Below are 57,671 nucleotides of genomic sequence, written 5' to 3'. Positions count from 1 at the left end.
CGCCGTCGTGCCGGGCTGGTTCGACACCGAGATGACCGACGGCCTGTTCGACAACGAGAAATCGGCGGGGTGGGTGCGCCGCAACACCATGCTCGGCCGTGGTGGCAATGCCGGTGAAATCGATGGTGCGGTGCTTTTTCTCGCTTCCGACGCGTCGTCCTATATGACCGGGCAGACGCTCGTCGTCGACGGTGGCTGGACGGCTCGCTGATGCTGGCCGTCCAACTGACCGAGTGGGGTTGCGAACCACAGTTGCGTGCGGTTGCCGTTCCGGAGCCGCGTGGTGCGGAGCTGCTGCTGCAGGTCACCGCGGCCGGACTGTGCCGCTCCGATCTGCACGTCATGGACGCTGCCGAATCGAGCTTCGACTATCCACTGCCGCTCACTCTCGGCCATGAAGTCGCCGGCACGGTGATCGATGCCGGTCCCGATGCGGATAGGTCCTGGCTCGGCGAAGCCGTTGTAGTCCATGGCATCTGGAGCTGTGGCCACTGCCGCAATTGTGCGCGCGGACGCGAGAACTACTGTATGACGCTGCGGCCCCGAGCCGATGGCCGATTGGCTCCGATCGGCAATGGCCTCGGCCATCACGGTGGTCTGGCACAGGCCATGGTCGTGCCCTCGGCCCGATACCTGGTTCGGACCGGCGATCTGGCACCCGCCGTCGCCGCTCCCCTCGCGGATGCCGGGGCAACCGCCTACCACGCCGTGCGCCAGCACGCCGATGTCATCGATGAATCCGCGATCTGTGTCGTGATCGGTGTCGGCGGGCTCGGTCACCTGGCGATTCAGATCCTTCGCCATTTCGGCGCCGGACGTATCCTCGCCGTCGACAACCGGCCGGAAACGCGCCCGGTCGCATTGCAGCTGGGCAGCGATGCGGCATTCGCCGATCTCACCGCGGCGATCCCGGCGCTCGACGGCGGTGCCGACCTGATCCTCGATTTCGTCGGCACCTCCGACACGATGGAGTCGGCCGCGCGAGCGCTCGCGCCAGGGGGCCGACTCGTGGTCGTCGGCAGTGCGGGCGGCGGCCTGGCCGTGGGCAAACACATCGGCCTGGCGTCCGGGTGGCAGGTGAACGCACCGTTCTGGGGTGCCCGATCGGACCTGGAGGCCGTGGTCGCGCTCGCTATCAACGAGAAACTCCACGTCGAGGCCACGACATATCCCCTCACGGACGCGGTCGCCATCTACCGGCGGCTTCGGGCCGGGACCGTCACCGGACGCGCGGTACTCGTGCCGCCGCTGTTGACGAGCCACGGACCCCAGCACGCGGAAGCGAGTAGACAGATATCGAACGTCGCGAGAGAAGTGGGGCGATGAAGACACTTGCGCAGGAAATGATCGAGCGGGCACGGCGCGCACCGGAGCAGATCGCGGTCGTGGACGAATTCGGCCGCCACACCCTCGGAAAGATTGCCGCAGCGGCAAGCGCGCTGGCCGAACGGATCCAGGCCATCGATCCGGCCCCGCCCACCGCCCTCATCCAGGCCGACAACACCTGGCACACCGTGGCGGCCGCCATGGCGGTCGGTCTGCGTGGTGGTGTCGTCGCGGTATTCGGCGCCCACGCCACCGAATCCGAGTTCGCGCTGGCTGTCGAGGATATTGCCCCGGATATTGTCGTCGCGGGACCGGACTCCTTGCTGCGCTGGGGTGTGCCGGAGGATCGCTTTCCGCTTCGGGCGACCGCGTTCGAGGCCCGCGTGTTGCGCTCGCGAGCGGGCTCGTTCGATTCGGTGGACCGGTGGCACGGCGGCACCGCCATCGCGATGACCTCCGGTTCTACCGGGCGTCCCAAATGCGTTGTGCAATCCGAAGAAGCCATCCGCTATGCCTGCCAGTGCACCATCGACACCGTTGGACTCGAGCCGAATGAGGTGGTGGGAGCGTTTGTGCCCCTGTCTTCGGTGGCCGCCTTCTGCTTCGGCATGTACCTGCCTGCCTATGCCGGTGGCACGATGGTGTCGATAGGCAAATGGGAGCCCGCCGCCGCTCTGGTGGCGATGGCGCAGCATCGGGTCGCCTGGACGATGCTGGTTCCGACCATGGCTCTGCAACTGTCGATGGCCGACGGCTCGGCAGGCACGTTGTCCGCGCTGCGAGCGATGACCGTCGGCGGCGGTCCGATGAACGAACGGGCGCTGCGCGCGGCCGAGGAAAAACTCGGCACCACATTCCTGCGGGTTTTCGGTATGTCCGAATGTCTCGGACACACCACGCCACAACTCGACGACCCGCCGGCCATCCGGCTCGGCCGGGACGGGCGACCGTTCCGTGGCACCGTCGTCCGGGCCGTCGACACCGCGGGGAATGCCGTGGCCGCCGGTGCGATCGGCGATGCGCAGGTACGGGGTCCATCCCTATTCGTCGGTTACGCGCGAGGCGGCGTCGCGATTCCCCCGACACTCACCGCGGATGGCTTTCTCCCGACCGGTGATCTGGTCGAGGTGGCAATCGACGGCTCGATCCGGGTGACAGGGCGCCAGAAGCAGATCATTATCCGTGGCGGGCGCAATATCGATATCAACGAACTCGAATCGGCCATCGCGAACCTGCCGGGCATCGTGCAGGTGTGTGTCGTTCCGGTGCCCGATGCGCTGCTCGGCGAACGAGCGGCAGCGCTGGTTGTCACCGACGGCGAACCGCTGACCTTGGCGACCGTCACCGAACAACTCGCGGCGCAGGACTTTCCCAAGTCGAAGTGGCCCGAGTACCTGTTCACGGTGCGAGACCTGCCGCAGAACACCGTCGGCAAGTTGTCCCGGCCCGACGCGGTGCGGCTGGCCACAAAGCTGGCCACCGCAGTTGACCCGAGTTCACCTCAATTCCGGTAGAGTCGTTTCGAATGCACACCATCGAATGCGGGGGTATTAGCGCTGATGTCCGTTGACTCGGAGGTACGCCGCGAAAGCGCGCGCTCGAAGCGAAGCGGAATCCTCGCCGCCGCCATCACACAGTTCGGCAAGGTCGGTTACGAGCACACCAAATGGGCCTCGATCGCCGACGAAGTGGGTATCGGTCAGACCGCCCTGTACCACTATTTCGAGTCGAAGGCCCACTGCTTGCTCACGATCATGCGACTCGAATTGGCCGATTCGGCTGAAAGATTCGACGCCGCGGTCGCCGATCAGACCGACCCGGAGCAAGCGCTGCGCGCCGCCATCGCGGCGGCGCTGACTGCCTCGCCGACCGATGCCCTACAGCGCCGCATCCTGCAGAACCATATGGATTTGCTTGCCGCCCCGCGTCAGTCGGCCAAGGAAGAGGCCGAACGCCTGCGGTCGCGCGAGCTCGTGCGCCAGATCGAGGAGAATTGGACCGGGCTGATATCGGACGGCATCGAGGCCGGCGTCTTCGCTCCGGGCGATCCCCGCATGCTCGGTCGAATGGTCCTCGGGCTGGTGATCAGCGTCTGGCGCTGGTACCGACCGAAGGGCGCAGTCACGCTCGAACAGATCACCGAGTCGGTCACCGCAGCAGCAGTACGGATCGTGCGTAACTGAGATCCCACTTCCCACATCACGGGATCTCTACGCCCGCCGAAACTGAACAGAATTCAGTTAGGAGTCATATGTACAACCTGATCGTCCTCGCATCGCGTCCCAATGATTGGACCCACGAGCAGTTCATCGAATGGTGGCGGGGTGAACATGCGCAGGTGACCTACCCACTGCCGGGCCTGCTGCGCTGGCAGCACACTGAACTGCTCGAATCCTCCGACGAACGGTCCTCCGGCTGGGACGGTCTATCGATTCTGAGCTTCGAATCCCGCGAGGCGCTCGACGCGGCACTGGCGAGCCCGGAATGGCAGGCAGCCGTCGAGCACGTGGGCACCATGCGGGGACGGCGCATGATCTGGTACGGCGCGGAGCAGACGATGGTGCCGCTCGCCTCGGCGGTCGAATGAGCGCCGGATGGGCCGAACCGGGCTGTTATCCGATAACCGAAGGGGTTCACCGCATCCCGCTGCAGATGCCGCAGGACGGCCTGCGCGCGGTCAACGTCTACGTGCTGGAGACCGACGACGGACTTGTGCTCATCGACGGCGGCTGGCATCGGCCCGACACGTACCGCGAGCTCGCCGACGCATTGGCCCGAATCGGCCGGTCGGCAGCCGACATTCACGATGTCTTCGTCACCCATATCCACCGCGACCACTACACCTTCGCCATCGAACTACGTCGTCGACACGGCTGTCGAATTCATCTCGGTGCCGATGAAGCCGACGGACTCAGCGCCATCCATCGGCTGAACAGCAATGTCCCCGACAGTTCGCTGCGGGAACTGCGGCGGGCCGGCGCGTCCGATATCGCGCAACGAGCTCATGCGGCAGGCATCGCCGAACCGTTCGAACCCGACGATTGGGAACAACCCGACCACTGGCTGCGCCCCGGCGCACTGGCTGTCGCCGGACTAGATCTGTACGCGGTAGCTACACCCGGACATACCAAGGGCCACATGATCTTTCAGGATCGTGACAGAAGACTCGTCTTCACCGGCGATCACGTGCTGCCCACGATCACCCCGTCCATCGGATTCGAATTGGGCCCGTGGGACCTACCGTTGGACAACTTCCTCCGGTCATTGGCATTGCTGCGGCACGATGACGCGCAGCTGATGTTGCCCGCGCACGGTCCCACCGGAGGCAGCGTCGGGCAACGCGCTCGCGAACTGCTCGCCCACCATGACCGCCGGTTCGAGCAAATCGCCGCTGTTGTCGGCGAGCTGGGACCGTGCACCGGTGTGGCGGTTGCCCGAGCGTTGACGTGGACACGGCGCGACCGCGCGTTCGACTCGCTCGACGACTTCAATCAGATGATTGCGACATGCGAGACGATGGCGCATCTGGACGTACTGGTCGCCCGAAATGTGTTGTCCGCGAAGGACGCGGACGGCGTCGAGCACTTCGAGCGAGGCGATGGATGGGGACACTTGGCGGCAAAGTAGCTGTGGTGACGGCGACCGAACGGAATCCGGCGCTGATGCGGCGGTTCCGCGCGGGCTTGATGTCGGAGGTGGCAGCCATGGCTGCCGATTCGTGTGTACAGCGTTGTCGGGTCGGGGAACATCGCCGAAGTGCCGTGCGCGCGATAGACTTTGGACGGTAAGGACGTATTCCGCTGATCGCCGGGATGCGCGCATCGGAGCTTACCGAGGAGGTGCCACGATGCGGTGGAAGCGGTCCAGCATTTTCACCGATCCGCCGGTGGAACTCACCAGCGCGCAGCGGCGACGGGGCGAGCGGGCTGCCCGACGAGCGGCCCTCGACGCGCAGCAAACCCTGACACGGACGAAGAAGGGGCAATATCGGCGCTACCGGGCGACGGCTGGAGATAAGTATCTGGATTGGCCGCAGTGGAAAGCCGAATATCTCGGAGCGTACAAACGTGGGGTCACATCCGAGCCCGCGAGCGACGGCGTCACCGCTGGCACAAGCTTCCTTTCTAGCCACCTGACGCCCTAGCGGTCGGTAATCGCGTAGGCACCGCCGGAGTGGTCGCCTCGATTTCGGCCTCGATGCATCTATCTAGCTCTGTGCCCGGCACGCGGGATGGCGTTCGAGCCGAGGAATCGGTCAGGCACAGGTCCAGCCACCGTCCACATAGAGTTCGGTGCCGGTGATGAAGGTCGAATCGTCGCCCGCCAGAAAAGCGACGGCGGCCGCGACCTCTTCGGCACGGCCCAGTCGGCCCATCGGAGTGTTGGCGACCATCGCCCGGTGCCGCTCGGTGCCCTCGTATCGTTCGAGGAGCTGTGGCGTTTCGATGAACCCCGGATGGATCGAATTGACTCGCACTCCCCTTGTCGCCCAATGCAATGCGGCGTTCTTCGTCATACTGCGCACGGCACCCTTCGCCGCCGCGTAGGCCACGCTGTTGCCCAGACCGCCGACGGTGCCGAGGATCGAGCAGATATTGACGATCGATCCGCCGCCGGTCCGCTCGATCAGCGCGCCCGCATACTTCATGCCCAGCCAGGTGCCGGTCTGACTCACCTCGATCACCCGGTTGTACCGATCCAGATTCTCGTCAACCACCGACGCCAGGCTGCCGATGGCACCGTTGTTGACCACGGCATCCAGACTCGGGAAGCGCTCCGACACCGCTGACAACGCTTGCTGCCACTGCGACTCTCGCGTGATGTCCAATCCCAGAACCTGATGCCGCTCGGCTTGTTCCAGACCGGCGGTCAGTTTCTCGCACGCCTCGACGTCGACGTCGGTCACCACGACCGACGCCCCCTCGTCGGCCAGGCGGCGCACGATCTCCACGCCGATTCCCCCAGTCGAACCGGTCACCAACACGACCTTGCCATCCAGCCTCGAAACACCGAGAGTCATTGCTGTGCAGTCCTTTCGAAGTCGGAGCTGGGCTCCGACGGTCAGAGCTTGCCGAGTACGTTGCGGCCGCCGACCAGCATGGCGAGTGCGACGCCGATCGTGGTGACCGCGGTCATGAGCAGGGCCATCGCCGCGACCAGCGGATAGGAGCCGTTCTGCCACATATCGAACAGCAGAGTCCCCATCACCTGGGTGGTCGATGCACGCACCAACAGCGATGCCGCGAATTCGTGCGTCAGCAGGATGAACATCAACGCGACCGCGCTGAGGATGGTGGGGCGCATCAACGGCAGCATGATCCGCGTGTTCGTGACGAATGGTGATGCTCCGCTGGTCGCCGACGCCTCGGTATAGGTGTTGCCGAGCGACAGCATCGCGGTCATCTGCATGCGCGTCGCGAAGGGCAACATCAGTACGACGTAGACGAGGATGATCACTGTTCGGGTGCCGTACAGAATCAGTGGCGGCTCGGTATAGGTGAGCAGGAAACCGACGCCGAAGATCACCGCCGGGATGCCGAGCGGCAATGCCGTGATGAAATCACCGATGACGGCCAATATCTTGTAGCGTCGGCCGCGTACCAACAGGTTGGCCATCACGTAGCCGATGGGTACGCAGATCGCCACCGCGCCGAGCGATGTCAGCACACTCGTGATCACCGATTCGACGATCGCGTCGGTGGCGGCCAACTCTCGGAAATTGTCGAGCGTGAACAGGTTCCACGACAGTGACCCCGACCAGTACCGCGTCGAGGCCACGATGATCAACCCGACCAAGGGGATGACGAGGGCGAACAACGCGTAGCCGACGATTGTCACCACGGCCCAGGTAGCGCGGCCGGTCGACGGCGCGAATGCCTTGCCGCCGTGGGTGACGAAGCGAGTCTGGTTGCCCAGCAAGGCCTTCTGGATCAGCACCAGGACGAGCCCGAAGATCACGAGTGGCGAACCCGCCGCGGCGGCAGCGGCGAAGTCCGATGGTGATTCCGACACTCGGCGATACATCTCGGTGGTGAGCACCTTGATGCCGCTGTTCTGGCCCAGCAGCAGCGGACCGGTGAACTGGCCGAGGCCCAGCAACAACGCGATTCCGCCGCCATAGATCAACGACGGGCGCAGCAGCGGCAGCACCACCCGGAAGAACACTCCGAGTGTGGACGACCCACTCACCTGAGCGGCCTCGAGATGCTCGGAGCTGACGTTCTGCATGCCCGCGCTGACGAAAAGGTAGACGAACGATGTCAGCCCGAAGGCGGTGAGGATGATGATCCACGGAACGGTATAGACATCAATCGGTCCGGTATCCGATCCGCTCCACCATGGCAGCTTCCTGAGCACCAGATTCAGGTAGCCGGGCCCCGGTGACAGCAGGAAGGCCCAACCGACGACGTTGGCGACCGCGGGCATGACAATCGGCAGGATGGGAATGATCCGCAGGAAACCGAGTCGGTCCGGCAGTCGGCTCGCCGCAAACGCCAGCACCGTGCCGAGCACCATCGCGATCACGAGCGATCCGAGGGCCAGCGCGATGGTGGTTCCGATCGTTTCCGCGATATCGAAGCGCCCGTATTGGTTTCGATAACCCTGTGCGCCGTTCTCGAACGCCAGCGATTGCAGCCGGATCATCGGCAATACGACCAGATAGGCGAGAACCGCCAGCAAGGCCAGATATCCGATCCTGGCCCGCCACTGTGCGGGTACGGCCAAGGACCGGGTGGCCGAGGCCGTGAGCGTGGCCATCACGACTGCCCTCCCGCACCCGCGGTCGCCAGCTGCGGCACATCCGCGCCAGCGCTGTCCGGATGCGCGAATACCCGCAGGCTCGCCGGGGAGAAACTGACGATCATGGGATCTCCGGGACGGCTTCGGCGCAATGTGGCACCGTGGGTGGCCGAGTCGACTCGCACCGCGAGCTGTTCACCGCCCGTGCGAACGGTCACGTCGAAGTGGCGGCCGCCGTATTCGTATGTCACCAACTCGGCGTGCAATGCCACATCGCCCGGCGGCACTTCGTCGATCGAGGAATGCACCACGACATCGTCGGGACGTAGCCGCGCGACCGCGGACGTCCCTTCATCGGCTCGTCCGCGCACCACCGCACGTGTCAGGTCGATATCGTCACCGGCCGAGGTGATCCAGCCGCCGGGACCGCGGCGCAGTTCGAGCCGGTTGGCCATACCGATGAACGCGGCAACATACTCCGACACCGGATGCTCGAAAACCTGCTCGGGCGCATCGTACTGTTCGATCTTGCCCGCCTTCATAATGGCGACGCGGTCACCGAGAGCAAATGCCTCGGCTTGGTCGTGGGTGACGAAAACCGCTGTGAATCCGAGACTTCGATGCAGCTGATGGATTTGCGAACGAACCTGATCCCGCAATCTGGCGTCCAGGTTGCTCAATGGTTCATCGAAGAGCACCAGATCGGGCCGGGCCACCAGGCCACGGGCCACCGCGACGCGCTGCTGCTGTCCACCGCTGAGCTGCGCCGGGTACCGGTCGAGTAGCTCTGTGCAGTCGACCATGGCTGCGGCACTTTCGACCGCTCCGTCCGAGATCTCCTTCCGCAGTTTCCGGACCTGCAGCGGATATCGAATGTTCTTGCGCACGGTCATATGTGGCCACAGCGCGTACGACTGGAACACCATTCCGATATTCCGTTTGTGGACAGGTACATTCAGGTTCGCCTCGGCGTCGAAGACGCGCCGGTCCTTGAAGGTGATCGAACCATCCTGGGGCGTCTCCAATCCGGCCAGACAGCGCAGTGTGGTGGTCTTGCCGCAGCCACTCGGACCCAGCAGGACGAGGAGTTCGCCTTCCTCGATCGCTAGATCGAGTCGGTCGACGACAACGTTCGATCCATAGGTCTTCGTGAGACCGGAAACTGTGAACTGCGAGCTCATCTCATGCCTTCTAGGTCTGCTTCTTGGGTGTGCGGACGCCGGCGGCGATGCCGCCATCGATCAGCAAGTCGATTCCGGTGACATAGCTGCTGTCGTCACCGGCAAGGAACAAGATCGCCTTCGCGACCTCCATCGGGCTGCCACGCCGCTGCATCGGGATGGATCGCACATAGGCGTCGACATCGTCTGCGGCGAAGTCGGGAACCGCGGTGATCTCGGTGTCGATGCTGCCAGGGCACACCGTGTTGACACGGATACCACGATCGGCCAGTTCCAGTGCCGCGACTTTGCTCAGGGCGCGGACACCGAATTTCGACGCGCCGTAGGCGCCGAGTTCGGCGGTGGCGAGCACGCCCCGCAGCGACGAGATGTTGATGACCGCCCCGCCGGCAACCATCGCCGCGGCGGCCGCCTGCAGCCCGAGGAATGTGCCCACCAGATTGAGGTCGATCATTCTGCGGAACTGCTGCAGCGTGGTTTGCGTCAGTGGCGCTTTCATCGCTGCTCCGGCACTGTTCACCAGCACCCTGAGGGGGTGTCCCGCGCGCTCCATATCGGAAGTGACTGCCTGCCAATCGGATTCGGCAGTCACATCGAGCCGACGGTAATGCGCGGTCGGCCCCAGCTCGTGTGCGCGTCGCTCCCCCGCTGCGTCGTCGACGTCGGTGAGGTACACCGTCGCACCCTTGCTCGCGAACAGTTCGGCGGTCGCGCCGCCGATTCCGCCGGACGCACCGGTGACCAATACGTTGACTCCGTGCATCAATGCAGTACTCCCGTCGTATCAGCTCTGGAAAAGTTGGGACCACTCTTGGGAGTACTTCTCGATCTTCTCGGAAGTCAGATCACCGGTGTCCGGTGCGGCGATGTCCTGCGCGCGGGCTACCGCGCCCGGGATATCGGCCAACGCCGCCGCGTATCCACCGTTGAGCGCTGTCTGCCCTTCCCGAGTGACCATGAAATTCGCCAGTACCTGAGCGGCATTGGGATGCGGCGCCACGCTCGTGACCTGGCTGTACCAGGGGGTGCCCCACGGCGACGGCGGCAGGGTCCAGTTGACCGGCGCCCCTGCGGCCACCTCGGTCACCAAAGGCTGAACCGAGGGCGTCACGACAATTTCACCGGAGGTCAGCGCCTGTGCGACCCCCAGCGCGCTCGGGTAGATCCGCGGCTTCAGGGCAGCGAGTTGCTTCCAGTAATCCTCGCCATACGTGCGCGCGTAGTACCGGTACAGATCGACGTACGAAGCGATGCCGGACGGATTGACGATTCCGATCTTGCCCCGATAGGCGGGATTCACTACGTCCTGGGGAGATTTCAGGCCGTTCGGCACCGCGCCGGTGTTCCAGCCCAGCGCGAAAACCGCCGCACTCGTCAGGAAGAACCGATTGCTGAGCACACTCTTGTCCGGCTGATACTCGGGCGCCTTCAGGTCCGGCCCGACCAACTCGGTGGAGTACGTCCCCGATTTCGCGGCATTGGTGATCCATGCCGCATCGGTCAACATGTGCACATCGGCGGTGCCCTTGCCGGTCTTCTTCTCGGTCTCCACCCGCGGGTTGATGTCGGCGTCGGTGCCGCGCACGAAGTCCAGCTTGATTCGCGGATACTTTGCCTGGAACGCAGTCTTCAGGGCTTCGAGGTTGGCGGGCTTTTGGCTCGAGTAGAGCATCACGGCGCCCTCCTCGTTGGCCGCGGCGACCACCTCGTCCCAGCTCCCGACGACGGGCTTCGAGCCGGACGAACTCCCACCGCAGGCGGCCAGGCCGAATGTCGAGGCGACAATCGCGAATGCGGCGACCGCCTTGGTCAGCGATTTCATGACGGAATCTGTTTCCTTACCTGATCGAATCGAGAAGAGTGGCCAGATCGTTCGGGATCGAGACCATCGGCATGTGGCCCGATTCGAGAAATCGGGTGCTTCCGCCGACGAGGTCGGCGGACCGCGATTGCAGATCCGGCGAATAGCACGCATCTTTGGTGAGGCGAATATAGGTTCGCGGCAGGTCGGCCGACAGGCCCGAAAGATCTACCGTTTCCTCGAGCAGCGCCGCCGAATCATCGATGACCTGATCCGCGGTCCATTCCGTCTGCTCGGGTGACATGTCATTGCACAACATGGCAACCGCGGCAGCGCGGTCCTGGTGATAAACCCCGCCGACGATCGACTGTTTCACCGCGGTCTGGACATCCGGATCGATCTGGTCGAGCACGCGTGTCGTGTGCGGCGGCACGACCGCGGACAGGAACACGACGTGTTCGATGCGATCCGCCAGCTCCGGTAGCACCCGCGGAACCGACACTCCGGCGAACGAGTGCGCGACTATCACAATGTCGGTGAGGTCGGCCGCATCCTCGATGATCGCCGCAGCACAGTCGTCGAGGGTTACGCTCTGGATGTCATGGTCGGACCGCTTTCCGCGGCCGGGCAAATCGACGGCGATCGTCGGCCCAGCGAGCAGCGGCAGCAAGCGGTCCCAGCAGGAGGCGGCCATACCCGCTCCGTGCACGAGCAAAAAGGACATCGAACCTCCGAAACTGAACTGATCTCAGTTTGAGAATCTATCCGCCACCCCTTGTGGTGTCAATCACATGGATGCAAACTCATGAAGTGAATCCAGTTCAGGAGAATCCTGTGCCCACTCACCAGGCATCCCAGCCGCTGCGGATCGGCGCGGTACGGCTGCGAAATCGTCTGGTCGCCACCGCGCACGGATCCGGGGTGGTCAGCGGAGGTCTGGCACAGCCAGGTGATGCGCAGTATTGGCGGCGCTGCGCCGCCGGGGGTGCGGCGATGGTGATCGCGGGCGGCACGGTCGTGAGTCCGGAATCGGCGAATCGAATCGGCAACATCACCGAGGCTTGGCGGCCCGAGGCGATCACCGGGCTGCGGGCGCGCGCGACCGCGATCAGTGACGAGGGCGCGGTTCCGGTCTGCCAACTCGTGCACCTCGGACGTGAAACACTCGGAGCCGAGATCTGGGAGCACCCGATCGCGCCGTCGGATATCAGATCGCCGCGAGAGCCGGTGCGCGCCAGGACAATGACCGATGCCGACGTCGATCGAATGATTGCGAGCTTTGTCCTCAGTTCCCGCCATGCCGTCGACGCGGGTTTCCCCGCGATCGAACTGCATGCGGCCCATGGCTATCTGCTGGCCCAGTTCCTATCGCCCGCTTCCAACGTCCGCGCGGAGTCCAACACGGTTGCGGGGCGAGTGCAGGTTCTACACCGGCTGCATGCCGAGATCGCGGCGTCTTGTCCGGAAGTGGTACTCGGGGTGCGCGTTTCGATAGACGGCGCGGCGGAAGCCGGTCTGGATCTCGACGGGCTGTGCGAGCTGATGCCGCTACTGGACATGTTCGACTACGTGAATGTGACCGCAGGGGTGCGGACCACATATGTGCGTGATATGGCGACCGCCGAGCCGCCGCTGCTCGCGAGTGTGCGGCGGCTGCGCGCGGCAACGACGCGGCCGTTGCTGGTGTCGCAGGCGTTTCGCTCCAGACCGGACATCGAATCCGCATTGGCGGCCGGAGCCGATCTGATCGGGATGGCTCGACCGCTCATAGCCGATCCACAACTGCCGCAAAAGTTATTGCGGGGCAATGACTCTCAGATCCGGCCGTGCGTATCGTGCAATGAGGACTGCCGCACATTTACTCCGGTCCTGCTCTGCTCGGTGAATCCGACCCTCGCCCCACCCGGCCACGACGCCCGTCCGGCAGCGCCGCTGCAGTTCGGTCTGCCACCGACAGCGTCGCGGCGAGTGGCGGTGGTGGGGGCCGGACCGGCGGGCCTGGAGGCCACGTTCCGACTCAACGGGACGCATGACGTGACGCTGTTCGAAGCGCACGAGCGGATCGGTGGCCAGCTGGCCGTTGCGGCGCAGGCGCCGAACAGGGCCGGCTGGTCGAAGTTACTGCGGTTCTATACCGACAATCTCGGGAGAGCCGATGTGCGACTCGGGCACCGTGTAACACCGAGCGACTTGGGCGATTTCGATGAGGTCATCGTCGCGACCGGCGCCACGGAGCTCGGCACGCCCGGTGCGTTGTCCTCGACAGGTCTTATCGCCGATCGGTACGCGATAGCACCGGGAGATCGGGTGATCGTCATCGACGACGGCTTCGGCTCATGGCTTACCGTCAGCGCGATCGAAGCCGCGCTGGCGGCAGGCGCCGCCCGAGTGACCGTGGTGGTCCCGGGACCGGCATTCGCAGCTGCCATCCCACCGGAGAGCCGGGTCCAACTGATGAAGCGGCTCGCCGGGAGCCCGGTGGAGTTCGTCATCGGCGCGGCTGTGACGGAGATAGGAGCGAACCGCGCCGGCACCGTAGTGCGCTGCCGACATCTCCTGTCGGACAGGACATTCGAGATCATGTGCGAACACGCCGTTGCCGTCGGAGAAAGGATCGCCACCGAGTGGCGAGACATCGAGCAGGCACTTCCGCAGGCACGAGTGCAGGTCATCGGGGATGCGGTAGTGCCGCGACGGGTCGCGCACGCGGTGGCCGAGGGATACGCTGCGGCGCAGTCGATCACGGACACGGCTGTCCGATCGGGTTAGCCCGCGGCGCTCATCGTGCGGGTGACCGCACAGGCCGTAAACCTACGCACGCCCCGCTCGGCGAGGGATCCGAGCGGGGCGTGAGCTCGACGTTGCTTACCGTCGCACTCGGCGGGCTACTTCGGGGCGGGCATCGGCTGGTTGATCGTGGTGAAGTACTGGATCGCCGCACCGATCGCCACCGGTGCGGTCATGAGGATCCGACCGGCCGGGGTGCCGAGGGCACCGACTGCGATGATGCCGCGGTGAACGCGAGAGCAATGGACATTCCGGCCCAGCCGGCCGTGCGTCACCTGTGGTTACGACGGGCCAGACGCGTCAATTGTCCGACGGACAGGGCTGCGACGAGCAGGCACAGGGGTACCAGGCCGAATGCCGCACGAATTCCGAGCAGATCCGCCGCGACGCCGAGGAGGAAAGGGGCGGCCCCGAAGCCGAACGCGACACCGTAGGAGTTGCGTGACATGGCGAGTTCGGGCTGCTGATTCGACGCCCGGATGGTAAGGGCCACGCTGAGCGGGAAGTGCAACGAGATGCCCAACCCGCAGCAGATGAGTCCGGCTATGGCGATTCCTGGGTCGGCCGCGGACCAGAACACTGCGAATCCCGCCGCCGCGACCGCCAGTGCAGAGAACATCAAGGGGACGGTGGGAAACCGCGCGACCACCCATCCGCCTGCGAGTCGGCCGACCACCATGCCGCCGAGCACGGCGGAGACCCCTGTAGCAGCCGTGTTCGCAGCCATTCCGGTGTGCATCCGAAGTTCCTCGGGTGACCACAGCATCAGACCCGCCTCGACGGAACCGGTGGCCAGCAGGCAAATCCACGCCAGCCAGTACCGCGGTGGCAAGCTCTCGCCGTCGGACTGTCTTTGATCGGGAACGATGCGGACCGCGACCGTCGACCGTCGGTGGTTCAGCGCGGTTACCACAGCGAGCACACCAGCGAAAACAATCGAAAGGCCCATTGCCGCACGCCAACCCAGTCCGGCGTCCACCGCGGCGTTGATCAGCAGCGGGGAGATGATCCCCATGCTGGCACTGGCCGCGTTTGCCTCACTGATCGCTGCTCCGGAAGCCGTTCCGTGGTGGTCGGAGAGTCCGGTGGATACTGCGCTGAGCACGAGGATGCCGAAAGTCATGGCGAATGCGGCACCCACGAGCGTGCCGGTCACCGATGGCGCCAGGCAGAAGATAGCCGCGCCGGAGCCCAGTCCGCCCAGCGCGATCGACAGTAGGACCGCTAGTGGAAACCGCCGCGTCAAATGCGGGAACAATGCGCCGCCGAGCACCGCGCCGACCGCCAACGCCGGTCCGTACAGGCCGGCGACAGTGCGGCTCACATCCGCCTCCTGCCTGAGCAGGAGTACGGCGGGGCCGAATCCGAACTGGAAATATCCGAGGGCGCCCTGCTGCGCGTAGTGCAGCCACGTGACGCGATCTCGCACGAGGCGGGTCGCCGAGTCGCTCGCAGCGATCGTCTCGGAGTGGTCGAACCGGCCCTTCTGCAATTGCAAGACACTGTCAAGCCCGACTGAGTCGCCGCTCAATGAATTTCATCCTTCGTTAATTTACCCGCGAGTGCGGTAGGGCCGACATGGTCGCTCCTATTTTGGAGTCAGGTGTCATAGTGGGCGTACGAGCTGACAAAGAGACATCGCGGCCGAGCCCATTACCGGGCTGTAAAAGCGCTGCTTGATGCATACAATCCGATGGCGGCAGCTTGTCGAGCACGGGCGCAGTACGGTTTTCGGGCAAACCGAACCGGCCAACCTGTCGCGCATCGGAGTCTCGTTGCGGCTTATTCTTCTGATATCGGGTTGGCGATGCGATGCCAGCTCAAACTCGTATATCGCCGAGGTGTTCGATGCATGTTCTGGTAACTGGCGGCGCTGGATTTATCGGCTCCCACTTGTGTGCGTTACTCCTCGGTCGAGGTGATCAGGTTATATGTGTTGACGACTTGTCGACCGGCAGCAAATCCAATATCGAGCGTTTGACGGAAAACCCAGCCTTCGAATTCCATGAGGCTGATGTCAGCGCCGGACTGGAGATCGAGGGCACGGTTTCCGCGGTTGTGCATCTGGCCAGCCCGGCCTCCCCGCCCGACTATCACCGGCTGCCACTCGAAACGCTTGCGGTCGGGAGTCGTGGAACGGAGAACGCCCTACGGCTGGCGCACCACCATGGTGCCCGCTTCGTGCTGGCATCGACCAGTGAGATCTACGGTGACCCGCTGATGCATCCGCAACGCGAAGAGTATTGGGGCAATGTCAATCCGATCGGCCCACGCAGCGTGTACGACGAAGCCAAACGGTTCGCCGAGGCGATTACCGTCGCCTACCGGCGAACCCTGGGCGTCGATACCGGTGTGATTCGGATATTCAATACTTACGGTCCCCGGATGCGCCCCCACGATGGCCGCGTCGTGACCAGCTTTATCACGCAGGCTCTGAATGGTGACCCGCTGACAATCTACGGCGACGGGAGCCAAACCCGAAGTTTCTGCTACGTCGATGATCTCATCCGCGGCATTGTCGCCATGATCGACTCGTCCGAGCCGGGTCCGGTCAACCTGGGTAACCCGAATGAACGTACCGTAGCCGAACTTGCCGAGTTGGTCTCGGCGGTCACGGGCACCCGCTCCCCCATCGAGTTCCACCCGCTGCCAACCGACGACCCGACCCGACGTCGCCCGGACATCACCAAGGCACTGACCACTCTCGACTGGTCGCCGCGAGTCGATATCGAGGATGGGTTGCGGCGCACGGTGGAGTGGTTCCGGTCCAGGCCGGAGGAGGTGGCTGCGGCCGCCGCCGCCGTTGCCGGCGGGCAATGCGACAACCTGTTCCCCGAATACCAGGAACAGCTGTGAACTCGCTCGGTCCTACACAATCACAAACGCAGGCTCACCCGACCCCCGATGATCGAGACCGCACTGCGGCAATCCGACGACTGTCCGATGGCAATGTCATCGAAATTTCTTCGCGCGGACCGATATTCGATCAGGGCACGAGACGGCAGCGGACTTTCGGCCCGAAAACCTTCGTGCCCGCACTGCGGCGCCGGGAGCGCGTACTCGTCGCCGCCCTGACTATCGGCTGGCTCGTCGGCGTCCTGGCTTTCTGGTGGTGGTGGCTGCGGCCCGAAAACCGGGCGGGATGGATCGGGTTCCTTATCGGCAGCACGGTATTGCTGTACCTCTCCTGTGAGCCGCTGTCCTATCTGGCCGCGGCGAACCGGCTGTGGCAAGTGGATCGACGATTGCCGGTGCCCGGGCTTCGGGTCGCGTTTGTCGTCACACGCGCACCGTCGGAGCCATGGGACGTCGCGAGGACAACGCTGTCGTCGATGCTGGCGCAAGAGTTTCCGTCCCCCTACGACGTGTGGCTGTGCGATGAGCAGCCGACCGCGGAGGTGACCGATTGGTGTGTGGCGCAAGGCGTCCAGATTTCCAGCCGATTCGGTGTCGCGGAATATCACTGTGACTCCTGGCCCCGCCGCACTCGCTGCAAGGAGGGCAACCTCGCGTACTTCTACGATCGCGTGGGGTACCAGAATTACGACGTCGCAGTGCATGTCGACTGCGATCATGTGCCGGACTCGTCCACGCTGGCGGAGATGGTCCGGCCGTTCGGCGATCCCGCCGTCGGTTACGTTGCGGCACCGAATAATTGCGACCGCAACGCGGCCAGTTCTTGGTCGGCTCGCGGACGGGTGCATCGCGAGGCCTACTTCCACGGTCCTGTTCAACTCGGTCACAACCGCGGACTGGCGCCCATCCCCATCGGCTCCCACTGGGCGATCAGAACACAGGCCCTCGCCGAGATCGGCGGGATCGGTCCAGAGCTCCTGGAAGACTTCTCGACCGGGTTCCTGCTCGAATCAGCCGGCTGGCGCGGCGCCTTCGCCGTCGCGGCCGGTACGCACGGGAACGGACCATTGACCTTTTCGGCGATGCTCGTCCAAGAATTTCAATGGACACGGAGCCTGACGACCCTGCTGTTGCGGGTGGTACCGCTACATTTCGGTCGGCTCAGTTGGCGGTTGCGGCTACGGTATCTATACGCGATGCTCTTCCACTCCGCGTTGATCGTGGCCATCGGGTGCGGCATAGCGACCCTGACGATCAGTGCCGTCACCGGGGCGAAGTGGTTCGCCGCCAACCCGGTTCTGGTGCTCCTGTACTGGGTGGCCAATTCGCTCTGGCTCGTCCTGCTCACTGTGGTGTTGCGCCGAGCCGGGCTGCTCCGGCCGATCGATACACCAATTCTGAGCTGGGAGAACTGGCTGTACCGCCTGACCAGGTGGCCGTTCATCGCCTGGGGCGTGGGTGCGGCGGTCTGGCAACTGTTCCGGCCCAGCACGATCACGATCAAGGTGACTCCCAAAGAGGTGGACGGGCTCGAGCCGCTTCCGTCCAGACTGATCGCACCTTATGCCGCGATCGGAACGACGTTGGGCGCTATCGCGTTCGTCGGCCAGCTGTCCAGTGCGACGGCAAGTTACGTCTTCCTTTCACTATTGGGGGCGGCGGTCTTTATCGTCGTGACGTTCGCGGTGTGTCTGCTGCATGCTGCGGAAACCGTCAAGGCAGCCGAAGTGAGTTTTCGCCGCGCTATCGAGAATGTGGCCGCCCCGTTTTCGATAGCTGCACTGACAATTACACCCACCATTGCGGCGATGGCCCTGTTTGTTATTCGAAAGTGAATGCAGAAAGGCACCGAGATCCCTTATCGGAATCGTGGATCGACGCCCCGATGACGTGGCGCGCCTCATCGCCGACGTGAGCCGGGTCGAGCGGAAATGAGGTCGGCGAACCACCCGAAATCTGGCCGTTATATATGCGATGACGCGTAACGGTTCCAGCGGCTCAACCAATGGTTACGGCGGGTTGTTCAACACCCGATTTTCCACTCAGGAGAACGACATGCGTATTACGGTGATCGGGACAGGGTATCTGGGAGCGGTCCATGCCGCCTGCATGGCCGAAATCGGTCATGAAGTACTCGGTGTCGACCTCGATGCCGGCAAGATCGAAGTGCTGGCCGCGGGCCGCGCGCCATTCTTCGAGCCGGGCCTTTCCGAGGTGTTGGAGCGCAACGTCAGCTCCGGCAGGCTGAGATTCACGACATCGCTCGCCGACGCCGCCGAATTCGGCGATGTCCATTTCATTTGTGTCGGCACCCCGCAGGAGCAGGGCTCATATGCCGCAGACCTGCGATATGTGCACGACGTGATCGACGGGTTGGCGCCCCACTTACACCAGGACGCATTGATTGTCGGCAAGTCCACGGTCCCGGTCGGGACGGCGGCCGCGCTGGCGACCCGGGTGGCACGGCTTGCGCCCGGCAGCGTCGAGGTGGCCTGGAACCCCGAATTCCTTCGCGAAGGATTCGCGGTGGAGGACACGCTGAGGCCGGATCGACTGGTGGTCGGCGTCCAATCGACCGAGGCCGACTCGATCCTGCGGTCGGTCTATGCGCCGATATTGGCCGAAGGGGTCCCGTACATTTCGACGGATCTGGCCACCGCGGAGTTGGTCAAAGTCTCGGCGAATGCCTTCCTGGCAACGAAGATTTCGTTCATCAACGCGATCGCGGATGTCTGTGAAGCAGCGGGAGCGGACGTCGTCACGCTCGCCGATGCGATCGGTCATGACGAACGTATCGGACGCCGATTCCTGTCCGCAGGGCTCGGCTTCGGTGGTGGCTGCCTGCCAAAAGATATCCGTGCTTTTACGGCTCGCGCTCATGAACTGGGCGTCGGTCACACATTGGGTTTCCTCAAAGAGGTCGACGAGATCAATATGCGACGCCGCGAACACGTAGTCGAGCTGGCTCGGCAGTTGGTCGGTGGCTCGTTCCTCGGATGTAACGTCGCGGTGCTGGGTGCGGCGTTCAAACCGGACAGCGACGATGTCCGGGATTCTCCGGCACTCAACGTGGCGGCCGCGATTCAGCTGCGCGGTGGCCGGGTACGGGTGCATGATCCCGAAGCACTCGACAACGCGCGTGCGGTGTTTCCCGGGCTCGACTACGCCCGCGAGGTAACCAAGGCGTGTGAGCATGCCGACATCGTGCTCCACCTGACCGAGTGGCGGGAATACCGGGAACTGGACCCGGCGGAGCTCGCCAAGGCCGTGAGACACGCACGCATCCTCGACGGGCGAAACGTACTGTCGCTGGATTCCTGGCGTGCTGCCGGCTGGATGATTCGCGGACTCGGGCGGGCCGCCGCCTGATACCAAGGCGTGCCCGTCGGTACGAAGCCCGCGGCCGGTCGCCGAGGGTACTTCAGGAGGCGGCTTCGGGCCGGGACTCCGTGTCCTGCACCAGCGCGACCGCATAATCCCTGAGGAGCCTGTGCAGCCGGTAATGATTTCTGGTTACAACAGTGACCAGATTCTCATCGACCAAACGGTCCAGGAGCAGGCGGGTATACGAGTTCGTGGCGACGTAGTCGGGGACGAAGCCGTCGCGGGGCAGCAGGCCCAGAAAACGGAACATCTGTTGCTCTTCCGCGCCGAGTGATCGATAGGACAGGTCGAAGGCCGACCGCAATTGCTTGCTTGCGGCGGCAAGTCCGTTGAGCAGACCCCCTGTGCCGTAGAGCTGTTCGACGAGATCCGCGACCGTCGACGACGGCCGGGAGCGAAGGTTGCGCGCGGCTATCGCCAACGCCAGCGGGAGACGGCCGGACAGCTCCACCAGGCTGCGAGTCGCGTCCGGTTCGGCCTGGATTCGTATCGCACCCACCGACCGTCTCAGCATCTCCTCCGCCTCGGCGGGCGTGAATGTCGGTAGGAGCAGTGTTTCGGCGCCGTCCAATCCCAACGTTCGCCTGCTGGTGATCAGCACCAGATTGGTAGAGCCGGCCGGCAAAAGCGGCAGCACTTGGTCCTCCAGCGCGGCGTTGTCCAAAACTATCAAGGTGCTTTTGCCGTACAACTGATCCCGATAGATGGCCGCTCGCTCGGCCGAGCTGGGCGGTATCTGTTCGCTGGGCACTCCCAGCTGTCGAAGAAACGTCGCCAGCACCGAGGAAGGGTCCGTGGGAGCCTGAGCGGCGTATCCCTGTAGGTCGACATAGAGCTGGCCGTCACCGTAGCGACCTTCTCTTCGCAGCCGGTGCGCGGCATGCACCGCGAGCCGTGTCTTGCCGATACCGGCCATCCCGCCGATCACATAGACGGGCACCGCGGCGTCGGCGTTTTCGATGGAGGAGCCTTCCAACAGCTGCTCTAGTTCGGCGTTTCGGCCGATGAAATCGGAGATATCCGATGGTAATTGGTGATGTGCGCGTACCGGCGTGAACTTCGGCCGGCTCACTTCCTGCCGTAGTACACGCTGATGGGCAGCAGCCAGTTCGGGTGCGGGATCGGCACCGAGTTCCGACGCCAAGCGCCGTCGCAGGATGTCGAAGATATTGAGCGCGGCAGCCTGCTGCCCGCTTCCCGCGAGCGCGATCATCAAGGCCGCATGAATGGCTTCGTGCAGGGAATCGGCGGCGGCCACATGTTGCAACAGCGGAAGCACTTCCTGGTACCGCCCCAAATCGGCAGCAACGGAAGCATATTCGACTACAACCGCGCGGTATTCGCGGATAAGCGCCAACACGATCGGATGAGTCTGAAATCCGGCGATGCCGTCGAGCGGATCACCGCGCCACAGCGCGATGGCTTCGGCGAACAAACCGCACGCCGCATCGAGGTCCCTGTCGGCGCGGGCGTGTCGCGCGCGGGTGACTAGCCGACGGAATACCAGCAGATCGTGTTGATACTCGGTCACCGTGAGCTGGTAGCCGCTGGGTGTCACCGAAATCGGCTGTGACCGATGATTTTCGGCGATGGTCGGCTGCAGGCGCCGCCGAAGTCGGGACACTCTCGACTGCAGCAGGTTCGCTGTGCCGTAGGTCGGCCGGACATCCCAGAGCGCATCGAGCAACGCGCCGCGAGTCACGGAGACATTCGGTGTCAGCGCGAGCAATCCCAACAGAACGTGCTGGGCCTCGGACCCCGGATCGATAACCGTGCCGTCCACCGATACTCGAAGTGATCCCAGGATCTCGATCCTCAGCCGACCCGCTTGGCGGTATTCATCATCTGCCTGACGTACCAAATCGTCGAACTCGTAACGGGACAGCCCGAATACATCGGCGAGTTTGCGCAGCGTGGAAGCGCGCGGGCGGACGACTCGCCCCTGTTCGATGTCACGCAGTCCGCCGACGCTCAACCCCGCGAGGTCCGCAGCTGCCCGTTGGTCGAGACCGGCACGCCGTCGGAAGCGTTGGATGCTGTCCGCGAGTTGGCCACTGGCATTCAGCGACACATCGATCACCTCCTGAGCACGAAAGGCCGCAACGATATCCGCAGATCAGAAGCCGCGTCGCTCGATCCTGTTCGTGGGGGCCCGGTCCGAGAAACCGGTCGCTTGATTGTGGCACCACAAGATCGAAAACCGTGTTCCCGCTACCGGAAAGCCGAGTGGATCAGCGGCGGATCGAGGCATGCTCGGCATGACTGAACTGGTCGTTCATCTCCCCTCGGGCACGGACTTCGTTCGCGACGTAGAGAACGGCGGGGGCACGCTACCGGCCGATCACCGTGTGGCGCAGGTCATTTCGACGTGATGGGGTCACGATGTCGAACCCAGATCTACCGACCGGACCCGTTCGTCGGTCCGCCTATCCCGTGGCCGGTTGAGCGCCGTGCCGATGTGATCGAGCGCTTCACCGACGCCCTACGCGAGTGGACACCCACCGAGCCAACGTGCACGCAGCATCGCACCCCGAGCGACTGAACTGGATGTGGTTGCGGGCAGCCGACACAGGTTCAGCAGCCATGAATGTAAATACACTGGCTCCTACAGCAATTGGGGTTCTCTCGCTCGATGTGAGCGGTCCGCCAGCGAGTGGGAACCCGGCGACGACCACTGGATCCCTTACGAGGACCAGGTCGCCGCCCAATGGGAGCCGACCCAGATCTGTGTCTCCGACGTCAACGATCAGATCATTCTGGTCTGCCCGACATCACGTGAACACCCGCACATCCAGTTGATGCAATAACCAATTACGCGGCGAACGATCAGTTCCACGGCCGCCGCACAACCGCTCATCGGCAGGTCCGGACGTTCAGCTGCCGTCGCCAGGATCTCGGTCCACATAAGGGATCCGGAACGATGTTCTCTCGGTGGATCACCTGATGTCGGTAATCCCACGACCGGCGGCGTGGTGGTCCGAAAACGGGGTGTCAAACGACAGCCCCCGGTGCCGAGCGAGCTATCCTCGCAGCACCGGGGGCTGTTCTATGACCAGGATCACACGGCTCGTAGAACCGCAGGACAGAGCCTCACATTCGCCTATCTTCGCTGGTCAGATCATTTACCCGGAAATGGGGCATTGATCGTGGTGAAGTACTGGATCGCCGCACCGATCGCGATCGGTGCGGTCACCAGGATCTGGCCGGCCAGGGTGCCGAGCGCGCCGACGGCGATGATGCCGCCGAGGCAGCCGACCGCGGCGGCCGGAATGAACGGGCCGAACAAGCCGACGATGGTGGCCGCGGCGACCGTGGCTCCGGCGATGCCGCCGAGTACGCAGCCCGCGGCGCCGCCGACCAAGCCACCGACCAGCGTGCCGATCGTGGCACCCGCGCTGATCGTGCTGGTCAGGCGGGTCCAGGCGGCCTGCTCGCGGTCATACTGGGTCTTCCACGGCGCCTGATCCTCATACGGCAGCGCCACCGGCTTGTAGGCCGCGTGCGCCATATCGAATTGCGGGGTCAAGGTCGCGGTGCGGTCCTTGATCTCCGCGGCGATCGGGAACTCGAAATCATCGACACGGAACCGCAATTCGGTACCGATCAGGGTTGCCCCATCGGCCGCCTTGATCTTGAATACACCATCCTCGACAGCCATCGATCCCGCACTGGTTGTGATGATCGAGGATCGGTCGGTCGCCGACGCGGTGAAATCGACAGCACCCTGGCCCGAGGTGGGCGCCGCATGGACGGTCCCTGCGGTGACACCGAGCCCGGCGGTGACGAGCGCGGCCGTTACCGCGAACTTCTTGAATTTCATTGCTTGCATCCTCATCGGTTCTTCATGTGTCGAAACAAGTTGGCATTACTACTGATTCGGGAAGTCAGGCGGTAATGCCCGGATCGCGTCCGATCGGTACGCCGGACACGACTTCTTCGGAGAGGTCGAGGCTGGGATCGCTCGGCGCGCTTGCGTCGAACCAAACTGAGTTGAACTCGGTTCGGGTCTCACCGTACATGCACCGTGATCCACTTCACAAGCAAATCAATACTTGAACTGACTTCAGTTTCAGAGTTAGGGTGATCATCACGCCGGGCAGTACCGCGACGCGTGAGGAGCACCGAATGCCAGAAGTGAACACGGACGTACTCGTCATCGGCGGCGGGATGGCGGGGCTGACCGCGGCAGCCCGAGCACTGCATTTAGGAAAGTCGGTGATTGTCGCCGAAAAGGCAGCCACCGTAGGCGGATCCGCGCAATTCGCGGGATACGCCTGGACCACCCCCGCCCACGCGATCATGGACGAGGTCAACCCCCGCGGCGATATCGAGCTGCGCCGCGCACTCGTCAACGGATTCGGCCCCGGTATCGCCTGGATCCGATCGCTCGGTGTCGAATGCGCGGATGCGGTGACCGTGCTGCGCTACGGTTCCGGTCACCAATTCGATACGAACAGCTACATCGACGAATGCCGCCGACGGATCCGCGCCCAGGGCGAGCTGCTCACCGAGACCGACACCCGAGCCCTGCTCACCGAAGACGGTTCCGTCGTCGGTGCCCGGATACGACTTCCGGACGGCACCCAACGCGAGATTCGCTCTGCCGCAACGATACTCGCGACCGGCGGGTTCCAGGCGAATCCGGAGCTGGTCGAGAAGTACATTCATCCCGCGGCGAGCGCGATGCAGTTGCGGTCCAACCCGAACAGCGTCGGCGACGGACTTCGGCTTGCGAATGCCGTCGGCGCCGCGACCAGTAGCGCGCGCTCCGGTTTCTACGGGCACCTCATTCCCACCGGAGTGCAGTTCCGCGATCCGTCTGACTTCGTAGCGCTGTCGTTGTACTACAGCGAGCACGCCTTGCTGTTCAACCTCGACAACCGCCGGTTCACCGACGAAACCGTCGGCGATCACCTGACTACCATGGAACTGCTGGATCAACCCGAGTCCCGGGGACTACTCGTCGCCGACGAGCGGGTCTACCGCGACTGGATCACCGGGAGTTACGTCGAAGGTGCGGACGCGCTCGACAAATTCGAGCTGGCGCAACGCCGCGGCGGCCGCTGCGGCATCGCCGAAAGTCTCGACGACTTCGCATATCTGCCCACCGAGTGGGGCTACAACGGCGTCGAGATCGCCGCGCAGATCCGCGCCAGCAACGCCGCGGGTCCAGCCGTGCGACCCCCGCGCACCTACGACGCGCGACCGCTCGACCACGGCCCGTATTACGTCATCGAGGTGTGCCCCGCCCTGACATTTCCGTTCTACGGCATTCGCATCGACCGGCACGGCAGAGTCCTCGCCGCAAGCGGCGGCACCATCAATGGACTCTTCGCGGCGGGCGCCGATATCGGCGGCCTCTACGACCGCGCGTACGCGGGCGGCATTGCCGCCGCACTCGTATTCGGACTTGCCGCGGCCGACCGAGCAGCCGCCGACCGCACCGGAGCGCCTACCTGAAGGTCGTGTTCATGGACTCGACCAATTATCTGACATATGCACATTTCACTCCGTAGACTGCGGGCATCAGGGGCGGTGTCACCGGGATGCCACCCCAACCGATCAGAAAGACACCAGTTCGTGATGCGTTCCGCGGTAATCGCAGCTTTCGTCGGCGCAACTCTGCTCACCGGAGCCACCGGTACCGCGACCGCGGATATCGTGATCGAACCAGGCAGCGGATCCAGTACGGGTTCGAGCTCGGTCACCACTGGATCGGCCGGCGGTGTCACCACCACCGGCTCCTCGGGCACCGGCTCGGCCGGTGCCGCGATGTCCGGCTTCGAAAACCTGTTGTTCGGCGGGCCGCTGCTGTGCGCCGCGCTCGGGAGCGCCGTCGGGGCAACGCTCAGTTGCGCGTAGGGCAATCCCCTAGCGGTTGTCGGCGTTGCCCGTCTTCCATTCCGGCCACGGAATATTCCAGTCACCGAGTCCGTCCACGCCCGAAAGCGTGCCACCCACAGTGTTCTTGACGATGGTGATGTCACCGCGCTTGGCGTTCTGCAGCACCCACAGCGCGTTCGCGGGGCTCAGGTTCAGGCAGCCGTGGCTGGTGTTCGAGTAGCCCTGCGCGCCGACCGACCAGGGCGCGGAGTGAAAGAAGATGCCGGAGTAGGAAAGACGGGTCGCGTAGTCGACCGGTGTCTTGTAACCGTTCGGCGAACTGACCGCGACGCCATAGGTCGAGGAGTCCATGATGATGCGGTCGAAGCGGTCGCCGACGATGTAGATGCCGTTATCGGTGGGGGTGCTGTCCTTCCCCATCGAGGTGGGCATGGTCCGCACCACCTGGCCGTTCATCTCCACCGTCACCTGCTTGGTGTTGTCATCGGCGGTGAAGATCGTCGAATCGCCGATGGTGAAGAACGAGTGGATATTGTCCTGACCGAACAGTCCGTTGCCGAGATCACGGCCGTAGACATTCACATCGATGGTGACCTTGGTCCCCGGCGCCCAGAAATGCTCTGGCCGCCACCGGACCTCGCGCTTGTTCACCCAGTAGAAGGCGCCTTCGACCGGCGGCTCGGTGGTGATCTTGATCGCGTTCTGCGCGGCCTGGCGGTCCGGGATGTTCTCGTCGAACTGCACGGCCACCGGCTGGCCGATACCGACCACTTCACCCTCACCGGGCAGCAGATACGGCTTGGTCTGACTGTCCGGGGAACTGGTCGTGAAGCTCAATGCCGTGGAATTCGCACCGCCGAGACCGATCGCGTCGGCCGTCAACCTGTAGGTCTTGCCGTAACCGAGCACCTCGGTTGTCTCCCAGGTCCGCCCGTCCGCGGCCAACTTGCCCGCCACCGGAGCACCCTGCGGATTGGTCAATGTCACGGTGGTGAACTTGCCGTCGTCGACCTTGAAGGTCAGCGGAACACCCGGCGATACCCCCATGTCACCGTCCTTGACCGGGGAGAACAGCTTGGGCTTCATCAGCTCGGTGATCGGATTGCGATCGATGGCGACCGTCGAGGGCTCGGTGGCGTTGGACGCCGAACACGCCGTCAAGGCCAGCGCCAATACCGCGCCTACGATTACCGGTCCCGTGATCTTTCTCATCGACCGATGTCGACGCTGACCAACGCTCATAACCAACCCCGTTTCAAGTCCCGATGCACCAGGGCACCGACGGCTCGGATCCAACCCGACCACGCTCCTCCCGCAACGCCGACGGAGTTCGGTCTGGACCACGCTCCAGACATTCTGCCAGCTCAACGGGTCCGGTCCAACGTGAAAATCACTCCGCCACAGGCGAGTTCCACCGGTTAGATCATCCGCACCCCACCGGCTGTTAACACCCGTCTCGAACTCCCCCATCGCCCCCGGTCAGAAACCGATTTCACTTCTGGGTGCTCGGCCTGTTAAGGTTTGTCCCGCACCGGAACACGGAGTGCAACAAGATCCGCGCCATTAGCTCAATTGGCAGAGCAGCTGACTCTTAATCAGCGGGTTCGGGGTTCGAGTCCCTGATGGCGCACAAGAAGCACCCGGCCCGACCTGTTTTCAGGTCGGGCCGGATTCATCTCATGAGATCGTTACCAAAAATACGCAAAAAATCAGCACCAACGTCCGTCGGTTATGTCGACCGGCGATGCGTGGGACCGCGCCCGAGCGTCACCTCGCGAGCCGACGGGCCGGGGATTTCGACGGGCCATCGGCCGCGACCGCAACAAGGCCGCTCACACTTCGCCGCGAAGCTACACGCCGTGATCGGATTGATCCTGCTCAGGACAGGCCGGGTACGGCTGCCATCCGATACGCGCCGAGCTATTCGACACGCAACGCGCAGTCCATGCCGCCCACATCGGTGACCTGCCAAGCGTAGGTAGGGCGAGAGCGCGGCGAGTTGGTCGGCGGTGATGGTCCAGCCGTCGGCGAGCAGGCTGCGGACGACGACCGGGGCCGGGCCGACCATCGGGCGTGGATAACTGGCACAGCAATGACGCGTGCGCCTCGGCTGGCGGCTAATGCGTCGGGGGCTTCAAGCCGTACCGCGTCACTACACCATCCAGCCAGTCCGGAGACCCATAGGTCAGGCCGTATTTCTTGGCGAGTTCCGCGAATTCGGGCGACTCGTGCATCGCCGGCCCGTCGGCTTCGGGGCTGTCGTGGGCAGCGAGCAACTCGGCGAGCTCGCGGAAGTAGGTCTCGAACCCTCCTGGCGTGATGACCTCGACGATTCGTCCGGGCACCGAGCCTGCGTTCCACATGGCATGCATCTGGCCGCGCGGCTTGGTGATGTAGCCGCCGGGCTCCAGCACCACCTCGTCATCGTCGGATCGAAACCCGATCTCACCCTCGAGAACGATCGAGTGCTCGTCCTCATGCGTATGGCGGTGCGGAGCGGTAATGAAGCCGACCTCGAATGGATGCTCCAATATGGCCACTTCTCCGCCGTTGTCACGGCTGTAGAGTTTGAAAACCGCTCCGAATCCAGGAATGTGGACAATATCCCCGCCCCCGGGCGGTACCACCCGTACATCTGTCGCGCCAGTGGCGTCCATGCCGCCTCCCTGATCGTCGAACCTGCGGATACCACGGATCAGAACCGATAAGTCGGTCGGTTACGGTCTCGCTATCAGCTTATCGACTGAAGCGGCCGACCCCATAACTTGCTCCGCTGTCTGCTCGCCTTCGAGCCCGAGCGCCGTCGACCGCCTCGCGTGAACGAGAGCGGCCTCGAGGCCATCGCCGCTGTCGATGTTCGACGTTGCTTTCATAGCGACGATGTGTCGAGCCTGTCGGCGTCAAGCTTCGGTGGTTCGGGTAGCGCCTGCGATGGCACGCAGATAGCGGTTGGCCAGTGAGTGAAGTAGCTCGACCAACTCCGGCGGGTCACCGACGGTGAAATCGATATCGTGCATACCCAGTTGTCCGATGTTCAGCGCCAGCGCCTCTGGGGTGTCCGCGCCGGTGTGGAGCGCACAGGTCGTGTCGTCGATCGCTTCGATGGTGCCTGCGGCCGGGGGAATGCGGGCGCTGAGGAATTCGGCGGGTGCGTGCACAGTCACCGATGCCCGGAATCGCCAGGCCGCGGCGGATACGCCCCGGGTCACCCGATCGCTCACGTCTTCCGGTAACTCACGGGGAGAAAATCGTGGCCCGGTCGGGCTCTTCGGCGTGATGCGATCGACGCGAAAGGTACGCCAGGCGCGCCGGTCGATGTCGAAGGCGACCAGATACCAGCGCTGGCCCCAGTTGACCAGCCGATAGGGCTCGACCACTCGCCGGCTGTCGCCACCATCGTGATCGCGGTAGTCGAATCGGAGTTGTTCGTGATCGCGGCACGCGGCCGCGATCACGGTCAATGTCTCGGCATCGACGCGCGGGCCGGTGCCGTCTCCCGGCACGGAGACGGTATAGACCTGCAACGCATTAACCCTGCGCCGCAACCGATTCGGCAGCACTTGTTCGAGCTTGGCGAGGGCCCGCAGTGCGGTCTCCTCGACTCCGGCGATGCCGCCCCCAGCGGCAGTACGCAGGCCGACAGTGACCGCGACGGCTTCCTCGTCGTCGAGTAGCAGCGGTGGCAGGCTGGCGCCGGCGCCGAGTCGGTAGCCGCCCGCTGACCCTCTGGTCGCGTGCACCGGATAACCGAGGTGACGTAGCCGTTCGATGTCGTTGCGCACCGTTCTGGTGCTGACTTCCAGTCGTTCGGCCAGGTCTGCGCCGTTCCAGTCGCGCGGGATCTGCAACAGCGAGAGCAGCCGAAGCAGTCGCGCCGAGGTCTCCAACATTTTTTCAGTCTGCCATTTCATTAGGAATGAAGTCTTCCTAAAGGTCTCCTACCGTTCAGGATATGACGTTCAAGACCACCGCGATCACGCCGTTCCATGTCGATATTCCGCAGGCAGGCCTCGACGATCTACAGGATCGGCTGGCGCGCGCTCGCTGGGCCGACGAACTGCCCCCAGAGACCGAGGGAAAGGTCCAGACCGGGCCGGTGCCGCCAGGCTGGGAATACGGCGTCCCGCTCGACTATGTGCAGCGGCTGACCGCCTACTGGCGTGCTGGATACGATTGGCGCACATGGGAATCCAAGCTCAACGCCTACCCGCAGTTCACCACCGGGATCGATGGACAGCTGATCCATTTCCTGCACGTACGTTCGCCGGAGGCTGATGCCACCCCGCTGATCCTGACCCATGGGTGGCCGAACTCGGTGTTCGAGTTCCTCGACCTGATCGACCCTCTCACCGATCCGCGCACCCACGGCGCAGACCCGGCCAAGGCATTTCACCTGGTGATTCCGTCTCTGCCTGGCTTCGGCTTCTCCGGGCCCACTCGGGAGCAGGGCTGGAATCGCTACCGCACCGCGGCGGCATGGGCAGAGCTGATGAAACGATTGGGCTACGACCGCTACGGCACACACGGCAACGACATCGGTTCGCACGTATCGCCCGAACTGGGTCGAATCGACCCGGACCACGTGATCGGGGTGCACGTGACCCAGCTGTTCTCCTTCCCGTCCGGTGACCCGGCGGAGCTGGCCGAGCTGACCGAGACGGAACGGGGGTATGCGCAGCATCTGAAGTATTTCAACGACAACATGTCCGGCTATGCCCGGCTGCAGGAGAGCGCGCCGCAGAACCTCGCGCACGCGCTGGCGGACTCACCCACCGGGCAGCTTGCCTGGACGGCGCAACTGCTGGGCTCACTCGACGACGATCATGTGCTGACCAACGCCACGCTGTACTGGCTGACCAACACGGCGGCTTCGGCCGCCCGCTTCTACTACGAGGACCACCACGCCCAGCACCCGGCCCAACCGACCACCGCTCCCACGGGCCTGGCCAGCTTCGCCTACGACTTCACTCCACTGCGCCGTTTCGCCGAACGCGACCACAGCAACATCGTGTCCTGGAACGAGTTCGACCGGGGCAGCCACTGGGCGACCCAGGACGCACCCGACCTGTTGATCGCCGACATCCGCCGATTCTTCGGCGAACTGAAGTGATCAACACCGAATGATCGTCCGTGGTAGTGGCGCCGCCTCGGCGCCACCAAACCCCACTGTTGTATCGAAAGGTTCTACCGATGACGCAAGTACTGAGTCGTCGAGCGCTCAATCGTGCCACCCTCGATCGGCAGTTGCTGTTGCGCCGCTCCGAGTTGTCCGTCATCGACGCGGTAGCGCAGCTGGTCGGGCTGCAAGCCCAGACCCCGCACACCTGGTACGTCGGATTGTGGTCACGGCTGGCCGGTTTCGTCCCCGAACAGGCCGCCGAGTTGCTCACCGAGCGCACGCTGATTCGAATTGCTTTGATGCGCTCGACAATTCACCTCGTCACCCCGGACGACGCACGTGCACTGCGTCCACTGGTCCAACCTGTACTGGATCGTGACCTCTATCGCAACCACACACACGGCAAGCCCATCGAAGGCATCGACATGGCGAAACTGATCGCCGACGGTGTCGAGTTGCTCGCCCCGAAACCGCTGACCAACAAGCAGCTCGGCACATTACTCGGCCAACGATGGCCGAACCGCGCGCCCGCCTCACTGGTCTATGCCATCCGCAACCAGGTGCCTTTGGTACAGGTGCCACCACGCGGCGTCTGGGGCCGCAGCGGGCCGATCGCTCACACCACCGCCGACGCATGGCTCGGCGCCGACCCCACGACCACCGCTTCGCTCGAGCGAATGGTCCTGCGCTACCTGGCCGCCTTCGGCCCCGCCAGTGTGAAGGATATGCAGATGTGGTCCGGCCTCACCAGGCTGCGCGAGGTCGTCGACCGAATGCGGAAGGGCCTGATGATCTTTCACGATCAGCACGGCCAGGAGCTGTTCGACCTACCCGACGCCGCACGCCCGGACCCCGACACCCCGGCACCGCCAAGGTTTCTGTACGACTTCGACAACCTGTTGCTCTCACACGCCGACCGCACCCGCGTGATCACCGATGAGCACGGCAGACAGGGCTACCGCACCCAGCGCCCCGCTCCGCAGATCCTGCTGGTCGACGGATTCACCGCAGGCGACTGGACGATCAACCGGGAGAACGGATCCGCGACGATCACCATCCGGCCCTATGACCGGCCATTCACCACGCACGATGCGGCCGCCGTCACCGCAGAAGCCCACGCGTTGCTGGCATTCACCGACCCTGACACCGAGACCCGCAACGTCGTCCTCGGCGGACCCCGTCAACGAGTGTGATCGGCGACCGTTGTGCCGCGCGTCGGGAAGGGTGCCGGTCAGTCGACGGGACGTCCGGCGGCGGCCTCGCCTGGCGGGCCATCGGCGGTGCCGGTACGTCAGCCAGTCCGTCCGGACGGCGTAGGTGAACTCGGTGAGCTGGTGCACGGTTCCGCCGATCCGGCGGTATGCCGGTGACGAGCCCCGGGGGGCATGGGTTCCTCCGCATGGAAGAAGTCGGCCGTGCGCAGGTGGGCATCACGCTGCTCGTTGTCCGTCGTGATCGACGCGACCTGGACTTCCGCCTCGGCCGACGTGGAGCCGTCGTCATTGATGACGAGAGCGCCGGTGGCGGACATAGCAACTGACAAGTGGACACGACAACCGAATGCGACGTGATCGCTGGCGGAAATAGTTCCGCTCCGACGCGGGTTAGTTTCCATGGAAACCAAATTGCGGGTCGGCGCTCGGGCCGGCCCCGATCTTGGCGGAAGGAACCTCATGACCACCATCGACTCGACTCCCACCGTCGACATTCGCCGCGCCGAGGACCGGTTCAAGTCCGACTTCGGCTGGCTGGATTCCAAACACTCGTTCTCCTTCGGCCACCATTTCGACCAGGCCAACACTCATCATGGGCTGCTGCTGGTCAACAACGACGACATCGTCGATCCCGGTACGGGGTTCGACACCCATCCACACCGCGACATGGAGATCGTCACGTGGGTGCTGGAGGGCTCGCTGGTCCACCAGGACTCCACCGGCCACAACGGCGTCATCTACCCCGGCCTGGCCCAACGCATGAGCGCCGGCACCGGCATCCTGCACTCGGAGAAGAACGACTCGTGGCGACTCAGCGGTGACGTCCACCAGGACCCGGTGCACTTCGTACAGATGTGGGTGGTGCCCGACGAGGCCGGTATCACCCCCGGTTACGAGCAGCTGGAGATCGAGGCGGAACTGCTGTCCGGCAGTCTGCTGCCGGTCGCCTCGGGCATGCGCAAACATGACGGCCACGCCGCGATCCGGATCCGGAACTCGCACGCGGCCCTGTACGCCGCGCGGCTCGCCTCAGGACAGTCGGTGCACCTGCCCGACGCGCCGTTCCTGCACCTGTTCGTGGCCCGCGGCGCAGTGACACTGGAGGGTGCCGGCCCGCTGCACACCGGCGACGCGGTGCGCTTCACCGCTACCGGCGGCCAGCAGGTCACCGCGAGCGAGCCCGCCGAGATCCTGGTATGGGAAATGCACGCCAGCGTCCAGTTCTGACCCTCGGTGCCCATCCACCGTCCGGACCGTTCCGCGCAGTACACCATCGGAGCCCGAGACGACAGATTCATCGACCGACGCAGCCGCCGCCACAGCGGCTCCGCCAGACCTACACCCGCCTCACCGGGTCAGCGCGCCCAACCCACCGCACGCGGCCGGCATCACACCGCGCTGATCAGTAGTGACGTCGAACGAACCACCGCTTCTATCAGCACCTGCTCGGATTCGAACACCGCAGCGACATCGTCGTAGCGGCTGATCGCGTAGAAGCCGCGTCGGCGTTGTGGTAGAGCGGGGCCTGGTCGCGCAACCGCTTCCAGAACGGGTACGGGTTCGGGTCAGCGTGTGCTCGACTCCGTCGGGTTCGGGACCTCTGCGAGCCAGTTGTCAAGGCGCCTATGAGAGGAGCACAGGGATGTGGCTTTCTCGGGTTCACCATCCGCCGCTGCCATGGCCGGGTCCCGCTGATCAAACCCGCCGAGGACGACCGCTGCCGCCGAGCCGGCTCGTCGCGCGCGTTGGATCGGCACGCGCAGCCACTGCTGCCCCGACGATCCCCGCGGTGTTCTGCAAGGCGGCGGCCACCACCGGCGTGCGGTTCTTCAGCAACGGAATCCATTTGTCGCCCTTGCGGCTGACCCCGCCACCGGCGATGAACAGGTCGGGCGAGATCGCGTTTTCGATCGCGATCAGCACCTTCGTCACCTCCGGGGCCCAGCGTTTGTAGCTCCAGTCGTGCCTTTCCTTGACCGACGTGGCGCCCCGACGCTCGGCCTCCATTCCGCCGACCTCGATGTGACCGAATTCCGTGTTGGGCAATAACACCCCGTTATGGATCACCGCTGAACCGATGCCGGTGCCGAATGTCAGCAGCACAATGACGCCGTCGTTGTCCTTGCCGGCGCCGAACTCGACTTCGGCCAATCCCGCCGCGTCGGCGTCATTGAGCAGGGTCACCCGCTGTCCGCCGAGTTCGGCACTGATCACCTCTCGAGCGTTCACTCCGATCCAAGACTTGTCGAGGTGCGCGGCGGTACGGGCTACACCGCTGCTGACCACACCCGGATAGGTGACGCCGAGCGGCGCGTCCCACTGGAAGTGCTTCACCACCTCGCGGATCGTGTCAGCGAGAGCCTCTGGAGTAGCCGGCTGCGGGGTCGGGAGTTTGAAGCGGTCGCCGATCAGCTGCCCGGTGCCGAGATCGACGACGCCGCCCTTCACGCCGCTACCGCCCACGTCGATGCCGAAGCCCCAGCGATGCGGCCTAGCCTGGCTCGGCTTTTCCATGACCGAAGCTGTGGTATCGGTCATGGACACTCCAGTACGTGGCGGCGGCCCGGGGTCGGCTCGCTCCACAGACTCCGGGCTGATCGTTACCGTGGGTTTCATCGAGTCCCCCTGGTCACGAATCGGATATCGAGGCAGAGATTTCGGGAGGCTGCCCGTATTCCGACAAAAAGGGCGCAAACGGTTCATTCACAACGGCACTACCCGCTTCGGGCACTCCGCTGAACGGACACGGCGCATGTCAGGGACATAGCCCAATATTCATGGTGCAGATAACATCGAGCATCTATTCTCTCTCCGGCACAGGTATTCCTGCTACCTGCAAAAGTGGCCGATCCCATTGCAGTTCGGCAGCGTATGTCAACGCTGCGGCCCCCACATCGAGACGTTGTGGCATGGCAATCGCGGGAACATCCGTCACAGCAACCCGACGTAATACCCGCCGTGACCAATTCGAGACATCGGGTGGGCGGCCTGGTCGCAGGCGGGTAGCGTCCCGACATGCGACAGCCCTGGCGGCATAGGCGCCGCCGGGCTGTCGTCCAGCTTGATGCCCGTCGTCGCCTCGAGCCCCCTAGCGAGCAGTAGACCCGGACAAGGGATACACCACCAGTCGTTCTCGGCGGTCGGTTCTCGATGGCCACCCAGCCACCGGTGCGGAGTTCAGGAACGTTTTTGTAGTGAGTGCCGCGCGAGACTCCAAGCAGCCTCGTTACCGAGGACACCGTTTCCTCCGGCCGGGTGAGGATGGCGCAGGCTTGGCGGATCTGTTCGGCGATCATGACTGGTGGCCAGCCGAGGCGTTGCTCGCGTGCGCGGGCGGCGGCCAGGCCCTCGTTCGTGCCGTCGACGATCAGCTCGCGGATGAACTCCGCCGGTGCGGCGAAGACGCGGAGCACCAGACGCCCGCCGGGTGTGGTGGTGTCGAGGGCTTCATGCAGTGATCGGAATCCGATGCCGCACTTACGAAGTCCGGGGCCACGATCGAGATCAGGTCCTGCAGACCGCGGCCGAGCCGATCCGCCGACGGCACCACCAGAGTGTCGCCTGGGCGCAGGCGATCCAGCCGATAAAAGCGCCACCACCGCCGATCGGATTGTTCCGACAACGTTCAGCAGCCCTTGTCCGACGGAGCCGGCACCAGTCTCGGCCTGTTTCCAGGGGAAACGTATTTTTTAGTACGATTTTCCGGTTTTTTCTGTACACCGGTCGGCGCAGTGTGTAGCGTCTGGTTTGCTGAAATCTTCACACGACAGGCAGGCCAGAGCACGGTGACCGGTATCGATGGCTGTCTGCAACGTGTTATGGACATTCCCGGTGCGCGCAGCGTGACGTTGGTGGACGGAGCGAGTGGTCTGGCGATCGCCGCGGCAGGTCGGCACGATCTGGTGGACCAGCATGAGGCCGCAGCCACCACCACCGACGTGGTCCGTGCGGTGCTCGACTGCACAGCGTTGGCGACCGACCGCGACGGTGACGACGTCACGGAGATCATCGTCTGCGGAACCCGCGCATATCACCTGCTGAATCTGGTGAACGGCGACTTCGACGGCCGGCTTTTCCTGCACGTCGTGCTCGACGACGACACCGGGAATCTTGCGATGGCGCGGTTTCAGCTCCGGGGAATTCTGCGCGAATTGACCGAGGGCGGTCATGAGCGTTGAGCTCGCGGTCGAACTGCAACGGCTCGAAAAGGAAAGGCGTACCGGCATGTTGCGCGCGGGCGACGGCGCGTTTCATCTGGCCGAGGGCGCGATCGCATCCGTCGATTGCCGCCGTACGACTGGGCTGGACCGGCTTGTCGTGGAGGCGGGTGTGGCAACCACGGAGGACTGGCGGCGAGCCGCCGACGGAAATCCCGGCCATGTGCTGGGACGGCCACGGCTGGAAACTCTGGTGTTGCTGTCGGTGTTCGATGCCGCCTACTTTCTGCTGGCCTCACCCGCCGTCCCCGAATTCCACCCCGCGCCGCCTCACTGGCTCGCCCCGGTCTGCCAGATCACGCCGCGCGCGCTCGTGCACGAGTGCGCACGGCGTGGCGATCCGGAGTCCGGGCCGTGGCCCGCGACGTTGGTCGACCGCGCCCCCGTCGTGCCTGTCCGCCGCGTGCGACGACGGCGCGTGGTGCTCACCGGCGGCCAGGCTGAGGTGCTGGCCGCCGCTGACACCCGTCGCAGCGTCACAGGGATCGCACGCGACCTCGGCCGCACGACTTATGGCTGCCTGAGGGCAGTGCGGGACCTGACCGTGGCGGGGCTGATCGAGCCGGCCGTTGCGGCACCCGCTCTGGCCGAAACAGCCGCGCCGGTGGCAGCCGATCGCGAAGTCGCCGAGTCCGAGCCGCTACCTCGACGCCGGGCGCGGCGGGCTGAACCGGTTCCCGAACCGGAATGGGAGCCAGTTGACAAGGCCCTGCTCTTCCGTCTGCGGGCAGCTTTGGAAGAGCTCGCGTGACCGCGCGGCGGAAACTGCTCGGTCACGCACTGATGGGAAGGTTGACCAAAGTGGCGATGTCCGGACCCGAACCGAACGCGGTGGTGCTGGCGGAGCTGAAGGCACTGCACGATCGCGTCCCGCAGTTGACCGGCACGCTGGTGGCGTCCAGTGACGGGCTGCTCATCGCCCACGATTTGCCCTCGCACATCGAGCCCTCCGGGATGGCCGCGCTGGCTGCTTCGCAGCTGGCGCTGTCGCACCGGCTGGCCACCACCGCGCACGATGGCGGGTTCTATGACGTTGTGGTGCGCGGCACCGGCGGATACGTAGTGGTCTACGCGGCGAGCTGGGCCTCGCTGACCGTGCTGGCGGGCCCTGAGGTGAACGTCGGCCGGCTCCATCTGGAGTCGCGCCCGGTGGCGCGCAGGATCGCCGACCAGCTGACGGCCCCTGGAAAAGACTAGGCAACGAACATCGATCGAAAGGAACAGGTATGTCGAATATGGATCTGGCGCTGAAAGAGATGATGGTGATCGACGGCGCGATCGGAGCCGCCGTCGTCGACTACGACAGCGGCATGGCGCTGGGGATGCTCGGCAGCTCCAAGGCCCTGGACCTCCAGGTCGCCGCCGCGGGCAACACCGAGGTGGTGCGCGCCAAGCTGCGCACCATGGAGCAGTTGGGGCTCAACGAGGCCATCGAGGACATCCTCATCACGTTGTCGGGCCAATACCACATCATCCGACCGATGACCGGCCGCAAGTCCCAGGGCCTGTTCCTCTACCTCGCCCTGGACCGGGGCCGGGCGAACCTCGCGCTAGCCCGGCACCGCCTCAAGGGCATCGAGGGGGACCTGGAGGTGTGATCCTCCCTCGCGGAGCGCTGACCATCGGGCGAGTCGCCGCCCGGCGCGTCCCGACGGTCAGCAGCCTCGCCGCGGATTCCGCGCTCACGGTAGTAGCGATTGCCGCCCACCCGGTGCGACGGCCACCATGGCGCTTGTCGTGCCGGACAACCCGATGCGGCTTGCCGGGTCGTCGACCCAGCGGTGGTGTCGGCAAGCCTGGTGCTATCGCTCGGCCGGTTCGAGATGGACAACCGGTGGCCGCGCGTCGCGCCGCATCACCATTTCAGCCGCAGTGCCCCATCGTCCGGCATCGCTGGCGCGAACCGGGTCAGCGCCGCCTCGGCGACTCGGTCGCCGAGGCGGTACGGAATCCGCTGGACAGATCAACCAGTCGGCGAGCTCGGATCAGCTGGTCCACGGCGGATTGATGACAGTTCCGTCGGGCAGTTCACCTTGGAAACCGACCGGAACGGTCACCACCAGGGTGGCGGCTTCGGTTCCATTGTTGTCCAGATTGATAGTCGAGCCCGCCGGGGCGAGGGCGGCATCGCCCGCGCGCAATTCCTCCGGCTGACCGTCGATGGTCAGCGTCACCACGCCCGCAATGATCACGAACGCCTCCTCCCGTAAAACCTTGTGCGGAACACCCTTCAAGCCCGCGGGCACCTGGATCTGCCAGACACACAGTTCGGTACTGCCGGTGCCTGGGCGGATGTAAGAGGTGAATCGGGTGCCATGCATTTCGCGGGTTACGGCATCGGCGGCACGGATTACTGGCATGTCTAACTCCCTCATTTGGTCAAGTAGATTGACCATATAGTCAAGCAACTTGCCCATCTGTGTCAAGATGTAAGTCATGCCGGATCTGAAACCAGCTTCGACCCCGCGGCCGGGCCAGGATCTCGCGCTGCTGTTGCTGGCAGCGGGGGCGGCCGCCACGGATGCCATTCACGCCGGGGTGGCCGCGGCCGGGTTCGCCGATGTGCGGCCGACGCACGGGTTCGCATTCGTGCGAATGGCGCCGAACGGGGCGACGGTCGGCGAATTGGCCGAACACCTGGGCGTGACCAAGCAGGCGGCGAGTCAGCTGGTGGACGAACTCGTGCGCAAGGGTTACGCCGAGCGCAACGCGCACCCGGACGACGCGCGCGCCCGGTTGATCACACTGACCGCGAAGGGATGGGCCTGCACGCGGGCGGCCGATGCCGCCGCGGCCGCATTCGCCGACCAGTGGGCGTCCGTTTTGGGCGATTCCACGGTGGCCGAATTGCGTAACGTTTTGACCCGCGTAGTGGCCCCCGGACGGGTCCGTCCGACCTCTTGGTGACCAAATCGAGACAAAGTGGCCTGCGTTACCCGGAAAATTCCGTGACCTGCGTCACATCAAGTTTAACAGCAAACTCCCAGCATAAGCGGCGTTTCGAGAAGCCCGACCTGGGCTTTCCAAGATCGGCAACCCCTGCCATTCACTGCTCGTTCACTCTGCGTTAACCAGCCGTGACCAAGCTGAGACCAGGTCAGAAACAGACCCGCAGTTTGGTAACACCGAGGAGCAATCCACACACAGTCGGAAAACGACCGCAACGACAGATGGGTTTCACCCACCGCGGTCGCCGGAGATACCAGCGGCATCACAGCCCGTGACCGCAGTCTCCCCCGCTCGACAGCGGCACCCGCCGGGAACCGACCCGGGTGGTTCTTACCGCGTCGCGCGCCAGGGCTCGCCTGGCCTTCACAACAAAACCCGAAAACAGCATACCGAAACCGATTCAAGCGGGTGACCCACCGGGCCCCGTTGGGGATCCGCACTGCCTGTACCGGCCGGATCACCCGTGGACACGATCAAGGAACTGATTTCGCAATGCCCGACTTTCGCCTTTCTTCTTTCCGCCGTCCGTCTCTGCGTGACGGAGTCACCTTCATGGTGGCCGCAGCCGGTGTCATCGCCGTCGGCACCTCCTCCGTAGTGGCCCTGGCCGACGACAGCGTTCCGTCCCGCATTGCCATGGTCGCCGAGGAGCAGCCCGCCGCCGCTCCCGCACCTGCGGCCGAACCCGTGGCCGCGGCCGCGCCGATCGACGCCCCGGTCATCCCCGGTCTGCCCGCACTGCCCGAGCTGCCGGCGATCCCCGGCGTGCCCCTGCCGCCGCCCCCGGCCCCGGTCTACGAGGACAACCTCGACGGCTGGATCCGCCACGCCCTGGACGTCATGGCCGTGCAGGGCATCCCCGGCAGCTACGACGGCATCTACCGCAACATCATGCGCGAATCCGGCGGTAACCCCCAGGCCATCAACCTCTGGGACTCCAACGCCGCCGCCGGCATTCCGTCCAAGGGTCTGCTCCAGGTGATCGACCCGACCTTCAACGCCTACCACGTCGAGGGCACTTCCTGGGACATCTACGAACCGGTCGCCAACATCACCGCGGCCTGCAACTACGCGGCCCACCGCTACGGCTCGATGGATAACGTCAACTCGGCGTACTGATCCGCGACTGCTGAACAATGCCTCCCCGCCGACCGCGGGGAGGCATTGTCGTAGGGTCGTCCAGGACCGACCACCACCGATGCGGATTCCGCCATGACCGACTACGCCCACTCCGACCACGCGTCGAAGAGCCGCGCCGAGAAGGCGCGCCGACTCGCCACCTATATCTGGGATCGCGGCATCACCGGGACGGAACTGCTGGAGATGCCGTCGGCGGTCCGCCGGAAACTTGCGCGCGCGGCCGAAACGAATCCACCGAGCACCGACGAGACATGGACGACGGTGGCGAAGTTGCTCGACGAGAAGGACGCCTGGGCCGCCCGGAATCCGAATCATCCTGCGGCACAACGCAATAACAGCGACGAAAAGCTACTGTGGGTGAAGCCGCCGATCACCCCGTGGTGATTCAGTAACCGAGTTCGGACTCGCGCTCGGCCTCGGCGACCACCTTGTCGGCCAGCGATCGCAGCGCACGCGCCTCCGTGGGCGTCATCGGATCGACGAAGATCCGGCGCACCAGTTCGACATGGTTCGGCGCGGCCTTCTCGAGCACCTTGCGCCCCTCCGCGGTGAGTTCGACCAGAATCCCCCTGGCATCGTCCTCGGCCGGACGACGGTCGACGAGTCCGCGAGCGGCCATGCGCGCCAAGTGTTTCGAGAGCCTGCTCTTCTCCCAGCAGACCTCGGCGGCCAATTCCTTTGCGCGCAGACAGCCGCCGGGCGCGGCCGACAACGGCACCAGCAATTCGTAGTCGGCGGCGGACAGGCCGTCCTGCGCCAGCCCGGCCGACAGCGCCGCGTCCAGGCGCTGGCGCAGCCGGATGAAGGCCTGCCAGGTCTGCTGCTCGTCATCATTCAACCAACGCGCCACGGGAATGATCCTAGTCAGCGTTTGGTTGACATGGACACCAACTATTCAGGAGGTGCCGATGCCAGCCATCACCGTCCCCGACATCATGGTGCTGCCGCGGCTGCCCCGCCCCACGGATTCGACGCGGGAACGGCAGGTGCGCAGCATCAGCACCGCACATAAGCAGCGCGAAGGCGCGGGCTTCGAGGTGCGCAGGCCGTTCCCGAGCATGGATCTGCGCTCAGCCGATCCGTTCATCCTGCTCGACCAGATGGGTCCGGTCGCCTATGAGCCGTATGAGGCCAAGGGCGCGCCGTGGCATCCGCATCGCGGCTTCGAGACCGTCACCTATGTCATGGACGGCACCATGGTGCACCACGATTCCAATGGCGGCGGTGGCGTCATCAGCGAGGGCGACACCCAATGGATGACAGCCGGTTCCGGCATTCTGCACGATGAACTGCCCGCCGAGGAATTGGTCATCGCGGGCGGCTGGTTCCACGGCATCCAACTATGGGTCAATCTGCCGCGCACGCAGAAGATGGCCGCGCCGCGCTATCAGGATCTGCGCGGCAGTGAACTGACGCTGGCCAGTTCGCACGATGGTGGCGCACTGGTGCGCATTATCGCGGGCGAACTGGGCGGCTTCGAAGGTCCGGGTTCGACCTACACCCCGATCGCCTACGCACACGCCTCCGTCACTCCGGGTGGTCAACTGGAAACCCCATGGCCGCAACGGTTTACCGCGATGGCATATGTACTGTCCGGCACCGGGACGGTGGGCGCCGAGCGCCGACCGATCAGCGAGGGACAACTCGCGGCGTTCGGTCCCGGTGACTCGATCAGCATCGCCGCGGATGCATTGCAACACAACCGAACCGGCGACCTGGAGGTGCTGCTGCTCGGCGGCCTGCCGATCAAAGAGCCGGTGGTGCAATACGGTCCGTTCGTCATGAACACCCGCGCCGAAATCATCCAGGCGATGGAGGATTACGAGGCCGGACGCATGGGCAATATCCCTGCCGAACATCTGACGGGCAGGCGGTTGGGCGAATAACGGATGACGGGGTGTTGTCCCCTAATGCCCCTAATTGTTTTGCTGCGCGGTTGACAAGTACGCGGCCCGTCACAACAGTGGATGCGGCGTCTCCCCCTGGACGCTACTCCACCGCAGCACACAAACAGAGGAATATATGAACGTTCGCCGGCTCACGGTCAGCATTGCCGCCGCAGGACTCGCCTTCCTAGCGGCACCCACAGCTCTGGCCGACGTCCCTACCGGTTCCGCGGGAACAGGCTCATCCGCCATCGATACCGGATCGGCCGCGACCGGTTCGGCAGGCATGTCCCAGACCGGCTCGGCCGGTGGCGCATTCGCCAACTGCGATGACGCCCGCGCGGCCGGTCGGGCGCCGCTGTTCCGCGGGGAACCGGGCTATCAGCCCTCCCTGGATCCGGACGGCGACGGCTTCGCCTGCCCGACGGTCTGAGATAGCCCTGAAACGTAAAACACCCGGTGTGGCTGGCCACACCGGGTGTTTTACGTTTTCGGCTCAGCGGAAAATCTTGACCAGCACCAACCCGATAACCACCGCGGCCGCGCCGATCAGGCTGTACTTCACCTTCGGCTCGTTCAGCTTCGCCAGCACCATGTGCTTGGTGTCATCGGCAATGCGCTGCGGATCAGCCCGTACGGCGATTTCGTCGAGCGTGCTCGCGAGCTGTGTCCGCGCGGCCTCGATCTCCCGCTCGATCCGCTCGGTATCCCTAGCCACGTATATCCTCCTGTGTTCAATTTGCGGTGCTCGCGGGTCTGTCCGTGGTTACGCAGGCTGCCGCCTCCGAGCCCGCCGCTCACACCACGTATCGATGTGCCGCGAACGCGCTCGCGACGAGTCTAGCCAGCCGAGTTGCGTCGGTGCGGCGGCGTTGTCGGGTCATTCGATTACCGTGCAAGACGTGACCGACAACCAACGACTCTCCCCCGGCGACCCCGCCCCCGAATTCACCCTGCCCGACGCCGACGGCAAGGACGTGTCGCTGTCCGGCTACCGCGGCCGCAAGGTGATCGTCTACTTCTACCCCGCCGCGAGCACCCCCGGCTGCACCAAACAGGCCTGCGATTTCCGCGACAACCTTGCCGACCTGGAGGGTGCGGGCATCGAGGTCATCGGTATCTCGCCGGATAAGCCCGCCAAATTGGCCAAGTTCCGCGATAACGAAAAGCTCACCTTCCCGCTGCTCTCGGATCCGGACAAATCCGTCCTCACCGCATGGGGTGCGTTCGGCGAGAAGACCATGTACGGCAAGACCGTCACCGGCGTTATCCGCTCCACATTCCTGGTCGACGAAAAAGGCGAAATCGAAGTGGCGCAGTACAACGTCCGGGCCACCGGCCATGTCGCAAAACTTCGTCGCGACCTGTCGGTATAGACCTATTGTTCGAACGAGCGCGCGAACTGTTCGCCACCGATCCGGACCGAACCGCGAGTCGGCTGGCATGAAACAGGTTCCGCCCAGGTCGAAGGCGCATAAACGAAAGGTCCGGAGCCACTGGAGCACCGGACCTTTCGTACATTTCTCCTAGGTGGGCTGCAACTGCTGTGCCGCCCATTGCGCGAGCAGGCGGAAGTGGTTGTCCCACCAGCGGTAGAACTCGGGAGTGAAGGCCGCGGGCGGCGGAGCCTCACCTGGGAACAGCATGGCTTCGTTCGGAGCACCGATCTTGGTGGTCGGCCCCGGGATTCCGGTGCCCGGCAGCTGCTGAGGCGATCCGGCCGCCTCGTTTCCGTGCTCGTGTGCATCCGGAGCGACCAATACGGGCGGTTGAGCGCCCCAGCGTTCGTTGTATTGCGGAAGGTTGTCCAGATCGAGGCCGGCCACCGCCGAGTCGGCGGTCGATCCGGCGGAGGTTGGCTGTCGAGTCTCCGGACGATCGAACGGGTTGACATCCGGCTGCACCGAGGAGCCAGCGGTGGAGCCACTCGCCGATCCGGTGTCACCGTCGACCACGCGGGCATCCGCGGTGACCCGCGCATCCGCGACGACCGCGCCGGTACTCCGCACCGTCACATACAGGCCACCCGCGACCAGCCCACCCACCAAGACACTGGCCGCGGCGAACAGCGCCGTGTGGCCACGCGTACTCGGCACCCGCTCGACCGGTTCGCCGACATCCGTCGCATCGCTCATCGCGAACAGCGCCGCTCCGACCGCCGAGGCGGAAGCAGCGATCTTGCAGGGCAGCACCGGCGCGCCGAAGCCGTCCATCGCCGCGGCCACCACCGCGCCGCCCGCGCCCGAGCCGATCGGCACCACCGCATCCGGCCGGACCGTCGCCGCCTCGAATTGATCCCAGGCATTCGACACCGCCTCATCGAGCGCGTCGGCGGTCGCGGGGCCGGTCTGGCTCGTCGCGGCCAGCACCCGGCTGCGCTTGCGGTCGATCAGCGTGAACGCCTGATGCCCGGAGACCACCTCGCCGATGAGCAGATTGTCGAATTCATCGAGCCAGGTCATGACCCCGGCCACACTCAGATGCGCCGCCTTGGCCGAGACCAGCGAGGCGGTATGCCACGGGCCGGACGCCAATTTGGTGACGATGGCGCGCCGCTCGGCGGCATCGCGGTAGGTGACCGCCGCGCCCACGATCTCCCGCTCCGACTCCAGCTCCGCGGCTAGGGTGTCCATCGCCGTCTGGACCGCGACCGCCAGGTCCGCCTTCGAGTCGCCACGAGTTTTCACCACCCGCTGCAGCAGCACCCGCTCGGTTAGCTTCTCGCCGCCATCGGCGAGGGCTACCGCGTGAACGGCGCCGCGTTCGGTGGAAACGCCTAGTGTTACCACAGATCGAGCTCCCACTGATCACGCCTTCCCAGTGCAATTGCCGAGCTCACGAGCTTGCCGAAACCCCTGAGCCCCTTGGATTCCCCGGCCCGAAACGAGCGTCGAGATGCACGCACGCTCGGTTATGTGTTCGGTGCCATTTCCGCTTTGGATGGGTGATGAAATGTGACAGTCCTTAACACGCAGATACGGTGCGCGTGTCGCAGATGTGTCGATACCGCTAGCCTTGATGCGTGGATGTACGCACGGAGGCCAGGTCGAAGCGACGACCGGACCCTGCGTTGGACCTGCAGGACGACCCGCAGGAGCTCATGCCGCGGCGCAGGCCGACTCAGGAACGCAGTAAACGCAAGTTCGATGCCCTCTTGCAGGCGTCCCGGGAATTGCTCGTCGAGGTCGGGTTCGAATCGTTCACCTGTGAAGAGGTGGCGGCGCGGGCGGAAGTGCCGATCGGCACGCTGTATCAGTTCTTCGCCAACAAATACGTCATCGTCTGCGAGCTGAATCGCCAAGACCTGGTTGCGGTTTCCCAGGAACTCGCCGATTTCCACGGTGAAATCCCGTCATTGGACTGGTTACGGCATATGAACCAGCTCGTCGACCACCTGGCCAACCTGTGGATGAACGACCCGTCCCGGCGCGAGGTCTGGCTGGCGATGCAGTCCACCCCGTCCACCAGGGCCACCGGCGCGATCCACGAAAAGGAATTCGCCGAGGTGGTCTCGCAGATGCTGCGCCCGCTCACCCCACGCACCCCACGCGCCCGCCGCACCATGATGGCCGAGGTACTCGTCCACGTCGTCTACTCGATGCTGAACTTCTCCGTCCAAGACGAACAGAGCCACACCGAAGCCGTCTCCGAACTGAAACGCCTGATGGTCGCCTACCTGATGGTCGCCGAAAAAGAATCCCGAACCGCCAGCCAACGCTGACCACCAGCAACCTGGGCACCCCCAGTGCGAGCCGGGCACCCCGTGTACAGCGTGCCGGGCTCGTACCGGGGGTGCCCGGTTCGGTTATTGGGCTTCGCGGCCTTCGATCAGATCGGCGAGTTCGCCCGGGTCCTCGAGGACGACCATGGCGGCCGCGGTGTCGCCGTCATGGGTCAGGGACAGGTGAACCCTTGCGCGGGGCAGGAATTCGGCCGCGAGGCCGTGCAGCTTGATGCTGGGGCGGCCCCAGGCGTCGTTGACCACCTCGATGAGGGGGTACGGGTTGTCGCCGATCTGCGGACGGCGCGCGAAACGCGAAGACGCCCATGCCTTCAGCACTGCCTCTTTGGCCGCCCAGCGCGCCGCGTAACTGCGTGCCGGATCGGTGCCCTTGCTCTGGCAGTAGCGCCGCTCACCTGCGGTGAAACTTTCCCGGAGCATGGTGGTTCCGGACCGTTGCAACTGTTCGGCGAACTCGGAGATGGTCACCAAGTCCAAGCCGATACCCAGGATGGTCAATGCGTCACCGCTCCTCAGCCTTCGAGCCCAAATGAAACTCCCAAACAAAAAGTGAGAGTGCGGCCGCCGTGGCGACCGCACTCTGCACGGTAATGGCCGAAGCCGCTATGCCATAGAGCTACCGGCATCCAGTTGCCCGAGGATCACTGCCCCGGTGCCGCAACCCGCGCCGTCGGCCCGGTAGGTGCCGTTGCCGGACAGGCGTGCCTCCGGCGAGAGCAGCACGTCGGCCTCCAGCTGCCGCTTCTGCTCCGACGGCGTGCCATCGGCACCGAGACGCCGATCCGCGGGCCGCTCGTACAGCGGGGCACCGCCACACATGGCCTCGGTGAACCGCTGCCGTCCGGCGAGCTGACGCTCCTGCGCCCGGCGCTGATACTCCTCGCGCCGTCCCGGCTCGATCGCCTGGATGAACGCCTCCGGATGCACCACCGCGAGCAGACCTGAGACGTGGCCGAAGCCGAGCGAGGTCAGCAGACCGGCCTTGAGCGGGAACCGCTCACCGAAGCGCAGCGGCTCGCGCGCCCAGACCAGATGCGGGTAGGCCTGCATCTTGTCGTCGACGCAGTCCAGGCTCCGATTCGGCGGCACGACACCGTTTTCCAGCACCTGGCACAGGCCGATGAGCTGGAAGGCAGCCGCACCACCCTTGGCGTGTCCGGTCAGGCTCTTCTGCGAAACCACGAACAGCGGCGCGCCTTCGGAGCGTCCGACGGCCGTGGCCAACCGCTCGTGCAGTTCGGACTCGTTCGGGTCATTGGCCGCGGTGGAGGTGTCGTGCTTGGAGATGACCGCGATATCGTCCGGCGCCACACCGAGTTTGCGCAGTTCGGCGGCGAACCTGGATTCACGGCCGCCACGCCCCGCACCGAGCGCGCCGAGGCCGGGTGCCGGAATGGAGGTGTGCACACCGTCGGCGAAGGACTGTGCGAAGGCGACAACACCGAGCACCGGCAGGCCCATGTCCACCGCCACGTCACCGCGGGCGAGCAGTACGGTGCCGCCACCCTGCGATTCCACGAAGCCGCCGCGACGGCGGTCGTTGGCGCGGGAGAAGTACCGGTCGCTGATGCCCTTTGCGCTCATGGCCGCCGAATCCGCGGTGGCCGACATATCACCGAAGCCGACGATGCCCTCGATACCGAGATCGTCGAAACCACCGGCGACCACCAATTCGGCCTTGCCCAAACGGATCTTGTCGACGCCCTCCTCGACCGACACCGCTGCCGTCGCACAGGCCGCCACCGGATGCACCATCGCGCCGTAGCTGCCGACGTAGGACTGCACCACGTGCGCGAGCGCGACGTTCGGCAGTGCCTCCTGCAGGATGTCGTTCGGGCGCGACTCCCCGAGCAGGTTGTCGATGTAGAGCGAGCGCATCGAGGACATGCCGCCCATGCCGGTGCCCTGGGTGTTGGCGACCAGGCTCGGGTGCACCCAGCTCATCAGTTCGGCCGGGCTGAACCCGGAGCTGATGAACGCGTCGACGGTGCAGACGATATTCCACAGCGCGACCCGGTCCACCGAGGCCGCCATATCGGCGGAGATGCCCCAGATCGTGGGATCCCAGCCGGTCGGGATCTGACCGCCGACGGTACGCGACAGCTTGGCCTTGCGCGGCACCCGGATCTCGGTGCCCGCCTTGCGGATCACCTGCCAGTCACCGGAATCGGTGACCGGCGTGATCACCGTGTGCTCCGGATCCGCGGCGTAGAAGGCGCGCGCCTCGGCCTCGCCGCCGACCGTGAAGGTCAGGTCCTGGTCCAGGAAGACCGAGGTCATCAGCGGTGCGGCATTGTCGATCATGGCGCCGTCGTCCTCGTAGCGACGCACACCGCAGCGCGCGACGACCGCATCGTGGTACTTCTCGGCCACCTCGTGTTCGGGGACGTAGTCACCGGATTCGGCGTCGTACCAGCCGGGCTTGGGATCGTTCTCCCAGGCGACCATGCCGGTGGTCCAGGCGAGTTCGAGCACACCCGCGGCCGAGAGCTCGTCGGAGACCTCCATCTCGAACCGGGTACGGGCCGAACCGTACGGGCCGAGCTCACCGGCACCGACGATGACGACCATATCGGCGAGATCGGCGGTGACCGAACCCCATTCGGGCACCGGCAGCGCCGAGCTCATGGTCGGCGGTGCGGGCAGCGCCGAAATCGTCGCCGCCGCAACGGCTTCCTCGGTCTCGGCCGGGGCGTCCTCCTGGGCCTGCTTGGCCAGTGCGGGCAGATCGAGCTTGACCCTGGCGAGTCCGCCGGTGAGGTCGATCTGCTGCGGTCCGGTGGCGGTCACCTGACGGGCCCGCGAGGTGCACCACTTGAGCAGCTCATCGGCCATCTCGGTGGTGGACCAGGTGTGCACACCGGCCTTTTCGACCGCGGTCACCATCGGATCGTTGTGGCCCATGAGCCCGGTGCCGCGCACCCAGCCGATCAGGGCGTGTACCAGGGTGACCCGGCTCGACCACGACTTCTCGGCACGCCACTTGGCGACCACGGCGTCGAGTGCGGCCTTGGACTCACCGTAGGCACCGTCGCCACCGAACATGCCGCGGTTGGGTGAACCCGGAAGCACGACATGCAGTTTCGCGTCGACATCGTGATCGGCGCCGATCCTGGACAGCCCACCGATGAGCCGCTCGACCGACCAGAGCAGCACCCGCATCTCCAGTTCGGCGCGGGCGCCCGCGTCGGCGAGATCACCGGCGACCCGCGGCGCCGCGAACGGCAGCAGCAGGGTCGGGGTCATCGCGTCCTTGATCTTGACCTTCGCACCGCCCGCAGTGTCGACCTGCTCGCTGCCGACCCAGTCGATCAGCGCGTCGACGTCCTGGTAGGACGCCATATTCGCGGGCACGACCCAGAGCGCGGCGCCGTGGCGCGCGTTCTCACGGTAGAGCTTGCGGTAGAAGCCGAGCCGCTCGTCGTTGAGGCTCGAGGTGGTGACCACGACCGTGGCGCCGCCGCTGAGCAGCCGGCCGGTCGCCGCCGCCGCGATGGAACCCTTACTGGCACCGGTGATCACGGCGATATCCGAGGACCACAGACCGGACTCTTCGGTGTCGAGTGCCGCATCGGCGATGCGCTCGTACAGTCCGGCGAGCACCGAGCGGGCCTGGTGCTTGGCCTTCTCGCGCCACCAGTTCGCCTGTGCCGCAACGGCAGCACCGGCACCGAGGAAGCCGTCCACCGCCTCCTCGGCGGACCCGATGTCATCGAGCAGCCAGAGCTTGGCCAGATCCTCCCGCGCGGTCGCCCAGCGGTCGTCGATCAGCACGGCTTTGCGGGCATCGAAGCTGGGCGCGACCAAACGCGGCCAGTCCGAACCCAATTCGGCCGATACCAAGTCGACCAGGCTGTCGTCGGTGGCCTCCGGCGCCGAGATCTGCTCGGTCAGGCCGAGTTGTTCGAGCACCACGCGGGCGGCCGTGGCCAGCACGCCGTCACGACCGGTGATCTGTTCGGTGAACTCACCGAGCGCCGCGGCGTCCACGGTGGCGCCGCCACCGCCGCCTGCGCTCGGCAGCGATACCGCGACACCGCGCCGGGCCGCGACGGCCTGCACGGCGGCGTCGATGGCCGCATCGACCGAGGCCGCATCGCTCACGCCAGCGACGAGCCCGCCGAGATCGCCGCCGCGCACGCTGACACCCTCGCGGGTGCCGAGCGAAACCTCGGCGGTGACATGGTTGGCCCAACCGTCGCCCAGCTCCCAGACCTTCTTGACCCGCTCAGCGATCGCGGCGGGCCGCTTACCGGACGGACCGAAGACCTTGCGCAGGTGATCGCCGATGGCATCGGAGAGCACCGAACCGAATGGCTTGTAGGTACGGGCAAGTCGCTCGACCGTAGCCGAGAGCGCGCCCATATCGGCATCGGCCGCACCGTCGATCGCACCGAGGGACAGCTCGGAGCCGAGGTCGACGAGCAGCTGATTACGCCGCGACGAGACGCCGTCGCAGAGTCCCTCGATGGTGTCGACCGGGCCGATCTGATCCAGCCGCAGCTTGGTCCACAGCGCGATGAGTATGCGGGTGGCGTCGGCCGCGGTGAACGCGATGTCGTCCGGACGCGGACCACCCGAGCTCGCGACCGGTGCGGCCACCGGAGCCGCCGCGACCGGTACTGCGGCCGAAGCGGTTTCGACCGGCTCGTCGGCGGGATCGTCGACCGGTGCGGGATCGGTATCGGTCGAGTAGACGATCGCGGCCTCGCGCTCGATATTCAGCACCTCGACGGTGACCGTACCGAAGGCGGGCAGCTTCAGGGTTTGGCTGGCCAGATTCGCCACGGTCGGCGTTGCGCCCAAACCGATTTCGACGAAACGCTCCACGCCGAGTCCGCCGTCGGCGGCAGCGGTGAACAGCAGATCCTGGGTCTCGATCCAGCGGACCGGGCTGGCGAACTGCCAGGCCAGCAGCTCGATCAGCACCACGCGGCACAGTTCGGTGGGGCGCGCGGCCCAGTTGTCGAAGTCGGCGAGCACGGCGGCCAGCGGCTCCGAGGGCACCAGATCGGCGATCTCCTGGATGAATGCGCGCTCCAGCGAGAACGGCTTGGGCACCAGGTTCGGAACGTAGCGTCCGAGCAGAATTTCCGGGTGCAGATCCGCAGGCAGCAGCTGCTCGAGCTTCTGCCGGAACTCCGGCACACCCTCGCGCAGCACGGTGGAGTGGAAGGGCACATCGATGCCGGGGACCAGGATAAACGCCCGCTTACCGCCGAATTCGGCACGGCGGCGGTCGATTTCGGCCTCCAGCGCGTCCAGCCCCTTGACCGTGCCCGCGATCGCGTACTGCGAACCGCGCAGGTTCAGGTTGACGACCTCGAGGAACTCCCCGACGCTCGCGCCGATACCGGAGACGAAGTCGATGACCTCGTCATCGGGCAGCCCGATCTGCGACGGCCGGATGGCGGCCATCCGATAATCGCTGCGGCCCTGCGCATCCCGGGGCACCAGCTCGTGCATGGCCGAGCCGCGCTGGAAGACGACCTCGAGCACCGCCTCCAGCGGCAGCACACCGGCGACGGCCGCGAGTGCGTTGTATTCACCGACCGAATGTCCGGCCAGCATGGCGCCCTCGACGTAGGCACCGGCCTCGCGCAACTCGGCGACCTGGGCCACACCGAGCACCGCCATGGCGACCTGGGTGAACTGGGTCAGGTGCAGCACGCCGTCCGGGTGCCGGTGTTCGACACCGCGCGCCTTGAGATAGGTCGGGTTGTCCCGGACCACGGCCAGGATCGAAAAGCCGAGTGCCGCACGGGTGTGCTTGTCGGCGCGCTCCCAGATCTCCTTGGCTGCCTTGGAGCGGGCGCGGGCGTCCAGGCCCATACCCTTGCGCTGAATGCCCTGGCCCGGGAAGGCGTAGACGGTCTTCGGGGCGGCGGTGCGACCGGTCGCGGTCATCACCAGGTCGCCGTCGGTGCGGCAGGAGACCTCTACGATCTCGCTGCCCGCGTCGACCGCGATCCGCTCGACGCGCACGTCGATCTGCGCACCGGGGCGGACCATGCCGAGGAAGCGGGTGGTCCAAGCGGTCAAAGTCCGTGCCGGAGTGGAGCTTTCGGGATCCACCGCGGATACCGCGTGCTGCGCGGCGGCCGAAAGCCACATGCCGTGCACGATCGGGCTGCCGAGTCCGGCCAGCTTGGCGGCCGAATCGCTGGTGTGGATGGGGTTGTAGTCACCGGAGACCGCGGCGAAGGCACGCATGGTGCGCGGCGCCAGGACGGTGATATTGCGGCGGCGCCGACGCGGGGTGTCGGTGGCCGCTTCGGAGGCCGCACCGGCCGCGCGGGGCGGATCGGTCAGCTCACCCGCACCGTTGCGGCCGCGGATGGCGAAGCGTTCGGTCAGCGTCGCCAGCGGGACAACGTCGAGCCCTTGATCCCGCATTTCACCGACGGACACCCGCACCTCGACGACACGTCCCAGGTCGGTGTCGACGACGTCACCCGATTCGGCGCGGACAACGAGAATGCTGGTGTCCTGCGGCAGGGCGCGCTCGAGCGCGATCTGGTGATCGAGGTGGACCAGATCCAGCATGCCCTCGATGACGCTGTCACCGTCGCTGCTGCGCGCGGCGCCGAGCACCGCGAAGACCGCGGGCCAGCATGCGCCGACGAGCACATCGGGCACGCTGCGCCCGAGCGTGCTCAGGGCGCCGGGCAGGCCCGAACCGGTGACGCCCGCGTGATCGGCGATCAGGTCCGGGGTCCAGGCGACATTGAGGTGTGCGGCCTTGCCCTTCACCTCCGGCAGCGCCTGACCCGCGGCGACCGCGAGCAGTGCGGACATGGCGGTGTCGGCATCGGTTTCGGTGATGACCGGCGCGCCGCCGTTGTGCAGCGAGGTCGGCACGGTGATGCGCAGCCGGATACGCACGGCATCACCGCCGAACAGCGGCACGGTGAGCTCGACGTAGGCGTGATCGACGTCCGGGCCGGTGGTTTCGGTGATCGTCGCACCGGTCGGCGGATGTACCGCACCCTTGTCGTCGCCGGTCCATTCGGCGATGTCGCCGAGGCGGTGAATCGGGTTGACCGTGGTGCGGCCGGACCATTCGACATCCGGCGCGGCCAGCACCGCGTCGATCGGCCCCGTGGTGACACCGGCGCGCCGGCGCGCGTCGACCGCGACCGGCGCCACATCGGCCCGGATCAGTGCGTAGGCCGTGTCCTGTTCGAAGCGATCGAGCAATTCGCCGACCGGCTCGTCGACGCGGGTGATACCGGCGACCGAGACCGTGCCCGGAATGACACAGACCTGATCGGCCGAGTAGCGCGGATCATGGGCCTGCCACAGCGAATCCGAACGCCACCAGCGGCGCACATCGCCATCCACCACGGGCACGAAGTTCACCGGCTTACCCGGGGTCTTGCACAGGCTCACGAAGAACGGCACATCCGCCGGGTGCAGCAGGGTCTGCGCGGCCGCCGGGTACTGCTGCTTCAGCGTGCACAGCGCGTCGACCGGGCTCTCGAAGGCCTCGTCGGATTCGAAGAGCGTCGCAATCTCTCCGCGGTCGGCCGGATGCAGCCGGGCTTCGGTGCGGCGCATCATCTCCGCGAACCGCTCCCGCCAGGTGATATCGAGCCAGACCGAACGGGTGGCATCCAGGATGGCGTCGCCGAGGTCGCTGCCGCAGTCGAAGTCCTTGCGGCGGTCCAGGCCGACGGCCAGCTCGACATAGCGTTCCAGCCACTCGAGGTAGGTCATGGTGGCGATATCGCCGAAATACGGCTTGGCCGTGGCATTCAGCGCGGCGATGATCTCGTCGCGACGCTCCGCGACCGCGTCGGCGTCACCGGCGACCTCGTCGAGCAGGCGGCCGGTGCGTGAGGCCGCATTGTCGATCTCGTGGATGTCGGCGCCCAATTGGCTACGGCCGGAAGCCATTCCGCCGGTCGCGGTGCCCGCGCCGACCCAGTCCGGGGTGCCGGGGGTGTCGACGAGCAGCTGCTTGACCTCGGGCGCGGTGGTGGCCTCGAGCGTCGCCATGGCGGCGGTGCCGACCAGCACGCCATCCAGCGGCATCACCGGATAGCCGTGCGGCACAGCCCATTCGCCGATCAGATATTCGGTGGCGCGCTCCGGGGTACCGATACCGCCGCCGACGCAGACCACCACATTGTCGCGGTTGCGCAGCTCGGCGTAGGTCTCCAGCAGCAGATCGTCCAGGTCCTCCCAGGAGTGGTGTCCACCGGCCCGGCCGCCCTCGATGTGCATGATCACCGGGTAATTCGGCACCTCGTCGGCGATGCGCAGCACCGCGCGGATCTGGGCGACGGTACCCGGCTTGAACGCCACATGGGTGATGCCGACCTCGGTCAGCTCGGCGATCAGCGCGACCGCCTCTTCCAGCTCCGGAATGCCCGCGGTGACGATGACTCCGTCGAACGGCGCGCCCGCCGTGCGGGCCTTCTGCACCAGGCGCTTACCGCCGAGCTGCAGCTTCCACAGGTACGGGTCGAGGAACAGCGAGTTGAACTGCACCGCGCGGCCCGGATGCAGCAGCGTCTTCAGCTCGGCCACCCGGTCGGCGAAGATCTGCTCGGTGACCTGACCACCACCGGCCAGCTCCGCCCAGTGCCCCGCATTCGCCGCCGCCGCAACGATTTTCGCGTCGACCGTGGTCGGGGTCATGCCCGCCAGCAGGATCGGCGACCGACCCGTCAGCTTGGTGAACGCGGTCTCGACCACGATGCGTCCGCTCGGCAGGCGCACCGGGCGCGGCGCGAAGGCCGACCACGGCTGAGCGACCTCGGGCGTCGCACCGGGAGTCAGCAGACTGCGCTGGCCAGCACGGGTCGCGGCCGCCACGATGCCGACGCCCGTGCCCTTGAGCGAGCCGCCGGTGAGCCGACTGAGCAGATCACCCGGGCCCAGATCGAGAATCCACTGCGCACCCGCGGCAACAACGCCGTCGACCTCCTCGACCCAGTCGATCGGGTCGACGAGGATCTCCTTGGCCAGCGAGCCGGCGAGCTCCGCATCCAGACCGCACTGCGACGCCCAACCGCTCACGATGTCGACCGTGTCGGCGAGCGCGGGGTGATGGAAGGCGACATCGACGGCCAGATCCTCGAAGACCGGTGCGAACACCGCACCACCGCGTGCCTTCGCATCGCGCTCGCGGGTCTGCGCGTCATGGATCTGGGCGCAACGCTGACGCACCCGCTCCAGCTGGGTCGGGGTTCCGGACAGCACCACGCGCCGACGACCGTTGCGAATCGAAACCACCGCGGCCGCGGCGGGATCCACGCCCGCGGACACCTCGGCCACCACCGTGCGCAGATGCTCGGGATCGACATTCGACACCGCGACCATCGACGAACGCTCGCCCACCGGCATCAGGCCACGTCGGCGGGCAACCAGACCCGCCGCGGCACCGATCATCTGGGCGATGGCGAGCAGTTCGGCGTCGCGCTGTCCACCGGCCTGCACCGAGGTCGCGGCGAGGCGGCCCTGCGAATGCCCGACGACCGCGACCGGCGCGTGCTCGTTCGCGTCCAGCCCCTGCAGCCGCAGGGCGCGCACGGCGGCCACCTGCGTCAGGAAAACGCCCGGCATCGAAACCACGGCCGAGCGGAGCACCTGCTCCGAAGGCGCGCTGGACACCTCGGCGTCATCCCCCTCGGCGAGCTCGTTCTCGAGCATCCAGCCGATCGGGTCGAAGCCGACCGGTCGCACCACAAGCAGTTGTGCCGCAACAGGTTCCAGCAGTGTCGCCGCTTCATTGACCAATGCGGTCAGCTCGGGCTCCAGTGCGGCATCGCGCCCGATCTCCTCCAGCTCACCGAGCCAACGCGCACCTTGCCCACCGAAGGCCAGCGCGTAGGGCGTTCCGCCCAGCAATCGATCCAGCAGCGGGGCCCTCGACCCTCCCTGCTGTGGCGCCCCAACCACTTTCGGGCTCTGTCCGGTTCCGGCCGCAGTGCTCTCATTGATCGTCAAGACGCTTCGACTTCCTTCTCCTGGCGACATGCCGTTCAAGACACGCCGCTCCCTCCGGTGCGCAGGTGTTCCTCACCAATGAGCCCTGATGACCGCAAGGATTCCAGAAAATCATGAGGAAATCCTCACGTTTGCCCCGCCGCGCCCGGCTTACCGCCGAGTATTTCCGTACATTCGTACCAGAATGCTCAGAAACATGACTCCGCCTCATGTTCAAAGCCGCTGGTCTACCTGGTTACCAACGCGTACGAAACATGAGCACTCCTCATGTTGACCGTTACCGAATTGTTATAATCCCAGGTGGGGTTACCGGCGAGTACGACATGCCCGGGGTGCGCTTCGCGATGTCGGTCAAGCCCGGTAGAGTTTGGACGGTCGTACCATCAAGCGCGAGTGGCGAAATTGGCAGACGCGCCAGATTTAGGTTCTGGTGTCCACGGACGTAGGGGTTCAAGTCCCCTCTCGCGCACCACTCGAACACCGATTTGGCGTCAGATATGACGCAAATCGGTGTTCGAACACCCACTCTTTCCCCTCCGACTCGCTCGCAGCCGCCCCTGCCGTGGCGCACATGCGCCGAGGTGCCACTCGCAGCACACATTTACCTCAGAAATGACGCTCGTGCGTTCAAGTGAACTTCGCCCGGTGCTCTACCACGCACAATCGGCGCAACTGAGCCATCCGCGTGCACGAGGGCTTCCTCTATCCCCCCACCAGGCGGGGCGGCTCAGAACAGACCGAGGCTAAACACCGAGCGCAGCGCGGTGAGCACCGCGCCCTGGAAGCCTTGACGTTGATCCGCACCTGGGCGAGTCGGCGGGTACGGGCGTCACCACGACCACACCGCGCCCGAGGGTCAGTCCTCATGATCCTCGGGTGGTTGCGCGCAGTACCGGGACCGATCTTTTCGAGATAGTCCCCCCGGTGGGACGCCACCGTCCGCGCAGCCGGCACGTCAGTTGATTCCGTCAGCGTGCACGACCCGGTTGGGGCGGTAGGTGTGTGCCCGCTGACCGATCTGTGCGCCGATGTGCCGCAGTTGGGTGGCAGTGCGCTTGGGATCGTGGGCGGTGTCGGTACCCGCATAGTCGACGACCGCGTATGTGTCGGCGAAAAGTGTTGTGGGACAGGTGAGATCGTTTCTGCCTACCACAGCGACGACGGGTATGGGAGCGGCGCGTCGAGCGACGACGGCGGGCAGTTTGCCGGTGAGTGTCTGCTGGTCGAGTCGGCCTTCGCCGGTGATGACGAGGTCGGTGCCGAGCAGGTGTCGGTCGAAGTCGAGGAGGTCGAGGAAGTAGTCGGCGCCGGACACGATGCGGGCGCCGAGCAGCAGCCCCGCGAAACCGCAGCCGCCCGCGGCACCGGCGCCGGGTGTGGCCGCGTGGGCGGCGGCGTTGTCCCAGCCGGATCGTTGTAAAGCGGTGACAAGGTGGTCGAGCCCGTTTTCGAGGCGTGCGATATCGACGGCGGTCGCGCCCTTCTGTGGACCGTAAACGGCGGCCGCGCCGCTGGGGCCGGTGAGGG

At 65.3% G+C, this 57,671-nt stretch carries 50 protein-coding genes, 2 tRNA genes and 1 pseudogene (2 of these 53 cut by a window edge); 30 read left to right on the top strand and 23 right to left on the bottom strand.

All coding sequences use genetic code 11. From position 1 onward, the window contains the following. The 7 genes from AB0L58_RS35210 to AB0L58_RS35180 form a co-directional block, all read left to right on the top strand. Positions 1 to 211, top strand: the end of a protein-coding gene (locus AB0L58_RS35210; protein ID WP_364394011.1) for an SDR family oxidoreductase. 578 nt of this gene lie to the left of the window's left edge; only the last 211 of its 789 coding nucleotides appear in the window; the start codon falls outside the window, past its left edge; it ends in the stop codon at positions 209 to 211. Beyond that, positions 211 to 1,326 carry an alcohol dehydrogenase catalytic domain-containing protein gene (locus AB0L58_RS35205; protein ID WP_364394005.1) on the top strand — a complete coding sequence of 372 codons (1,116 nt, stop codon included), beginning with the start codon at positions 211 to 213 and terminating at the stop codon, positions 1,324 to 1,326. Before AB0L58_RS35210 ends, AB0L58_RS35205 begins: the two co-directional genes overlap by 1 nt. Further along, positions 1,323 to 2,840 (top strand): class I adenylate-forming enzyme family protein, encoded by a 1,518-nt coding sequence (locus AB0L58_RS35200; protein WP_364394002.1) that lies wholly within the window; start codon positions 1,323 to 1,325, stop codon positions 2,838 to 2,840. The genes AB0L58_RS35205 and AB0L58_RS35200 overlap by 4 nt, the downstream gene beginning before the upstream one ends. Before the next feature lie 45 nt (positions 2,841 to 2,885). Continuing rightward, positions 2,886 to 3,509, top strand: coding sequence for a TetR/AcrR family transcriptional regulator (locus AB0L58_RS35195; protein ID WP_364394000.1), 624 nt, complete (start codon positions 2,886 to 2,888; stop codon positions 3,507 to 3,509). Between the two features lie 68 nt (positions 3,510 to 3,577). Continuing rightward, a complete protein-coding gene (locus AB0L58_RS35190; protein ID WP_364393998.1) occupies positions 3,578 to 3,913 on the top strand; it encodes an EthD domain-containing protein in 336 nt (111 codons plus the stop codon). Beyond that, complete coding sequence (locus AB0L58_RS35185) at positions 3,910 to 4,953, top strand: MBL fold metallo-hydrolase (RefSeq protein ID WP_364393995.1); 1,044 nt, start codon at positions 3,910 to 3,912, stop codon at positions 4,951 to 4,953. The genes AB0L58_RS35190 and AB0L58_RS35185 overlap by 4 nt, the downstream gene beginning before the upstream one ends. Before the next feature lie 220 nt (positions 4,954 to 5,173). Further along, a complete protein-coding gene (locus tag AB0L58_RS35180; RefSeq protein ID WP_364393993.1) occupies positions 5,174 to 5,470 on the top strand; it encodes a hypothetical protein in 297 nt (98 codons plus the stop codon). Between the two features lie 111 nt (positions 5,471 to 5,581). On the opposite strand, the gene AB0L58_RS35175 is transcribed toward AB0L58_RS35180, so the two are convergent. From AB0L58_RS35175 to AB0L58_RS35150, 6 genes are read right to left on the bottom strand one after another with little or no spacing between them, the layout of a single operon-like run. Further along, the gene (locus AB0L58_RS35175) at positions 5,582 to 6,346 is read right to left on the bottom strand and encodes an SDR family oxidoreductase (protein WP_364393990.1); all 765 of its coding nucleotides are present in this window, start codon (positions 6,344 to 6,346) and stop codon (positions 5,582 to 5,584) included. Positions 6,347 to 6,387: 41 nt separating this feature from the next. Continuing rightward, a complete protein-coding gene (locus AB0L58_RS35170; RefSeq protein ID WP_364393988.1) occupies positions 6,388 to 8,085 on the bottom strand; it encodes an ABC transporter permease subunit in 1,698 nt (565 codons plus the stop codon). Further along, on the bottom strand, positions 8,085 to 9,248 hold the full coding sequence (locus AB0L58_RS35165; protein WP_364393985.1) for an ABC transporter ATP-binding protein: 1,164 nt from the start codon (positions 9,246 to 9,248) through the stop codon (positions 8,085 to 8,087). Before AB0L58_RS35165 ends, AB0L58_RS35170 begins: the two co-directional genes overlap by 1 nt. 10 nt (positions 9,249 to 9,258) lie before the next feature. Then, the gene (locus tag AB0L58_RS35160) at positions 9,259 to 10,011 is read right to left on the bottom strand and encodes an SDR family oxidoreductase (protein WP_364393982.1); all 753 of its coding nucleotides are present in this window, start codon (positions 10,009 to 10,011) and stop codon (positions 9,259 to 9,261) included. Positions 10,012 to 10,032: 21 nt separating this feature from the next. Next, entirely contained in the window at positions 10,033 to 11,070 is a 1,038-nt protein-coding gene (locus AB0L58_RS35155; RefSeq protein WP_364393979.1) for a substrate-binding domain-containing protein, read from the bottom strand. A gap of 16 nt (positions 11,071 to 11,086) precedes the next feature. Then, positions 11,087 to 11,773, bottom strand: coding sequence for an alpha/beta hydrolase (locus AB0L58_RS35150; RefSeq protein ID WP_364393977.1), 687 nt, complete (start codon positions 11,771 to 11,773; stop codon positions 11,087 to 11,089). A gap of 110 nt (positions 11,774 to 11,883) precedes the next feature. Here AB0L58_RS35150 and AB0L58_RS35145 point away from each other — a divergent pair, with 110 nt between their 5' ends. After that, positions 11,884 to 13,818 carry an FAD-dependent oxidoreductase gene (locus tag AB0L58_RS35145; RefSeq protein ID WP_364393975.1) on the top strand — a complete coding sequence of 645 codons (1,935 nt, stop codon included), beginning with the start codon at positions 11,884 to 11,886 and terminating at the stop codon, positions 13,816 to 13,818. Positions 13,819 to 13,934: 116 nt separating this feature from the next. Here the strand turns inward: AB0L58_RS35145 and AB0L58_RS35140 are convergent, their stop codons facing one another. Further along, entirely contained in the window at positions 13,935 to 14,111 is a 177-nt protein-coding gene (locus AB0L58_RS35140; RefSeq protein ID WP_364394057.1) for a hypothetical protein, read from the bottom strand. After that, positions 14,108 to 15,367 carry an MFS transporter gene (locus tag AB0L58_RS35135; RefSeq protein ID WP_364393973.1) on the bottom strand — a complete coding sequence of 420 codons (1,260 nt, stop codon included), beginning with the start codon at positions 15,365 to 15,367 and terminating at the stop codon, positions 14,108 to 14,110. The genes AB0L58_RS35140 and AB0L58_RS35135 overlap by 4 nt, the downstream gene beginning before the upstream one ends. Positions 15,368 to 15,648: 281 nt before the next feature. Here AB0L58_RS35135 and AB0L58_RS35130 point away from each other — a divergent pair, with 281 nt between their 5' ends. The 3 genes from AB0L58_RS35130 to AB0L58_RS35120 all read left to right on the top strand — a co-directional run bounded on the left by AB0L58_RS35130 (position 15,649) and on the right by AB0L58_RS35120 (position 20,061). Then, positions 15,649 to 16,692: a UDP-glucuronic acid decarboxylase family protein gene (locus AB0L58_RS35130; RefSeq protein ID WP_364393970.1), complete on the top strand. Its 1,044-nt coding sequence runs from the start codon at positions 15,649 to 15,651 to the stop codon at positions 16,690 to 16,692. Between the two features lie 173 nt (positions 16,693 to 16,865). After that, positions 16,866 to 18,527 (top strand): glycosyltransferase, encoded by a 1,662-nt coding sequence (locus tag AB0L58_RS35125; RefSeq protein ID WP_364393967.1) that lies wholly within the window; start codon positions 16,866 to 16,868, stop codon positions 18,525 to 18,527. 220 nt (positions 18,528 to 18,747) lie between these two features. After that, entirely contained in the window at positions 18,748 to 20,061 is a 1,314-nt protein-coding gene (locus AB0L58_RS35120; RefSeq protein ID WP_364393964.1) for a UDP-glucose/GDP-mannose dehydrogenase family protein, read from the top strand. A gap of 52 nt (positions 20,062 to 20,113) precedes the next feature. Here AB0L58_RS35120 and AB0L58_RS35115 read toward each other — a convergent pair whose 3' ends face one another. Together AB0L58_RS35115 and AB0L58_RS35110 are read right to left on the bottom strand one after the other, a co-directional pair. Then, a complete protein-coding gene (locus AB0L58_RS35115; RefSeq protein WP_364393962.1) occupies positions 20,114 to 22,147 on the bottom strand; it encodes a BTAD domain-containing putative transcriptional regulator in 2,034 nt (677 codons plus the stop codon). 1,047 nt (positions 22,148 to 23,194) lie between these two features. Continuing rightward, positions 23,195 to 23,896, bottom strand: coding sequence for a hypothetical protein (locus AB0L58_RS35110; protein WP_364393960.1), 702 nt, complete (start codon positions 23,894 to 23,896; stop codon positions 23,195 to 23,197). Positions 23,897 to 24,201: 305 nt separating this feature from the next. Here AB0L58_RS35110 and AB0L58_RS35105 point away from each other — a divergent pair, with 305 nt between their 5' ends. Both AB0L58_RS35105 and AB0L58_RS35100 read left to right on the top strand, forming a co-directional pair. Beyond that, positions 24,202 to 25,536: an FAD-binding protein gene (locus AB0L58_RS35105; RefSeq protein WP_364393958.1), complete on the top strand. Its 1,335-nt coding sequence runs from the start codon at positions 24,202 to 24,204 to the stop codon at positions 25,534 to 25,536. Positions 25,537 to 25,659: 123 nt separating this feature from the next. Continuing rightward, the gene (locus AB0L58_RS35100) at positions 25,660 to 25,938 is read left to right on the top strand and encodes a hypothetical protein (protein WP_364393955.1); all 279 of its coding nucleotides are present in this window, start codon (positions 25,660 to 25,662) and stop codon (positions 25,936 to 25,938) included. Positions 25,939 to 25,947: 9 nt separating this feature from the next. On the opposite strand, the gene AB0L58_RS35095 is transcribed toward AB0L58_RS35100, so the two are convergent. Then, on the bottom strand, positions 25,948 to 27,132 hold the full coding sequence (locus AB0L58_RS35095) for an Ig-like domain-containing protein (RefSeq protein WP_364393952.1): 1,185 nt from the start codon (positions 27,130 to 27,132) through the stop codon (positions 25,948 to 25,950). Between the two features lie 345 nt (positions 27,133 to 27,477). Here AB0L58_RS35095 and AB0L58_RS35090 point away from each other — a divergent pair. Then, positions 27,478 to 27,550 (top strand) — tRNA-Lys (locus tag AB0L58_RS35090). Positions 27,551 to 28,037: 487 nt separating this feature from the next. Here AB0L58_RS35090 and AB0L58_RS35085 read toward each other — a convergent pair. Both AB0L58_RS35085 and AB0L58_RS35080 read right to left on the bottom strand, forming a co-directional pair. After that, the gene (locus AB0L58_RS35085) at positions 28,038 to 28,577 is read right to left on the bottom strand and encodes a cupin domain-containing protein (protein ID WP_364393950.1); all 540 of its coding nucleotides are present in this window, start codon (positions 28,575 to 28,577) and stop codon (positions 28,038 to 28,040) included. A 243-nt stretch (positions 28,578 to 28,820) separates the two neighbouring features. Then, positions 28,821 to 29,810 (bottom strand): transcriptional regulator, encoded by a 990-nt coding sequence (locus AB0L58_RS35080; protein WP_364393948.1) that lies wholly within the window; start codon positions 29,808 to 29,810, stop codon positions 28,821 to 28,823. Positions 29,811 to 29,872: 62 nt separating this feature from the next. On the opposite strand from AB0L58_RS35080, the gene AB0L58_RS35075 reads away from it, so the two are divergent. Together AB0L58_RS35075 and AB0L58_RS35070 are read left to right on the top strand one after the other, a co-directional pair. After that, positions 29,873 to 31,030 carry an epoxide hydrolase family protein gene (locus AB0L58_RS35075; protein ID WP_364393946.1) on the top strand — a complete coding sequence of 386 codons (1,158 nt, stop codon included), beginning with the start codon at positions 29,873 to 29,875 and terminating at the stop codon, positions 31,028 to 31,030. 80 nt (positions 31,031 to 31,110) lie between these two features. Continuing rightward, a complete protein-coding gene (locus AB0L58_RS35070) occupies positions 31,111 to 32,232 on the top strand; it encodes a winged helix DNA-binding domain-containing protein (RefSeq protein WP_364393942.1) in 1,122 nt (373 codons plus the stop codon). 98 nt (positions 32,233 to 32,330) lie between these two features. Here the strand turns inward: AB0L58_RS35070 and AB0L58_RS35065 are convergent, their stop codons facing one another. Then, on the bottom strand, positions 32,331 to 32,654 hold the full coding sequence (locus tag AB0L58_RS35065) for a YceI family protein (protein WP_364393940.1): 324 nt from the start codon (positions 32,652 to 32,654) through the stop codon (positions 32,331 to 32,333). Between the two features lie 58 nt (positions 32,655 to 32,712). Here AB0L58_RS35065 and AB0L58_RS35060 point away from each other — a divergent pair, with 58 nt between their 5' ends. Further along, complete coding sequence (locus AB0L58_RS35060) at positions 32,713 to 33,480, top strand: pirin family protein (protein WP_364393938.1); 768 nt, start codon at positions 32,713 to 32,715, stop codon at positions 33,478 to 33,480. Between the two features lie 144 nt (positions 33,481 to 33,624). Next, positions 33,625 to 33,707, top strand: a pseudogene (locus tag AB0L58_RS35055) (VOC family protein); the annotation flags it as partial. A gap of 241 nt (positions 33,708 to 33,948) precedes the next feature. Here the strand turns inward: AB0L58_RS35055 and ppgK are convergent. Together ppgK and AB0L58_RS35045 are read right to left on the bottom strand one after the other, a co-directional pair. After that, positions 33,949 to 34,767, bottom strand: a complete 819-nt coding sequence (ppgK, locus tag AB0L58_RS35050) for a polyphosphate--glucose phosphotransferase (protein ID WP_364394055.1) — start codon at positions 34,765 to 34,767, stop codon at positions 33,949 to 33,951. Between the two features lie 200 nt (positions 34,768 to 34,967). Next, complete coding sequence (locus tag AB0L58_RS35045) at positions 34,968 to 35,849, bottom strand: recombinase family protein (protein ID WP_364394052.1); 882 nt, start codon at positions 35,847 to 35,849, stop codon at positions 34,968 to 34,970. A 189-nt stretch (positions 35,850 to 36,038) separates the two neighbouring features. Here AB0L58_RS35045 and AB0L58_RS35040 point away from each other — a divergent pair, with 189 nt between their 5' ends. Genes AB0L58_RS35040 through AB0L58_RS35025 form a run of 4 tightly spaced genes read left to right on the top strand, consistent with a single transcriptional unit; the run spans position 36,039 to position 38,068 of the window. After that, complete coding sequence (locus tag AB0L58_RS35040) at positions 36,039 to 36,431, top strand: hypothetical protein (protein WP_364393936.1); 393 nt, start codon at positions 36,039 to 36,041, stop codon at positions 36,429 to 36,431. Continuing rightward, positions 36,421 to 37,221 carry a hypothetical protein gene (locus tag AB0L58_RS35035; RefSeq protein ID WP_364393934.1) on the top strand — a complete coding sequence of 267 codons (801 nt, stop codon included), beginning with the start codon at positions 36,421 to 36,423 and terminating at the stop codon, positions 37,219 to 37,221. The genes AB0L58_RS35040 and AB0L58_RS35035 overlap by 11 nt, the downstream gene beginning before the upstream one ends. Continuing rightward, positions 37,218 to 37,667: a roadblock/LC7 domain-containing protein gene (locus tag AB0L58_RS35030; RefSeq protein WP_364393932.1), complete on the top strand. Its 450-nt coding sequence runs from the start codon at positions 37,218 to 37,220 to the stop codon at positions 37,665 to 37,667. Before AB0L58_RS35035 ends, AB0L58_RS35030 begins: the two co-directional genes overlap by 4 nt. Before the next feature lie 29 nt (positions 37,668 to 37,696). Continuing rightward, positions 37,697 to 38,068, top strand: coding sequence for a hypothetical protein (locus tag AB0L58_RS35025; protein ID WP_364393930.1), 372 nt, complete (start codon positions 37,697 to 37,699; stop codon positions 38,066 to 38,068). Between the two features lie 387 nt (positions 38,069 to 38,455). On the opposite strand, the gene AB0L58_RS35020 is transcribed toward AB0L58_RS35025, so the two are convergent. Further along, complete coding sequence (locus AB0L58_RS35020; RefSeq protein WP_364393928.1) at positions 38,456 to 38,830, bottom strand: cupin domain-containing protein; 375 nt, start codon at positions 38,828 to 38,830, stop codon at positions 38,456 to 38,458. A 76-nt stretch (positions 38,831 to 38,906) separates the two neighbouring features. Here AB0L58_RS35020 and AB0L58_RS35015 point away from each other — a divergent pair, with 76 nt between their 5' ends. The 3 genes from AB0L58_RS35015 (at position 38,907) to AB0L58_RS35005 (ending at position 40,943) form a co-directional block, all read left to right on the top strand. After that, positions 38,907 to 39,377 carry a MarR family winged helix-turn-helix transcriptional regulator gene (locus AB0L58_RS35015; RefSeq protein ID WP_364393925.1) on the top strand — a complete coding sequence of 157 codons (471 nt, stop codon included), beginning with the start codon at positions 38,907 to 38,909 and terminating at the stop codon, positions 39,375 to 39,377. Between the two features lie 534 nt (positions 39,378 to 39,911). Next, entirely contained in the window at positions 39,912 to 40,538 is a 627-nt protein-coding gene (locus AB0L58_RS35010; RefSeq protein WP_364393923.1) for a transglycosylase SLT domain-containing protein, read from the top strand. Positions 40,539 to 40,631: 93 nt separating this feature from the next. Beyond that, positions 40,632 to 40,943, top strand: coding sequence for a hypothetical protein (locus AB0L58_RS35005; protein WP_364393921.1), 312 nt, complete (start codon positions 40,632 to 40,634; stop codon positions 40,941 to 40,943). A gap of 1 nt (position 40,944) precedes the next feature. Here AB0L58_RS35005 and AB0L58_RS35000 read toward each other — a convergent pair whose 3' ends face one another. Then, the gene (locus AB0L58_RS35000) at positions 40,945 to 41,409 is read right to left on the bottom strand and encodes a MarR family transcriptional regulator (protein WP_364393919.1); all 465 of its coding nucleotides are present in this window, start codon (positions 41,407 to 41,409) and stop codon (positions 40,945 to 40,947) included. Between the two features lie 58 nt (positions 41,410 to 41,467). Here AB0L58_RS35000 and AB0L58_RS34995 point away from each other — a divergent pair, with 58 nt between their 5' ends. Continuing rightward, positions 41,468 to 42,445 (top strand): pirin family protein, encoded by a 978-nt coding sequence (locus AB0L58_RS34995; RefSeq protein WP_364393916.1) that lies wholly within the window; start codon positions 41,468 to 41,470, stop codon positions 42,443 to 42,445. Between the two features lie 136 nt (positions 42,446 to 42,581). Then, on the top strand, positions 42,582 to 42,878 hold the full coding sequence (locus AB0L58_RS34990; protein WP_364393913.1) for an excalibur calcium-binding domain-containing protein: 297 nt from the start codon (positions 42,582 to 42,584) through the stop codon (positions 42,876 to 42,878). A gap of 63 nt (positions 42,879 to 42,941) precedes the next feature. Here AB0L58_RS34990 and AB0L58_RS34985 read toward each other — a convergent pair whose 3' ends face one another. Continuing rightward, complete coding sequence (locus AB0L58_RS34985; protein ID WP_364393911.1) at positions 42,942 to 43,163, bottom strand: DUF3618 domain-containing protein; 222 nt, start codon at positions 43,161 to 43,163, stop codon at positions 42,942 to 42,944. A gap of 184 nt (positions 43,164 to 43,347) precedes the next feature. On the opposite strand from AB0L58_RS34985, the gene bcp reads away from it, so the two are divergent. Further along, a complete protein-coding gene (bcp, locus tag AB0L58_RS34980) occupies positions 43,348 to 43,821 on the top strand; it encodes a thioredoxin-dependent thiol peroxidase (RefSeq protein ID WP_364393909.1) in 474 nt (157 codons plus the stop codon). Between the two features lie 150 nt (positions 43,822 to 43,971). Here the strand turns inward: bcp and AB0L58_RS34975 are convergent, their stop codons facing one another. Then, positions 43,972 to 45,234: a hypothetical protein gene (locus AB0L58_RS34975; protein ID WP_364393907.1), complete on the bottom strand. Its 1,263-nt coding sequence runs from the start codon at positions 45,232 to 45,234 to the stop codon at positions 43,972 to 43,974. Positions 45,235 to 45,545: 311 nt separating this feature from the next. On the opposite strand from AB0L58_RS34975, the gene AB0L58_RS34970 reads away from it, so the two are divergent. Further along, positions 45,546 to 46,166: a TetR/AcrR family transcriptional regulator gene (locus AB0L58_RS34970; RefSeq protein ID WP_364394050.1), complete on the top strand. Its 621-nt coding sequence runs from the start codon at positions 45,546 to 45,548 to the stop codon at positions 46,164 to 46,166. 84 nt (positions 46,167 to 46,250) lie between these two features. Here the strand turns inward: AB0L58_RS34970 and AB0L58_RS34965 are convergent, their stop codons facing one another. Together AB0L58_RS34965 and AB0L58_RS34960 are read right to left on the bottom strand one after the other, a co-directional pair. Beyond that, positions 46,251 to 46,685, bottom strand: a complete 435-nt coding sequence (locus tag AB0L58_RS34965; protein WP_040687506.1) for a holo-ACP synthase — start codon at positions 46,683 to 46,685, stop codon at positions 46,251 to 46,253. A gap of 105 nt (positions 46,686 to 46,790) precedes the next feature. Next, on the bottom strand, positions 46,791 to 56,144 hold the full coding sequence (locus AB0L58_RS34960; RefSeq protein ID WP_364393904.1) for a fatty acid synthase subunit beta domain-containing protein: 9,354 nt from the start codon (positions 56,142 to 56,144) through the stop codon (positions 46,791 to 46,793). Between the two features lie 387 nt (positions 56,145 to 56,531). Between AB0L58_RS34960 and AB0L58_RS34955 the strand changes: the two genes are divergently transcribed. Next, a tRNA-Leu gene (locus AB0L58_RS34955) sits at positions 56,532 to 56,616 on the top strand. Positions 56,617 to 57,099: 483 nt separating this feature from the next. Here AB0L58_RS34955 and AB0L58_RS34950 read toward each other — a convergent pair. Then, positions 57,100 to 57,671 carry the 3' portion of a glycerate kinase gene (locus AB0L58_RS34950; protein WP_364393902.1) on the bottom strand. The gene runs 571 nt beyond the window's last position, so only the last 572 of its 1,143 coding nucleotides appear in the window; its start codon lies beyond the right edge, outside the window; the stop codon is at positions 57,100 to 57,102.

It is taken from the genome of Nocardia sp. NPDC052112 (assembly GCF_040680135.1).
In the GTDB taxonomy this organism is placed as follows: domain Bacteria; phylum Actinomycetota; class Actinomycetes; order Mycobacteriales; family Mycobacteriaceae; genus Nocardia.
The sequence above is the reverse complement of the archived record's forward strand: the minus strand, read 5'-3'. Positions and strand labels throughout refer to the sequence as shown.

Coding starts and splice junctions, on each gene's coding strand:
- AB0L58_RS35205 (WP_364394005.1), top strand. CDS start 211: ATGCTGGCCGTCCAACTGACCGAGTGGGGTTGCGAACCACAGTTGCGT.
- AB0L58_RS35200 (WP_364394002.1), top strand. CDS start 1,323: ATGAAGACACTTGCGCAGGAAATGATCGAGCGGGCACGGCGCGCACCG.
- AB0L58_RS35195 (WP_364394000.1), top strand. CDS start 2,886: ATGTCCGTTGACTCGGAGGTACGCCGCGAAAGCGCGCGCTCGAAGCGA.
- AB0L58_RS35190 (WP_364393998.1), top strand. CDS start 3,578: ATGTACAACCTGATCGTCCTCGCATCGCGTCCCAATGATTGGACCCAC.
- AB0L58_RS35185 (WP_364393995.1), top strand. CDS start 3,910: ATGAGCGCCGGATGGGCCGAACCGGGCTGTTATCCGATAACCGAAGGG.
- AB0L58_RS35180 (WP_364393993.1), top strand. CDS start 5,174: ATGCGGTGGAAGCGGTCCAGCATTTTCACCGATCCGCCGGTGGAACTC.
- AB0L58_RS35175 (WP_364393990.1), bottom strand. CDS start 6,346: ATGACTCTCGGTGTTTCGAGGCTGGATGGCAAGGTCGTGTTGGTGACC.
- AB0L58_RS35170 (WP_364393988.1), bottom strand. CDS start 8,085: ATGGCCACGCTCACGGCCTCGGCCACCCGGTCCTTGGCCGTACCCGCA.
- AB0L58_RS35165 (WP_364393985.1), bottom strand. CDS start 9,248: ATGAGCTCGCAGTTCACAGTTTCCGGTCTCACGAAGACCTATGGATCG.
- AB0L58_RS35160 (WP_364393982.1), bottom strand. CDS start 10,011: ATGCACGGAGTCAACGTATTGGTCACCGGTGCGTCCGGCGGAATCGGC.
- AB0L58_RS35155 (WP_364393979.1), bottom strand. CDS start 11,070: ATGAAATCGCTGACCAAGGCGGTCGCCGCATTCGCGATTGTCGCCTCG.
- AB0L58_RS35150 (WP_364393977.1), bottom strand. CDS start 11,773: ATGTCCTTTTTGCTCGTGCACGGAGCGGGTATGGCCGCCTCCTGCTGG.
- AB0L58_RS35130 (WP_364393970.1), top strand. CDS start 15,649: ATGCCAGCTCAAACTCGTATATCGCCGAGGTGTTCGATGCATGTTCTG.
- AB0L58_RS35120 (WP_364393964.1), top strand. CDS start 18,748: ATGCGTATTACGGTGATCGGGACAGGGTATCTGGGAGCGGTCCATGCC.
- AB0L58_RS35110 (WP_364393960.1), bottom strand. CDS start 23,896: ATGAAATTCAAGAAGTTCGCGGTAACGGCCGCGCTCGTCACCGCCGGG.
- AB0L58_RS35105 (WP_364393958.1), top strand. CDS start 24,202: ATGCCAGAAGTGAACACGGACGTACTCGTCATCGGCGGCGGGATGGCG.
- AB0L58_RS35100 (WP_364393955.1), top strand. CDS start 25,660: ATGCGTTCCGCGGTAATCGCAGCTTTCGTCGGCGCAACTCTGCTCACC.
- AB0L58_RS35095 (WP_364393952.1), bottom strand. CDS start 27,132: ATGAGAAAGATCACGGGACCGGTAATCGTAGGCGCGGTATTGGCGCTG.
- AB0L58_RS35085 (WP_364393950.1), bottom strand. CDS start 28,577: ATGGACGCCACTGGCGCGACAGATGTACGGGTGGTACCGCCCGGGGGC.
- AB0L58_RS35080 (WP_364393948.1), bottom strand. CDS start 29,810: ATGTTGGAGACCTCGGCGCGACTGCTTCGGCTGCTCTCGCTGTTGCAG.
- AB0L58_RS35075 (WP_364393946.1), top strand. CDS start 29,873: ATGACGTTCAAGACCACCGCGATCACGCCGTTCCATGTCGATATTCCG.
- AB0L58_RS35070 (WP_364393942.1), top strand. CDS start 31,111: ATGACGCAAGTACTGAGTCGTCGAGCGCTCAATCGTGCCACCCTCGAT.
- AB0L58_RS35065 (WP_364393940.1), bottom strand. CDS start 32,654: ATGGAAACTAACCCGCGTCGGAGCGGAACTATTTCCGCCAGCGATCAC.
- AB0L58_RS35060 (WP_364393938.1), top strand. CDS start 32,713: ATGACCACCATCGACTCGACTCCCACCGTCGACATTCGCCGCGCCGAG.
- ppgK (WP_364394055.1), bottom strand. CDS start 34,767: ATGGAAAAGCCGAGCCAGGCTAGGCCGCATCGCTGGGGCTTCGGCATC.
- AB0L58_RS35035 (WP_364393934.1), top strand. CDS start 36,421: ATGAGCGTTGAGCTCGCGGTCGAACTGCAACGGCTCGAAAAGGAAAGG.
- AB0L58_RS35025 (WP_364393930.1), top strand. CDS start 37,697: ATGTCGAATATGGATCTGGCGCTGAAAGAGATGATGGTGATCGACGGC.
- AB0L58_RS35020 (WP_364393928.1), bottom strand. CDS start 38,830: ATGCCAGTAATCCGTGCCGCCGATGCCGTAACCCGCGAAATGCATGGC.
- AB0L58_RS35015 (WP_364393925.1), top strand. CDS start 38,907: ATGCCGGATCTGAAACCAGCTTCGACCCCGCGGCCGGGCCAGGATCTC.
- AB0L58_RS35010 (WP_364393923.1), top strand. CDS start 39,912: ATGCCCGACTTTCGCCTTTCTTCTTTCCGCCGTCCGTCTCTGCGTGAC.
- AB0L58_RS35005 (WP_364393921.1), top strand. CDS start 40,632: ATGACCGACTACGCCCACTCCGACCACGCGTCGAAGAGCCGCGCCGAG.
- AB0L58_RS34995 (WP_364393916.1), top strand. CDS start 41,468: ATGCCAGCCATCACCGTCCCCGACATCATGGTGCTGCCGCGGCTGCCC.
- AB0L58_RS34990 (WP_364393913.1), top strand. CDS start 42,582: ATGAACGTTCGCCGGCTCACGGTCAGCATTGCCGCCGCAGGACTCGCC.
- AB0L58_RS34970 (WP_364394050.1), top strand. CDS start 45,546: ATGCCGCGGCGCAGGCCGACTCAGGAACGCAGTAAACGCAAGTTCGAT.